This window comes from Rhizobium sp. P1_E1 (assembly GCF_056406015.1).
Genome location: NZ_JBFUAY010000030.1, coordinates 1 through 53,481, shown reverse-complemented (window position 1 = coordinate 53,481; position 53,481 = coordinate 1). Strand labels below are relative to the sequence as shown.

The window sequence follows — 53,481 nt, the reverse complement described above, 5'->3', positions numbered from 1 at the left end:
GCGCGGCGAACCTGCCGATCATGCTCTACAACTATCCGGCTCGTATGGGCGTGATGATGGGCGAGGAGTATTTCTCCCGGCTCGGCAAGTCCAGGAACGTGATCGCCATCAAGGAAAGTTCCGGCGACATGGGCAATCTGCATCTGCTGGCCCGGAAATTTCCCCATATTGCGCTGTCCTGCGGCTGGGACGACCAGGCGCTCGAATTCTTCGCATGGGGCGCGAAGAGCTGGGTCTGCGCCGGCTCCAATTTCCTCCCGCGCGAACATGTCGCCCTCTATGAAGCCTGCTTGCTCGAAAAGAATTTCGACAAGGGCCGCGCCATCATGACGGCGATGCTGCCGCTCATGGATTTCCTGGAATGCGGGAAGTTCGTCCAATCTATCAAGCATGGATGCGAATTGATCGGGCTGAATGTCGGATCGGTCCGTGCGCCGCTGCGTCCGCTCAACTCCGAAGAAAAACGAACCCTCCAGACCGTCGTCGCCACGTTGAAGCGCACGGTCGGCCAGATCACCTCGGGAGCAAATCATGCATGAACCCTTGACCGCTTCCGAATACAAGGCGATCGCCGCCGGTCTTCAGTTTCCGACGAATGCCTTCGTCGATGGCGCATTTCGTCCGGCCAATTCAGGGCAGACATTCACCTCGACGAATCCCGCGACGGGCGAGGTTCTCGCCGAGATTGCCGCATGCGATGCCACCGATGTCGACGCCGCCGTCGCCAAGGCAAGGCAAGCCTTCGACGACGGCCGCTGGCGGCTGCGTTCGCCGGCTGAACGCAAGGCGGTGCTCCTCAAGCTTGCCAGGCTGCTGGAGGACAATCGTCACGAGCTCGCCGTGATGGAAAGCCTCGACAGCGGCAAGCCGGTCGGCGAATGCCAGACGGTCGATGTTCCCGATACCATTCATACGATCCGTTGGCACGCCGAACTGATCGACAAGCTCTATGACAACACCGCGCCTGTCGGCGCGAATGCACTGACGATGATCGTGCGTGAGCCGGTCGGTGTCGTCGGATGCGTGCTTCCGTGGAATTTTCCGCTTTTGATGCTGGCCTGGAAGATCGGTCCGGCGCTCGCTGCCGGCTGCTCGGTGATCGTCAAGCCTGCGCAGGAAACGACGCTCACCACGCTGCGTGTCGCCGAGCTTGCCCATGAAGCGGGCATTCCAGCCGGCGTGTTCAATGTCGTGACCGGCGGCGGCAAGGAAGTCGGAGAACCGATCGGCATGCATATGGATGTCGATATGGTGGCCTTTACCGGATCGACGCCCACCGGCCGCCGCTTCCTGCGCTATGCAGCGGACTCGAATCTCAAGCGCGTCGTGCTCGAATGCGGCGGCAAGAACCCCGCCGTCGTTCTCGACGATGCCGAAGACCTAGACCTCGTTGCCGAGCAGGTCGTCAACGGCGCCTTCTGGAATATGGGCGAGAACTGCTCGGCCACGTCGCGTCTCATCGTTCATTCCAAGGTCAAGGATGAGCTGCTGAAACGCATCGGCGCCTATATGCGCGAATGGAAGACCGGCGATCCGCTCGATCCCGCAAACCGCATCGGCGCGCTTGTCAGCAAGGCTCATTTCGAGAAGGTGAAATCCTTCCTCGACGACGCCCGGAAGGAGAAGCTGACGGTCACCCATGGTGGCGAAACGCATGGCGGCATCTTTATCGAACCGACGCTGGTCGAGGGTGTAACGCCCGCCAGCCGCCTCTTCCAGGAAGAGATCTTCGGGCCGGTGCTGTCTGTTACCACCTTCTATTCGCTTGCCGAAGCAATCGCTCTTGCCAACGACACGAATTACGGTCTGACGGCGTCCGTCTATACCGGCAGCCTGAGGAACGCCATCAAGCTCTCGCGCGAAATCCGCGCCGGCGTCGTCACCGTCAACTGCTTCGGAGAAGGCGACGCCAGCACGCCGTTCGGCGGCTACAAGGAGTCCGGTTTCGGCGGCCGCGACAAGTYGGTCTTCGCCCACGACAATTACTGCGAACTCAAGACCATCTGGATCGACGTCTCGGATCGCTCGGTCGACGAGACCATCCGATGATCTCGAAGTCGGTCAAACGTTTGCCTGTTGAGAATGGCGTCTCGGGCTGGGAGGCGGTCAGCGAGCGCCCTTTCCCGGTCCGGACCCTCGACGGCGACGTGACCGCGGACTGGCTGATCGTCGGCGCGGGGTTTGCTGGCCTCTCGGCGGCCCGCCGTCTTCTCGAACTTCGGCCGGATGACAAGATCGTTATCCTTGATGCGAGCGAAGTGGGGAAGGGGACGTCGGGCCGAAATTCCGGCTTCATGATCGACGTTCCGCACAACCTTTCAGGCGGGGAGTATTCTAGTGGAGAGGCGGACGCCACTCGGCTGGAGATGGCCCAGAACCGCTCAGCGATAGCCTTTGCCGCGCAAGCGGCGGAGGAATACGGGATGTCGCGCGCGACATTCGACCCGGCGGGAAAGATCAACGCCGCGGCCACCGCTCGCGGCATGAGGCTCAACCGGAGCTTCGGAGAATCCCTGAGGGGCGCTGGCGAGAAGCATACGTTTCTCGATGCGAAAGAGATGCGGGAGATCACCGCATCGGATTACTACACCGGCGGTCTGTACACGCCCGGAGCGGTGCTTATCCAGCCCGCCGATTACATCCGCTCTTTTGCGGCGGGCCTGCCGGGCAGGGTCAGTATTTTCGAGCGTTCTCCTGTCACTTCATTGAAGCAAGACAGCGGCACCTGGGCCGCCATGACAAACCGAGGGAAGGTCACCGCTCCAAAGGTGATCCTCGGGGTCAATGGCCACATCGACGATTTCGGGCACTATCGCGGCCGCCTGATGCACATCTTTGCTTATGCCTCGATGACAGCGCCGTTTCCAGCAAACGACTTCGGCCAGAAGGCCTCAGGGCAGGACAAGTGGGCGCTGCTCCCGGCAGATGCGATGGGAGCCACGATTCGAAAGATTACCTCCGCTGGCCAGTCGCGGATCGTAATCCGCACGAAGTACACCTACGAAAGCAAGCTGGAGGCGTCGGACTGGCGCATGGGCAAGATGGCCAAGGCCCATCGAGACGCGCTCGACGCGCGGTTCCCGGGTCTCGCGGATGTCCCTTTCGAACATAGTTGGGCAGGTCGTCTGTGCCTCAGCCGGAACCACGTGCCCGCCTTCGGCGAGATCGAAGAAGGACTGTTTTCCGCATGCTGCGAAAACGGGCTTGGAACGGTCAAGAGCACACTCGCCGGTATGATGGCGGCGGAACTGGCGACCCGAACGGCCTCCCGGCATCTCGAACAATACATGGATCACCCTGAGCCTTCGAGGCTCCCGCCGGAGCCGTTCGCCTGGCTGGGCATAAACGCGATGATCCGTTTGCAGGAATTGCGCGCAGGCCGCGAGGGATGATCCCTCGGCCCACGCAATATGAAGACTGCCCGCTCGCAGACTTCAATGAGAATGGGAACGTAAAACAGGAGTAAGAACAATGAAAAATTTGTGGAGGGCGCTCTGCGCCGCTGCGATGATCGGGGTCAGCATCCTTCCTGCTCGCGCGGAAGAAAAAACGATCACCATGGGTACGATGTCCTGGGAGGACCTGACGCCCATCACCGGAATCACCAAGAAGGTTCTCGAAGACGCCGGCTATACGGTCAAGGTGACCGAGTTCTCCGAATGGGGCATCGCCTATGCCGCTCTCGCCAAGGGCGACATCCAGGTTCTCACCTCGCAGACGGACTATGTTGCGCAGGACTACTGGGACAAGAACAAGAACCGCCTCGAAAAGATTTCGCCTGTTTCGCATGGCCTCTATCAGGGCGTTGCGGTTCCCAAATATGTCCCGATCGACTCGCTGGAACAGCTCAACGAAAACGCCGACAAGTTCAGCGGCAAGATCATCGGTATCGAACCGGGTTCCGGCCTGATGCGCGATACCTCGAACGCGGTCAAGGACTACGGCCTCAAGCTCCAGCTCGTCGAGGGCAGCACCGCCGCGATGACGGCGGCGCTGAAGTCCGCCTATGATCGCAAGGAGTGGATTGCGGTAACGATCTGGGAGCCGTCCTGGATGGTTCAGAAGTACGAGGTCAAGTACCTCAAGGACCCGAAGGGCGTATTCCCGCCGCCGCAGAGCTACTACTGGATCGGCCACAAGGGCTTCTCCGCAGAGAACCCGCATGCGCGTGAAGTAATGGCCAGCGTCTACGTCCCGATCGCCGACATCACCGCCATCAACGGCGCGGTCAATGAAGGCAAGACCATGGACCAGGCCGTGCAGGATTGGATCGGCGCCCATGCCGACCTGATCAAGCGCTGGGAAAACATCAAGAAGAACTAAACGCGTCGTGGCCGTCCGATCCGTCGGACGGTCACCCTGAAACCTAATGAAGAAGCCAGCGCCGAATGGCTCAAAGGGGATCGCTATGAAAGCCATAAATGCCGATATCAATGACGTCCTGATCGACTGCCAATCCCTTTGGAAAGTCTTCGGTGACAAGTCCGCTGCGGCAATGAAGTCGATCAAGGAGCGCGGCCTCGGCAAAAAGGAGGTGTTGAAGGAGTTCAACTGCGTCGTCGGCGTGTCCGACGCGAGCATTGAGGTTCGGCGCGGCGAAATCTTCTGCATCATGGGATTGTCGGGAAGCGGAAAATCGACGCTCATCCGCCTTCTCAACAAGCTGATCACGCCGAGCTCTGGGAAAGTCCTCGTCAAGGGACGCGACCTCGCCGCCCTGTCGCCGGTCGATCTCCGGCAGATGCGCGCCAGGAACATCGGCATGGTGTTTCAAAGCGTCGCTCTGTTGCCGCATCGCACAGTCCTGGAAAATGCAGCCTTCGGCCTCGAGGTTCAGGGAATTGCCAAGCCGGAGCGAAACAAGACGGCCGTTGCAGCGCTCGAGAAGGTCGGCCTCGCCGACTGGGTGAATCGATATCCGAACGAGCTTTCCGGCGGCATGCAGCAACGCGTCGGGCTCGCCCGCGCGCTTGCTTCCGACCCCGAGATCATTCTGATGGACGAGCCGTTCAGCGCCCTCGATCCACTCATCCGGCGTCAGCTTCAGGACGAATTCCGGCAGTTGACGAAAGCGTTGGGCAAGTCCGCGGTCTTCATCACCCATGATCTCGACGAGGCGATCCGGATCGGTGACCGCATTGCGATCATGAAGGACGGCGTCATCATCCAGACCGGCACGGCCGAAGAGATCATCCTCAACCCGGCAGATGCTTATGTCGCCGAATTCGTCGCCGGCATATCCCGCCTCCATCTGATCAAGGCGCATTCCGTCATGCGCAGCGTCGCCGAATTCCATGAGAGCGCGCCGAATTCCGACATCGCGTCGCTGGCGCGCACGACGCCGGATGCCGACATCGACGAACTCATCACATTGACGATGCAGTCGGAGCGCGATGCCATCGCCGTCGTCGACAATGATCAGATCGTCGGCGTTGTCACGCCACGCAGCCTGCTGATGGGCGTCAAGGGGACGTCCACCCACGATCTCACGGCGGCGTCCCACAACTGGAGCTGATTGACATGGATAGTTCAGGCTTCACCGATCTTTTTGACGAATGGACGGACTCGGCGCTCGAGTGGGTGAGCGACAACGGCGAATTCCTCTTCGATACTATCAGACAGGTTCTCGAAGGGCTCTATGACGGGATCCTCTGGCTTCTGCAGCTTCCGCCATTCTACCTGGTCGCGCTGATCGTGGCGCTCATCGGCTGGCGGCTGGTCAATGTCTGGTTCGCCCTGCTCAGCGGCGTCGCGCTGGCGCTTTGTTTTTCCATGGGGCTCTGGCCGGAGACGATGAGCACCCTGGCGCTGGTATTGACCGCAACCGCACTCGCCCTGGCGATCGGGATCCCGATCGGTATTGCCGCCGGCTTTTTCCCCGCCCTCGATCGTTTCATGGAGCCCGGTCTGGATCTGATCCAGACACTTCCGCCATACATCTATCTGCTGCCGGCGATCGCCCTGCTCGGCTATGGACCGGCGACGGCACTGATCGCGACGGTGATCGTCGCCGTGCCGCCGGCAATCCGCCTGACGTCTCTCGGTATCCGGATGACGCCCAGGGAGTTCATCGAACTTGGAGAGGCGCTTGGGATCAGACCGGCGCAGATGTTCTTCAAGATTCGCCTTCCCTTTGCGCTGCCGAGTATCATGGCAGGGATCAACCAGAGCCTGATGATGGCCTTCGGCATGGTCGTCATCGCAGGCATCGTCGGTTCCGGCGGGCTCGGCGAGACGATTTACGGCGCGATCAGAACGCTCGACATCGCGACCTCCATCAATGGAGCGATAGCCATCGTGGTTCTGACCATGGTGCTTGACCGGATAACTCAGAGCGCGGCTCGTTTGGGAACGGGGAGGAAGTCATGAATCCGTCCATCCTGCAGTTTTCGCCCGGCGCTTTCCTGGCGCCGTCAGTCGATTGGCTCAACACCAACCTTCATCCGCTGTTTGCGGCGATCAGCTATCTGATCGAAGCGGTTCTTTCCGGATTCGAGGCGGCCCTCCTCTTCGTGCCGCCCTATGGGCTTATCGCGATCGTCGTCATCCTGGCATTTGTCGCCGTCGGTCTGCGCGCCGCAATCCTTGCCGGTCTTTGCCTGGGGTTTTGTCTCCTCATGGGGCTGTGGACGGCATCGATGCAGACCCTCTCCCTGGTCACGGTCGCTGTCTTGATCTCCGTGCTCATCGCCTTCCCGATCGGCGTCCTGTGCTCGCGCCACAAGACATTGGAGGCGATGGTTCGTCCGGTTCTCGACGTGATGCAGACCGTGCCGCCCTGGGTCTACCTCATTCCTGCGGTGATGATCTTCAGCCTTGGACGTGTGCCGGCAATCATCGCCACCATCGTCTATGGCATTCCGCCGATGCTCCGCTTGACCACGCTGGCGTTCAACCAGGTGCCGAGAGAATTCGTGGAACTCGGCAGCGCCATCGGCGCGCCGCCTCGTTCGGTGCTTTGGAAGATCGAGATCCCCTTGGCCAGGCAGACGCTCCTGGTCGGGCTCAACCAATGCATCCTTCTGTCCCTGGCGATGGTGGTGTTGGCCGGGCTCGTCGGCGCCGGCGGTCTCGGCGCGGAGGTGACGCGCGGCCTGACGCGCATGGAGATGGGGCTTGGCCTGCGGGCGGGCCTGGCGATCGTCGCAATCGCCCTTCTGCTCGACCGGCTGTCCCGCGGTCTGCTCGACCGTGACAGGCTGCCGAAGACGAGATGARCAAGGACACCAAAAGATGAGAAACAGCTTCTTCTGCATCGACTCCCATACGTCAGGAAATCCCGTGCGCCTTGTTGCCGGAGGCGGTCCACTGCTTCCGCATGCGCCCATCAGCGAGCGTCGGGAGATTTTTGTCCGCGATCACGACTGGGTGCGCCAGGCGCTGATGTTCGAGCCAAGGGGTCACGACATCATGTCGGGGGCGATCATCTATCCGGCCTACCGGGAGGATTGCGATTTTGCCGTTCTTTTCATCGAAGTGAGCGGCTGCCTGCCGATGTGCGGCGCCGGCACCATCGGCGTCGTGACCGCCGCGATCGAGGAAGGGCTCGTCAAGCCGCGGGAGCCGGGAAGGGTTGCCATCGAGACGCCTGCGGGAAGGGTCGATGTCACCTATGAGGAAAAGGGCGGATATGTCGAATCCGTTCGTCTCCACAATGTTGCAAGCTATCTGCACGAGGCTGATGTCGAGGTCGATGTGCCGGGAATGGGCCGCCTGCGCGTCGATATATCCTATGGCGGCAACTATTATGCGGTCATCGAACCGCAGGATAACTGGAGCGGGCTCGACCGCATGACCGCATCGGATATCGTCGGCTGCAGCCAGAAGCTCAGGTCAGCGCTTGCCGATATTTGCGATCCCGTTCATCCCGACGATCCGAGAATTCGCGGCGTGCATCATGCCATCTGGTGTGACCGCCCCGTGAACGACACCTCGGATGGCCGTTGCGCGGTCTTCTATGGCGAGAAGGCCATCGATCGCTCGCCGGGCGGCACCGGCACCTCCGCTCGCATGGCCCAGCTCTATGGGAAGGAACGGCTTACCGTCGGGTCGAGATATCGGCATGAAAGCCTGATCGGAACCGTCTTCGAGGGCCGGGTCGAAGCCGAGGCACGCATTGGGCCCTATAGCGGTATTCTTCCAAGCATCGGAGGCTGGGCACGCGTCATCGGACACAACACCATTTTCGTTGACGATCGGGATCCGCTGGCGCATGGCTTTCAGATCCGATGAGCGCCTTTTCGTCTGAAAAGACGGACGGCGCGATAAGAGCCGGCAAGGAGATGACTATGCGACCTGAGCAGCATCGACAGACAGACGCCGACGCGAAGTCGGCTGGCCGGCTCAAGGTGGGCTTTGTTCTGGCGCGATCATTCACGCTGTCCGCCTTTGCGCTCTTCGTGGACACGCTGCGGCTTGCCAGCGACGAGCAGGATCGTTCCGGAAGGGTCCTTGCAGACTGGCAGGTGATCGGCAGCACGAGGCACTTGATCACCGCGAGTTGCGGCGTCCAGGTTGCTCCGACATCCGATTTCGTCGATCCGTCGAGGTTCGACTACATCGTGGTCGTCGGCGGCCTTCTGACGGTGGAGAACCCTGTCGACCAGCAGACCATCACTTTTCTGAAGCAGGCCGACGTCAAGAAGGTGCCGCTGATCGGCGTGTGCACGGGTTCGTTCATTCTTGCTGCGGCAGGCCTGATGAAGCGGCACGAATCCTGTGTGAGCTGGCTGCATTACAAGGAGTTTCGGGAGCGGTTCCCCGACCTTAGCGTTCGCTCCGACCGGCTCTTCAATCTCGATCGCCAGCGCGGATCGTGCGCAGGCGGCAGCAGTTCCGCCGACATGGCGGCGTTGCTGGTCAGAAAATATATCAGCCGCGACGCTGAACGAAACGCGCTTGAAGTGCTTCAGATCGAAAAGGCCCGGACTCCATCGGACATACAGCCCCGGCGTCCGCTCTACGACGACTATGACGACGCCCGCGTCAAGGCGGCGATGATTACGATGGAACAGTTCGTCGATGGCAGCATGTCGATTCAAAAGCTTGCCGCCACGGTGGGCCTGTCTCGGCGGCAACTGGAGAGGATCTTTATCGACAAGACCGGGATGTCTCCTGCCAAGGCCTATAATCGTGTTCGCATGGAGCGGGCGAAATCGATCCTGGCCCAGTCGAAGGCGCCACTGATCGAGATCGCGCTGGATGTCGGCTTTGAAAATGCCTCGCAGTTCACGCGAACGTTCAAACGCACATTCGGGCAGACCCCCTCACAGCATCGTGCAGCCGCTTCGAGAGCACACTGAGCTTATTCAGATATCCTCCCACGGAAAGGTGTCCAGCCGCTCCGCGCCCGTTGCCGTGATCAGAGCCTGGGTTTCAAGCTTGATGCTTTCAGATCCGGCTTCGGCTATCAGGCTCTCGACGTTGAGCACCATGCCCTCCTCGATGAGGCCGCTGAATTCAGGGTCGAAATCCGGATGCAGAAGGATCCCTGGCCATTCGTCCGCCATTCCGGTTCCGTGCAGAGCAAGCGTGTATCGATAAGGCTGGTATTTCTCCGGAATCCGCCACGACAGCGCGTTGAACTCTTCAAACGTCATGTCGGGCTTCAGGATGGCGAGATTGTGCTCGATCTGATCCCTGGCGGCGGCGTAGAGTTGCTTCTGCTTGGCGTTCATCGCGACGTGCCCTGCTGTCCACGAGCGCGAGAGGTCGGCGCAATAGCCGTAGGGTCCGATCATATCGGTGTCGAAGGATATCATCTCCCCGCGTTTGACCGCATAGTCCGAACATTCCTGATACCAGGGGTTCGTTCTCGGGCCTGCGGTCAGGAGCTTGGTCTCGAGCCACTCGCCGCCGCTGCGTGCGTTTTCGAAGTGAAGCTCGGCCCAGATCTCTCTTTCGGTGCGGCCGGGCTCGGATGCCTCGTACATCCGCGCCATGCCTGCTTCGCAGACACGGATCGTCCATCTCATCAGCTCGATTTCGTCAGCGCTTTTGATGGATCGCGCCCGCTCGGCCAGCTCCTGACCGTCTAAGAGCATGAAGCCGCGTTCCCGCAATTCGAACGCGCCGGCGGGTTCGAGCTTGTCCACCGCCACGCGCTTGTTGCCGCCGTTGCTCTTTATGAGGTCCGCGACTTCCTCCGCCCAGGCTTTCAGCCGGGGTTCCATAAGGTTCCCGGCCGTGAAGAATATCCATGACTTCGCCGGCCGGATCTCGTCGATGCCGGGAAGCCCGTCATTGACATGTTCGGCGCCTTCGAATTCGAAAAGTATGGCCGGACCATCGGCCAGGATCAGAGCGTAGCGCGAGGCGTTGTGCATCGTCCAGATGCTCATATTCGATGAATCGAAGGCATATCGGATGTTGACGGGATCGTAGAGGAGCAGGGCGCCGCAATCCCATTCGCGCATCTTCGTGCGCAGGCGCTCCAGACGATAGCGGCGAGCCCGATCGAGCGTCGTGGCCGGCAAAGGACTGATGAGAGGCCGATCCACTCCCTCGGGATTGAGATATTCCTGCTTTCGCTCATCCTTGAAGACCGTCGGGCCGGTCAGCTCGGCGGAATCGCTTTCCTCTCGCAACATCTCAGTGAGTCCCTGTTGTCGGTGGGTGACGCGACGTTACCGGGCGCTCAGCGCTCGATGACGAGATCGCTAAGCGGCTTGGAGCAGCAGGGCAGAAAGAGGCCGGCGTCGATTTCCCGCTGACGAATTCCGCCATTGTGGTTCATGTCGACCGTGCCTGACGTAAGCTTCGACTTGCAGGTGCCGCAGACGCCGTTCGCGCAGGACGACGGGATCCTGACGCCTGCCTTCTTCGCGCATGAGAGCACGCTCTGGTCGCCGGAGACGTCGATGCTGCGGGCCTGCTTCGAGAAGGTGACCTGAAAGACCTTGGCAGCGGCCTCCTGAACCGCAGGGATTTCGGGTTCGTCGATGACCGCGGCGTCGAAGCTTTCCTCCAGGTAGTTCGAGCCGGGCACGCCGAGTTCGGCGGCAATGCCGCGCGCGGCGGCCATGAACGGGGCGGGGCCGCAGCACATCACGGTTCGCTCGGCGATATCGGGAACCGCAAGCCGCATATAGTCTGCCGAGATACGGCCGGTCAGGCCGGGCCAGGATGGCTCGCCGGCAACGGTCTCCGGGAGGAAGTGGAGGCGAAGGCCTTTCAGCCTGCGGGCGATGCAGGCGAGTTCGTCGCGAAAGATCAGATCCTGCGGCGTCCGGCCGGCATGCATGAAGACGACGTCGGCGGGTTCGCAACTGTCGGCGATCTCACGCAGGATGGACATGACGGGCGTAATGCCGGAACCGCCGGACAGCAGCAGAAGCTTCGGTTTCGACGTCGCGGGCCTGACGAAATGGCCAAGCGGGCCGTTCGCCTTGACGGTTGCCCCGGGAACCAGGGTGTCATGAAGCCAGTTGGAGATCTTGCCGCCGGGAACGCGCTTCACCGTCACGGAGAAGGCGTTCGTCCGATGCGGCGAGGAGGAGATGCTGTAGCACCTGTTTTCAGCGTCTCCATTATGTTCCAGGTCGAACAGAAAATACTGCCCGGCCTTGAACGCGAACCGCTTACCCTCACGGGAGGCGAAGGTGAATGTCTTGACGTCGTGGGTCTCCTGCTGAACGTCGAGGCAGACCAGCGCGTCGTCTTCCTCTGGGTTCCACAGGTCGTGAAGGGCGGCTCTGGGCGCGGGCGCCTGCGGGCTTCTAGTATCCATGGGCGCGCATCCGGTCGATGTACCAGGCGGCGAACTTGTCGAGGTTCGTCTCGGAGAAGCGGGAGTAGGGGCCGGGCTGATATGCCGGGTCGAGAGCGCCGGCATGGGAGCGGGCGACGAGATCGGCGTCCTGGTCGGTCGTCGCGACCCAGACGTCCGTCAGCTTGTCGAGATCGTAATCCACGCCTTCGACGGCGTCCTTGTGGACCAGCCACTTGGTTCTAACCAGCGTCTTGCCCGCGGAGAGCGGAATGACGGTGGCCACCACGGCGTGGTCGCCCATGAAGTGGTTCCAGCTGTTGTGGCCCCAAAGATGTGTGTCACCGAGATCCTTGCGGGTCATCTGCCCGAGAAGCTTGGAGGATGCGGCAGTGGCGTCGTGGGTCTGGGATTCACCGGCGCCTGCGATGATCAGGCGCTGGGTGCGGAAATTGGTGGCGCAGTCGGCGAGTTGTTCGACGGCAGCCGAGGGGAAGCCGTCAGCCTCCCACGCCTTGGTCCGTTCTTCATACAGCCTGAAATGCTCTTCGGCCTGTTCACGATCCTCCGGGCTCAGAGTTTCGGGGTCGAAGCCGAAGTCGAGATCGACGAAGGAGACGCAGAGCTCCGGATGGTTTGCGGAGCAGTGGTAGCATTCGCGATTGTTCTCCATCGTCAGCTTCCAGTTGCCGTCCTCGATGACGTCAGTTTGGAAGGCAATCTTTGCGTTCCGGATGTCGTAGGGGGCGAGGCGCTCGGTCATGGCCTGCTCGAGGAGAGCGATGTCCTCGGGCGGATTGTCGGAAAGACAGACATAAATCAGTCCGCCGATCGACTTGAAGGTGACGGACTTGAGGCTCCGACACTCCTTGTCGAAGTCCTTGCCCATGTGAGGCGCGTAGCTGAGCTCACCCGTCAGTTCATATGTCCAGGTGTGATAGGGACAGACGAGTTTTGAGACGATCGTCTTGCCCGGATCGAGAAGGCGGGAGCCGCGATGGCGACAGACATTGTGCAGGACGCGGATTTCTCCGTCGTCGTCACGCAGAAGGATCAGGCTCGTCTTGCCGATATCGACCACCGTGGCGTCGCCGGGTTCGGGAACATCACAGTCCAGGCCGACACAGATCCAGTGCTTGTGGAAAAAGACCTCGAGGTCTGCTTCGAACACGTCTTCTCTGACGTAAAGGCCGGCCGGCAGCGAGTGACCGTCGGCGCGGGCGTCGAGAAGGGCTGAAATGGTAGATGGAAGCCTGTTTAGCATGAGAACCTCTTATGCGAGAGTTTCCCGAGATTGCCCTTGCAACGCTGACGTTTCAACGGCATAAAAAATCACGTTCGCATGAGTTTTTATCATGTGAAGAGGAGTTCTGCGATGCATTTCCGAAGACGGATCCCGTCGCTGACGGCACTGGTGACCCTGGAGGCGGTGCTCAGGAAGAAGAGCTTCACCACGGCTGCGACCGAATTGGGTGTCACCCAGGCGGCAGTCAGCAGGCAGATTGCGTTGCTGGAGGAGGAATTCGGCCAGCCCCTATTCGTGCGCAAGCATCGAGCCATCGAACCGACAACGGCATGCATCAACCTCGGAGCCACGCTGGCGAAGAGCTTTGCCGATATCGCCGAGAGCGTGGAAGCGATCCAGTCGCGCAGCCAGGACGTGTTGACGATAGGGGCGACCGTTGCATTCTCTTCCTTCTGGCTGCTGCCGCGGCTGGCCGAATTCCGCCGGGCGAACCCGGGCATTCTGGTGCGAGTGATATCCCAGGACAGCCCGATCGCTCTCGACGACGGAGAAGTCGATGTGGCAATTCGCTATGGTGTGCCCCCTTTCAGCGATGCTACCGTCATCGCCTCGCGCGGCGACGTCATCTGCCCCGTCTGCTCTCCCGATTACCTCAGGCGTCGAGGAGATGGCCCGCTAGGCTCCGTCGACGAATTCATCGAAACGGACGTTCTTGATCGTTCCTGGTATAGCTGGGCGCAGTGGTTTTCTCTGACCGGCGCCAAGCTCGAGGTAAAGCCGTCGCTTCGGTTCAACCATTATACCGAAACCATCGCCGCCGCGCGCGCAGGGCAAGGGATTGCCTTGGGATGGCGCATGCTGGTGGGCACTTTTCTGGAGGATGGAACCCTGGTGCGGATCGGCGGCGGTGAGCTTGCCGCGGAAGATCGTTACAACGTGATCGTGCCCGTCAAAGCCAAGCGAAACAACGCGCGGGACCTTGCCGCCGGCTGGCTGACGGCATCATTGCACGGTTGATCGAAACTGCCGTATTCACAAGCCCAATCCTACAGTGGCCGTTCGGTGGACGCCTTTGGGGACGAAGGCGAAGTGATCTGCCAGTCCCAGGAAATCGGCCGCCAGGTGAATGACGGAAAGCCACATTTCCGTCCCCTGCAAGCTCGGTTCACCACCGTCGGCAAACGGGAATCCCTCGCCATCCCGCCATCTGCCCAGAGCCCTTGATATGAGATTGCGGGCGATCGCCTCTCCGTCAGCCCGCCTGTAGTCGGTCTGCCGGGCAATCAGCAGCAGAGGATGAATCGTATCGAGCAGGTTGCACGCATTGTATTTCGCAGCAACGAAGCCCTTATGGTTGCGATAATTGAGGTGAACTGTTTCGAGCGAGGCATGCGGGTGGGGAAGTGCCGCGCCGAACTGGGCGTAGGTGCCACGCGTCAGGCGATAAAAGCCGTTCACAGGCTGGAGCCATCCTTCCCCCGCGGTCGGCTCGCCCCAGAGCCCTGAAACGCTGTTGGCATTCCGGCTCAGCCACTCGAAGAGCTGCTGCCGTGAATGCCCGATGCCAAAATACTTGGCATTGAAGTACATGGCGGTTCMGATCGCATCGACCACGCTGCCGGCGTGCCATGCCCGGGTTGGCCAGGGCAGGGCGCTCAGCCATTCGTCAAGCTCTCCGATGCCAAACTCGACGGCATGGACGGGTTGCCGTGGACTGGAGCCAAGCAGCTCAAGCGCATATCCGACCGAAAGGACGTTGTAGAGCGCCTTTGGATCATCCCTCAGCGCCTTGTCGTGCATGCGCGAATGCTCATCCGGGAACAGCCCGGTCTCTCGTTCCTGGAGGCCTTGGAGAAGCTCGACGGTTTCCGAGAGATTGAGGTCGGGCGGCAGGTGACCGAACCCGGCGGCGATCTCGATGGCATCGCATAAATGCCGGATCGCCGGCCTCCGGACGCCGTCCGCTTCCAGGGATTCATAGGCTCCCTGCGTTTTCCAGCGTGCAAGAATGTCCGGCCACTGGTCTTTCGCCTTCTGCCCCAGCCTGACCAATTGATCTTCGATGTCTCCAGTGCCGGATTTCCTGGGTGCCGAGCCTCGGCTCCGCAGTACCCGGGCGGGCACGCCACCGGCAATCGACATGGTGGGAATGTCTCCGGTAACCACCGCTCCGGCGGCGATCACGGCGCCATTTCCAATTGTTGCGCCATCGAGGATCACGCAATTGGCGCCGATCCAGACATCGTCACCGATCACTATGCCGATGCTGACGACACCCTGGCGGTGTATGGGAACTGCCGGATCGTCGAAGCCATGATTGAAGCCGACGATCGAGGCATGCGAAGCAATCCGCACGCCGTTGCCGCACGTCACCTTCCCGGAAACGCAGGCGTAGGGATTGATGGTGCAATCGTCGCCGAGGATCACATGGCCGCGGACGAGCGCGTGCCCGGCGATCCAGGATCGCTCGCCCATCGTCAGGCTTTCGGTGAAGATCGCGGCATTCTCGGCGATGTAGGACGTCTCGGCCAACTCCGCACCGCATGATCGCCTGAGTTCCGCCTTGCGGGCAAGGTGGGCTGGATGGCCGAGGTCGGACACAATGTGTTCCCAGGTAAGGTATTGAAGCCTGCGCGCTTCCCTCTGTTCGTTCACCGGGGCTTGCGGGCCATTGGCGTGATCCATCTGATCCTCATTCTCRGGTTCAACCGCCGAATATTCGTCTGATTCAGCGATCCGTTGCCTCGCTGCATCAGACGGCGTGATCCGTCTAAAAGCAAGACTTCTGACAATGGTGGCACAGCCCTCGTTGCGATGGCTCCAATTGCCTTAGTTGCCGTGTAGGTAATTGGTTCGGCCGAGGCGCCCGGGTTCATCGCCTGTACGGAAAGCGCACCGCCCGGCGAGAAGATAAGGGTATGCTTGCCACGCTCACCTCTGAATTCGCAATTGGCAGAGACGTCATGCACCACGCACCGATCATCGGCAACGTGCTGAGCCATCTGGAAACCGTGAGGCGAGTTATGCCGCGCTCAGAAGTTCAGCGCTAACCGGCATTCCCATATGAAAGCCCTGGACGCGGTCGATGCGAAGATCCTTGAGAAGGGAAAACTGTGCTGCAGTTTCGACGCCTTCCACCAGGATCGTATTCCCACGATTGCGGATGAGAGCAATCATGTCCTGAAGCATCATCAGACCGCGTGGGTTCGAGCAGTCGTGCAGGAAGGTTCTATCGACCTTGACCGTCTGAAACTCGATTGCCCTCAGCCAAGAGAGGCCCGCGAAACCGCAGCCGAAGTCGTCAAGCCATATCTCGACGCCGAGTGCCCGCAGATCGGCAATGCATTTCAGCACCTCCGACTGCATATCCATGTCCAGGCCCTCAGTGACTTCCAAGGCTAGTCGCGATCCGCAGACCCCGCACCGAGCAAGGATATCAGCGACACTGGCAGCAAAGCCGGGGGAACGCAGTTGTATTGGCGACACGTTGACGCTGACGGTAGCCATGCGATCGGTCATCAATATATCGCGGCATGCCGTCTCGATCGCCCACCTGCCCAGTTCGAGGATAGCGCCACTTCGTTCTGCCACCGGAATGAATGTCTTCGGCGAAACCGCGGTGCCGTCCGGCATCCTGAGGCGCATCAAAGCCTCGACAGCTCTTGCCTTCTCGTTCGTCACGTCGAAGATCGGTTGGTACACGAGCGAAACCAGTTTGCGATCAATGGCGGCCGCCAGCAGTGGGACGAGTTTACCAGCATAGTCGTCGGGGCGAGGCAACAACGGATCAAAACTACGAATGCAGTTTCGGCCACTTGCTTTGGCATTGTAGAGAGCAAGGTCGGCTTCACGCACTATTCGTTCAACTTTCTCTCCAACTTTCTCGCGGGTGAAGGCGGCGCCAATGCTGACGGTTACGATCGACATATCATCTGGTCGCTCGTCGTGAGCAATCGCAAGAGACTCGACTTCCACTCTGATCTTCTCGGCGAGAGTCATCGCGACCCTGGGGAGGGCATCCGGCATGACCACGATAAACTCCTCGCCACCATACCTGCCGATCATGCCGTCGGACGACTCTACAACTGCCTTCAGCGCATTGGCGATGACAGTCAGACATCGGTCTCCTTCCTGATGTCCGTAGCGATCATTGAAGCGTTTGAAAAAGTCGACGTCGATGAGGAACACGGAGAAGTCGCGTCGTTCGTCTTTCCAGGCGGCCCAGCATTCGTCGAGTCGCCGATCCAGCGCGCGTCTGTTGCTTATGCCTGTCAGGTAGTCAGTATGTGAAAGCTCGAGAAGTGACCTTCCCCGCTCGGACGCTTCCCAGTGCTGGTGGCGAGCCTCCGCCGCGTTCAACAACACGTTTCGACGCTCCACGTTCAATCGCCAATTGACGAAAGACGTGAAGATAAAGCACGAAATGTAGAACAACCCGAAGGCAAACTTGTAGGTTTGGCTTGACGGGAAAAATTCCTCGATCGTAACGAAAAATGCGCAAAGAACGAGGCTCGAGGTGATCACCGAAAGCCGAAACGGGAAACTGAAAAAGAGGTTGGCGCCCATCATGAAGATGGCGCCGAATATCATGTAGTATGACATGGCGGTGACGTCGCGGGTGGCGATCGCCGGGTAAAGCCAGCCCACATAGCCCGCAAGCAGTGCCGAGGCGCATGTGACGTCAAGCCAGACGGTTTGCGCTTTTGCCAGGCGCAGGGTCTCGAAAACCAGCAGAGCGATCGTTGCAACGACGAATCGCGCGGCGATCGTCACAGGCGCAACATCGGGGATCAGCCAACGGTCGGGAAGTGCGAAGGACACATAAACGGCAACCGCGATCCAAAGACCATGCCGTGAACTCCGCCCTCGGACAGCATCATTTTCAGTTTTCAAAGACTTGAGGGCCTCGGCGAATGAAAAGCTGGCGGTGGATTCGTCGCGCTGGACATTAGCGTAGGCCGCGGTCCTGCAAAAACGCTGGACTGACAGCCATCTAAAGTATGTCGAAAAGTAAGCCATACTTCAGCGCCCTCCAGAGTTGCGTTCGGCAACCTGCAACCGGTTTGTCTTGTTGCTTAGCTTTGTTAGAGGGGTAGCATCGGACCCGCAAGAGTAGAATTACCCTTATCCCGTGTAGATTCTAGTCGCATCCTATTTCGAGGTTGTTTATGCTTAACGCTATGTCAAAGGGGTCTCGAAATGGCACAAAGCCTGGTCTTGGACGGTGAAAGTCTTGTTGCGCCGGGTGAAATTCGTCGGGCGGCAAGAAGGGTTGCTGCCCCAGATCCCGGCCACCTTGTCGTTGCCAGAGCCGAGCTTGCCCTCAGCCTTGACGTGTCGATCCGTCAGTTCAAATCCGGCATCGAGCCTAATGCGATAATCGAGCGTCTTACCGACGCCTTGCATCAGATACGGCGGCGCTTTCATCCGGAGGTGTGGGACGTCATCGTTCCGATCGCGCAATCTCATCCCGTTGCTCACTATCTTCATCAAGATCCATTGACCCGCTGGTCGTTCGAAAAGCCGCGCGGCTATTCTGGCGACGCACGCCTTCTCGACTTCATCTACGGCAGACCTGAGATTGAGGACGCCGTCTTATCAGCGAGCAACCTGGGACGCTCGATCTACGCCTACACTCGAAATGCTTCGTCATCCGTCGCGGTAAGAGAGCGTCGAGACATTCTGGCTCGCCGCGTTGACGAAATCGCTTTGGCCCGGCCTGGTTCCACCGAAGTCCTCGCCATCGCGGCCGGGCATCTTCGTGAGGGGCCCTTGTCGCGTGCTCTCGGCGCCGGCGCGATCAAACGCTGGGTAGCCTTGGATCAAGACCCGATGAGCGTTGGAACCGTCACCCGCGATTTCGCCGGCACGTCCGTCGAAGCGGTGAACGGGTCGGTCAAATCCCTGCTCGGTGGAAGGCATGCGCTGGGAATGTTCGATTTCGTTTATGCCGCGGGTCTTTATGACTATTTGCCGGACGCGGTCGCCGTAAAACTCACCAAGAAGTGCGTCAGCATGCTTAAGCCTGGCGGCACATTCCTATTCGCCAACTTCTCCCCGGAGACGGAGGTCGATGGCTATATGGAGACATTCATGAACTGGGCGCTGCTGTTGCGGTCAGAACGAGAGATGGGCTTGATCGCCAGTGAAAGCGTGAGTGGGGCGGATGTGAAGGTGTCGGTTTGGTCCGGCTCAAACCGCAGCATTGTCTACTGTGAAATCCAAAGACCGCGGTAGGCCGCTTRTTGGCTTGAAGGGCTTGCCGACCTTCAGCGTCTACTCGGCCACCAAGGTCTCGCTCGCTCGTTCACCCGCTGCTGACGACCAATCTGCGGCGCCCCGGTTCCGCGTTCGCACGGGAGGAGATGGCGATGCCAAGCGGCGAACGGGGGACGCTTCGGTGGCAGTATTCCTGCCATTTCTCCAACGGTTGTCATCCGAAGCAGATATCGGTTTGACGTGCTGGCCGATCTCGGCTCAACGGACGCCCGAGAGGAACGCTATTTTAGATTTCTGCTCATGCAACCTTTGTCAGATGCGTTCCATGCGGACCGGATACTCGCCGCGCACCAGCAACGGCTCGAAGTCATTGTCGAAGCGGCCGAGCCTGATCAGCCCGTCCCAGCGGTAATCCGCGTAGAACAGGGCCAAGTTACCCCAGGGTTTGAAGTAGCAAAGGTCGCCCGGCTGCTCGTTTCCGAACGCACCGCTGCCTTCTTCGGTGAGCTTGCGCGGCAGATGGACGATCTTTTCGTTCCTGCCATAGTCCTCGATCTTAAGGTTCAGGGGCAGCATGGAAACGAGATCACGCGCCGTCGGATTGTCGGCGAGTGTCGCGGTCAGGGTTAGATTGTTGAAGCCTATCCTGATCCTGACGCCTGTCGCCTCGGGCTCCGCCGGGCCGCGCTCGTCCTGCCCTTGCGCCACGAGAGGCAGAGCGGCGGCCGCCAAGGTTCCGCCCAGCACCGCGCGACGGCTCATGAACTTGGATGTCATCGACATAGCGCGCCTCGCGTCAGACAGGTTGAGCCGTCGGCCGGAACAGGATTTCGTTGATGTCGACATCGTCCGGCTCGTTCACCGCGAAGGCGACCGTTCGGGCGAACGTGTCCGCGCTGATGGCGATCTTGCTGACGAACTCCTTTGTGCCCGCCTGGATGTCCTTTTCGCTGATGTGTTCGAGGAGTTCGGTGCTCACTGCGCCGGGTGAAATGATCGTGGTCCGGATGTTGTACGGCTTCACTTCCTTCCGCAGCCCTTCCGAGAGGGCGCGCACGGCGAATTTCGTCGCGCAATAGACGGTGGCGCTCGGATCGATCACATGACCGTAGACGGAGGATACGTTGATGATGTGCCCCGACTTCTGCGCCTTCATGTGCGGAAGCGCTGCTGCGATACCGTAGAGCACCCCTTTGATGTTTACGTCGATCATGCGATCCCACTCGTCAACTTTGAGCCGTTCGAGCGGCGCAAGTGGCATCAGGCCGGCATTGTTCAGCATCACGTCGATGCGACCGAACGCGTTGACGGCCGTGTCGACGAGCTTTTTGACTTGATGTTGGTCCGTGACGTCGGTTTGGACTGCCTTGGCCTTATAGCCTTTGGTGGACAGCTCCTCAGCCAGCGCAGCGATGCGGTTGCTACGCCGCGCGCCGAGGACGACGGACGCGCCGCGCTCCGCAAGGTGACGCGCGGTGGCTTCGCCAAGCCCGCTGCTTGCCCCGGTGATGACGACCACTTTGTTTTCAATTCCTTGGGACATGATGATCTCCTGTTTGGTTTCTGAAGGCTCAGGAACGGCGGCCGGCGAGCGCGGCCAGGACAGCCGAGCCGGCGAGAAGGCAGGCGGCCAGAAGGAAGGTGCTCCGCCATCCCGCGGCGTCAAACAGCATGCCGCCAGCAAAAGCGCCGCCTGCGATGGCGAGCTGGATCAGCGCCACCTGCAGTCCACCTGCCGCTTCCAATTCACCGGGAACGATGGCGGCCATCCAGGTGTTCCAGGCCACCGGAATCGGGGTCGAGAAGAATCCCCAGAAGACGAGCAGCAATGTCGTAATCGCTGCGAACGTCCCGAGAGCGATCAGCAGCAGGGCAAGGACAGCAAGAGCAGCCGGCAGACCTACGAGAACGAGTAGGAGGTGGCGCCGGGCGACGAAGCCGATCACGGAGGTTCCAGCTAGCCCGCCGACTCCGAGGCCGAGAAGCACCATGGACAGAACATTCAATTCCAGTCCCGTGACGCCTTCGAGGAACGGGCGAAGATAAATGGACAGTGCGTTCTGGCCAATGAAGGCCAAGCCGGTCGCCGCCATTCCAACTGCGAATGTGCGATTGCGCAGCAGCCCGAATATTCTGGCCACCGAGACGGTTGATGTCGCCGGCATCCTCGGCAGAACGACCAGTTGCCAGACGAGTGCGGCAATTCCGATCGGCACGGTAATGAAGAAGGTTCCGCGCCATCCGATGAACCCGCCAAGAAAACTGCCGAGTGGCGCGGCAAGGACGAGCGCGAACGCGGTGCCGCCTTGCAGAAGCRCAATGGCCTTGGGCAGATCACGGTCCGAAACCAAGCGTGCCAGAATAGCCGTCGACAGCGACCAGAAGCCGCCGATCGAAACGCCGACCAGGGACCGCCCGACGAGAAAGACAGGGAAGTTGGGTGCGAGAGCAACCGCCAAGCTCGATGCAACAAGAACCGCCGTATAGAGCAAGACGACAGACTTCCGGTCGATCCTCGCCAGGAAGGCATTGCCGAAAAGGCTGGTGAGAACCGCAAAGACACCCGACACGGTGATCGCCAATCCGGCTTGCCCCTCTGAAATAGAGAGGTCCCTGGCGATTGGGGTCAGAAGGCTCACAGGGAGAAATTCCAGACCCACCAAAAGGAAAGTGAGAAGCGAGAGACAGGTCACAGCAGACCACGAGGTCGCCCTGTCGTCCATCAGTGAGGTCTCATTCAATGTCAACTCGACGGTCATTCACGTTCTCCTGTCCGTTGCCAGATAGATAGCCGGACTGGTTTTGCGCGACTAGAAGCTATAATCTGAATGTCGTGATGAAGGAGATTCAACAATGCGGCGAGACGAGTTCACGGAAATGCGTGCGTTTCTGGAGGTGGCTCAGGAGCGGAGTTTCACGCGCGCTGCATCAAAATTGGGAGTTACGCGCTCGGCGTTGAGCCATACGATCAGCGCGCTCGAAGCCCGACTCGGCGTCCGGCTTCTCTCCCGCACGACGCGTGACGTGGCTCCCACGGCGGCCGGTGCGCGCCTCGTGGAAACTATCCAGCCGCATTTCGAGAGCATCGCCGCCGGGATCAGTGCCCTCGGCGCGTTGCGCGACAAGCCTTCGGGCACAGTCCGCCTCGTATGTCCCGATGATGCCGTGGAGCTGGTTTTCCGTTCGAGGCTGTCGGCATTTTTACGGGATTACCCCGATATCACCGTGGAACTCATGGTCGACAACGGTTTCACAAATATCGTGGAGCGCCAATTCGATGCCGGCGTGCGGCTCGGCGAGGCGATTGCGCGCGACATGGTGGCCGTTCGCATCGGGCCCGATATCTCTTATGCCGTGGTCGGATCACCGGAATATTTTGCGGCCCGCACTGCACCTTCGACCCCGCAAGACTTGACGGACCACAATTGCGTGAACCTGCGTCTTCCGACGTCAGGCGCTCTGTATGCCTGGGAGTTTGAAAAGGATGGCCGCGAGTTCAGCGTACGTGTGGAAGGCCAGCTCGTGATGAGCAACATAGGACCTGCGATCAATGCCGCTCTCGATGGGGCGGGGCTGTCTTATGTGCCGAGGGATCTCATCAGGCAATATTGTGACAGCGGTCAACTGCACGAAGTGCTGGCGGACTGGGCGCCAACGTTCCAAGGGTATCATCTCTATTACCCCAGCCGGCGCCATCCATCCCCTGCTTTCTCCGCCTTCGTCGAAGCCTTTCGCTACCGGCATCGGTAACCAACACTCGAGACGGCGTGGTGGAAAGAGTACGGCAAGAGCGTGCCGGTGAAATCGAGCCCACGCGGTCGAAAAGCGAGAGATGGCTGAATGGCTGTGGGTGGATTGCTACTTGCCGCAACCGCTTTAGCCATCGCTTCATGCGAATGGTCGGAATGATCGCATTGGCGCGACAGCCGATGGCAATGACTATATCGCAGTCCCTCCGGCGGCAACGCACCGGCAGCTCGTCATAGCTTCCTACGGATCACATTCACGAAAAACTCGAACCGGACTTGTCCCAGCCTTCCTTGACCGTCTCCATTGCGACGTTGGTCGAGGTGCTGGCAACGTGGGGCAGGGTCGAGATGCGCTCGCCGAGGACGCGGCGGTAGCGGCCAATATCTCGGGTGCGGATCTTCAGGAGATAGTCGAACCTGCCTGCAATCATATGGCACTCTTCGACTTCCCCGATCTTCTTGATGGCATCGTTGAAGCTTTTCAGCGCATGCTCGCGGGTATCGGAGAGTTTCACCTCGACGAAAGCAATGTGGTCGAGCTGCATTTTCGACGGATTGAGGATGGCCTTGAAGCCTTCGATGTATCCTTCGCTGATCAGCCTTTTGAAGCGGATCTGGCATGGCGTCTTCGACAGTCCGACACGCGTAGCCAGATCGGTGATCGACAGCCTTCCGTCCTCGGCGAGTGCGGCGAGGATTTTTTTATCGAACTGGTCCAATTCACTAAAGATGTCAGTTTCTGTGGCCATTTTGAACTCTCGATGACGTATTAATAAGTTCATACGGCCTAGAAACTGTAAAAATCAAGTGAGATCGCGATCTGGGGCTGTGATAGATTGGGCGCCGGGTGAAAGAGCGCTGTGATCGGTATCGGCGTCGACCTCAAAACGGGGGATCATACATGCATGACAACGAAGCGGATGATGACCAAAAACCCGACCTGCTCGTTCACTACCGGCCGGTGGCAATAAGGGCTGTGGCGGCGGCGCTCACCTTCAAGCGCGACAGACCAGATGCGCGCCCGCTGCGCGAGACGGAATATTCCGGCCCGGCCTTCACGGATGATGCGCTCTGGGACGACGAGCCCGCTGTTCCATTTATCCGCTAGACCAAACATCGATTGAATAGGGACTCCCATGTTGAACGCAGCGCCCCCCTCCACGCCCTCCCATGATCCCGTCGACGGCGCGCCGTTCTCCGGCTTTGCCCCACCGATCCGACCGCAATCCGAACTTCGCCGGGCCATCACGGCAGCCTATCGCCGGCCGGAAACCGAATGCCTGCCGCCGCTCGTTGCCGCAGCGCGTGTCTCCGAGGCAAAACGCTATGACATTCGCAGCACGGCCCGCAGCCTGATTGAGGCGTTGCGCGCCAAGCACAAGGGGACCGGTGTCGAAGGGCTGGTGCAGGAATACTCACTCTCCAGCCAGGAAGGCGTGGCGCTGATGTGCCTCGCCGAAGCGCTGTTGCGCATTCCCGATACCGAAACCCGGGACGCGCTGATCCGCGACAAGATCGCCGAGGGCAACTGGACCTCCCATATCGGTGGCGGAAAATCCATGTTCGTCAACGCCGCCACCTGGGGTCTCGTCGTCACCGGCAAGCTGACCTCGACGGTTAACGACCGAAGCCTGTCGGCAGCTCTGACACGGCTGATCGCGCGCGCCGGCGAGCCGGTCATCCGTCGCGGCGTCGATATGGCSATGCGCMTGATGGGCGAGCAGTTCGTSACCGGCGAAACSATCGCAGAGGCGCTGAAGCGCGCCCGCCCGCTGGAAGCGCGTGGTTTCCGCTATTCCTACGACATGCTGGGCGAGGCCGCCACGACGGGCGCTGACGCCGAGCGCTATTACCGGGATTACGAAAAGGCGATTCATGCCATCGGCAAGGCGTCGGACGGGCGCGGCATCTATGACGGCCCGGGCATATCGATCAAGCTTTCGGCCCTGCATCCGCGTTACGTGAGGTCGCAGGCCGGCCGGGTGATGAGCGAGCTGCTGCCGAAGGTCAAGGCGCTGGCCGTTCTCGCCAGGACCTATGATATCGGCCTCAATATCGACGCGGAGGAGGCCGATCGGCTGGAGCTTTCACTCGATCTCCTCGAGGAGCTTTGCTTTGCCCCTGAGCTCACCGGATGGAACGGGCTGGGCTTCGTCGTGCAGGCCTATGGCAAGCGCTGCCCCTTCGTCCTCGACTACATCATCGATCTCGCACGCCGTTCCGGGCGCCGGGTCATGGTCCGTCTCGTCAAGGGCGCCTATTGGGATGCGGAGATCAAGCGCGCCCAGCTGGACGGCCTCGACGACTATCCGGTCTATACCCGCAAGATCTACACCGATGTCGCCTACATCGCCTGCGCGCGCAAGCTGCTCGACGCTCCGGATGCGGTCTTCCCGCAATTTGCCACCCATAATGCGCAGACTCTCGCCACGATCTATCGTCTGGCCGGCCCTGATTTCACCGTCGGCAAATACGAGTTCCAGTGCCTGCATGGCATGGGCGAACCTCTCTATGACGAGGTTGTCGGAAAGGAAAAACTCGACCGGCCATGCCGCATTTATGCGCCTGTGGGAACACATGAGACGCTGCTCGCCTATCTGGTTCGACGTCTTCTGGAAAATGGCGCCAATTCCTCCTTCGTGCACCGCATCTCCGATCCGAATGTCTCGGTCGAGGCCCTGATCGCCGATCCCGCCGAAATCGTCGCAGCCATGCCGGTCGTTGGCGCGCCCCACGCGCAGATCGCCTCGCCGAAGGCTCTTTACGGTAACGCCCGGGCCAATTCCGACGGCCTCGATCTCTCGAATGAGGCCACCCTTTCGGATTTGGCAGAGGCGCTCGCCACCACGGCTGCGACCCTATGGCACGCACTTCCCATCCTTGCCGACGGCTCTACAGATGGGGTGACGCGGGAGGTTCTCAATCCTGCCGATCACCGGGATGTTGTCGGCACGGTGACCGAAGTGAAGGTCGAGGAGGCAGCGCGCATCGTTCGCATGGCTGCGGAGCATGCGCCACAATGGGCCGCCGTGCCGCCGGCCGAGCGTGCCGCCTGTCTCGAGCGTGCGGCCGACATCATGCAGGCCCGCATCAAGACGCTGATGGGCATCGTCATGCGCGAAGCCGGCAAATCCGCGGCCAATGCCGTCGGCGAGGTGCGTGAGGCCATCGATTTCCTGCGCTACTACGCCGAACAGGCGCGCAAGACCCTCGGTCCCTCGCATGCGCCCCTCGGCCCGGTCGTCTGCATCAGCCCGTGGAATTTCCCGCTGGCGATTTTCACCGGGCAGGTCGCCGCAGCCTTGGTGGCCGGCAATCCCGTGCTTGCCAAACCGGCCGGCGTCACGCCGATCATCGCTTCGGAAAGCGTGAAGATCCTCCACGAGGCGGGCGTGCCTGTCGGTGCCTTGCAGTTCGTGCCCGGCAGCGGCCGCCTTGGCGCCGGCATGGTCGGGGCGGAGGAAACGGCAGGCGTCATGTTTACCGGGTCGACCGAAGTTGCCCGCATGATCCAGGCGCAGCTGGCGGAACGGCTGTCAGCAGGCGGCAGGCCGATTCCGCTGATCGCCGAAACGGGCGGTCAGAACGGCATGATCGTCGACTCCTCGGCACTGGCCGAGCAGGTGGTGGCCGACGTCATTGCCTCGGCTTTCGATAGCGCCGGTCAGCGCTGCTCGGCGCTCAGAGTTCTCTGCCTTCAGGACGATGTCGCCGACAGGACCCTCAACATGCTGAAGGGCGCCTTCCGCGAACTGACGATCGGCCGTACCGATCGGCTGAGCATCGACGTCGGCCCAGTCATCAATGACAGCGCAAAGACGGAGATCGACCAGCATATCGAGCATATGCGCGGCTTAGGCCGCAAGGTGGATCAGCTGCCGCTGCCCGAAAGTGCCGCGGCGGGGACCTTCGTTCCGCCGACGATTATCGAAATCAAGTCGCTGTCGGACCTGACGAGGGAGGTCTTCGGACCGGTCCTGCACGTCATCCGCTTCAAGCGAAACGGGCTCGACCGTCTGATCGACGACATCAACGCATCGGGTTATGGGCTCACATTCGGGCTTCACACCCGGCTTGATGAAACGATCGCGCATGTGACCAGCCGCATCAAGGCTGGCAACCTCTACGTCAACCGGAACATCATCGGCGCCGTCGTCGGCGTGCAGCCTTTCGGCGGTCGCGGCTTGTCGGGAACAGGTCCGAAGGCCGGCGGTCCGCTCTATATCGGCCGGTTGGTGCAACGCGCTCCGGTGCCGCCGCAGCAGGATTCCGTTCATACGGACCTCGCCCTTCGCGGCTACATTGTCTGGCTCGATAAGAAGGGCCTGCCGGGCGAGGGGGAGGCGGCGCGTGGATATGCGAGCCGTTCGGCGCTCGGGCTCGAACGCGAACTCACCGGTCCGGTCGGGGAGCTCAATCTCTACGCGCTCCATCCCCGCGGCCGTATACTCCTCGTGCCGCAGACGGAAAGCGGGCTTCATCGCCAGATCGCCGCAGCCCTGTCGACCGGTAACCATATCGTCGTGGACGCGGGTTCCCTATCGAAGTCAGTCCTGGCGGATCTTCCCGCGGCTGTCGCCAGCCGGATTTCCTGGACATCGGATTGGGAAAAGGACGGACCGTTCTCGGGTGCCCTCGTCGAAGGGGATCGCGACAGGGTTCTGGCCGTCAATCAGAAGATCGCTCACCTGCCCGGTCCGCTTCTGCTGGTCCAGGCCGCGACGGCCGAGGAATTGGCGAGCGATCCCGAAGCCTATTGCCTGAATTGGCTGCTGGAGGAGGTGTCGACGTCGATCAACACCGCGGCCGCCGGCGGCAATGCAAGCCTCATGGCCATCGGCTGAGTTGCAATACGAGGGCGCAGAAAATGCGCCCTCGAAACTCCAGACGGGAAAGTGGCTCTCTTCCCGGGATTCAATCTCGATACCTCGGCCTATAAGGGCGACGGGCGGCGATCTGGTCGCGACACGGTATTGTTGGCGTGAGGAGGGAGGTTCAGTCGAAGAAGCCCGCATCCTCTTCCCTGAGATATCTCCTGGCCGCTTCGGCGTCGATATCGAGGCCCAGCCCCGGCGCTTCCAGCAGGTCCACCATACTGTCCTTCACGATCTGCGGTGGCAAGCCGACGACCAGATCCTCCCACCAGGGGTCGCTGGCGCTCGGATATTCGAACGCGATGTAATTTGCGGGCAAGGTGGCGCAGACATTGATCAACGCGCCGAGGCCTAGCAGGCCGTTGGCGACCCCGTGCGGTGCCATCAGGATCGAGTGCATGTAGGCGTGCTCGGCGACCCATTTGAGTTCGGCAATACCGCCAATATCGGCTGGATCTGGGCCGATGACGCGCACCGCCTGCGTCTCGATCAGTTCCTTGAAATTGTGCCGCAGGTAGATCTGCTCACCAGTGTGGATTGGCGTGGAGGTGGAGGTTGTCAGTTCCCGATAGGCCTGCGGATTGACCCACGGCACATAGTCGCCAGTCAGCATGTCCTCGAGCCACATCAAATTGTACTTCTCGACCGCGCGAGCGAACTTGATCGCATCGGGCAGCATCCAGCCCGGACCGCAGTCGAGCGCCAGGCTGACTTTGTCGCCCAGCACTTCCTTCATCGCGATCACGCAGTCGAGCATGTGATTGAAACCGCGCTCGCTGATCACGCCCTGATCCATGGCACCGTGATAGCCGGCCTTCTGCGTCACGCCGTAGTGGAAGCCCTCAATGGTGTCCTTCATGTTGGAGTGGAACGAGATTCCTTGCTTGATCATGAAGAAGTTCTGCGGCTGCTCCATCATCCATTTGACGTCAGCGGCGTAATCCTCCGGCCGGTCGCCCGTGCGTTGCCGGCGGATCGAGCCGTTGTAGACGCGCACCTTGTCGCGCACCTTGCCGCCCAGCAGTTTATAGACGGGCACGCCCGCGGCCTTGCCGGCAATATCCCACAGCGCATGCTCGATAGCGCTTACCGCCGCGCCGTACGGCTTGAAAGAGCCGCGTTGACGGATCTTCAGCATGACTCTCTCGACGTCAGTCGGGTCCTCGCCGATCAGCGCCTCGCGGAAATGCAGTACCCAGGGCTTGAGGTAGGATTTGGTGAACTCGACTTCGCCCAAGCCATGGAGGCCTTCGTCGGTTACGATGCGGACGATCGGGTGTTTGCCGATAACGGCGCAGCGGAGATCGGTGATCTTCATCTTCGTTCCTTTTCGCCTCAGCTCCAGGTGCGATCCCAGGAATACTCATCGTCCCAGTGATCCGTGGGCTGCCAGATGCCGGTGACACCCGGCTGCAGATGCTGCGAGATCACCTCGTCGACGACGTCGTCAATCCCCAGGCCCGGCTTGTCCGGAACAGTGATAAAGCCGTCCTTCACGAGCGGCTTGGGAAGGCCGGTGACGATATCGTCCCACCAGTCGACATCGACAGAGTGGTATTCGAGCGCCATGAAGTTTTCAGTCGCGGTCGCCACATGTGCCGCGGCCATTGCGGCGATTGGACTTTCTGCCATGTGGATGGCCATGGCGACACCACGGTCCTGCGCCATATCTCCGATCTTCTTGGTCTCGAGGATGCCCCCGCTGGTGAGCAGGTCTGGGTGGATAACGGAGATGCCGCCGCTCTTGAGCAGAGGCTCGAAGCCTTCCTTGAGGTATATGTCCTCACCGGTGCAGATCGGCACCGTAGTGGCGTCCTGCAGTTGTCGGTACTGCTCAGTGTACTGCCATGGGATCACATCCTCGAGCCAGGCTGGCACGTATTTTTCAATTCGCCTGGCAAGGCGAATGCCGTTCTGCACTGAGATGTGGCCGATGTGGTCTATGGCGAGCGGAATATCCATGCCGATGACCTCACGAACCTCGGCAATGTATTGCTCAAGGAAGTCGAGGCCCTTGTCGGAAAAGTGCAGGCCGGTAAACGGGTGTGGGACGTTATGCAAATCGTACGCAGCGTTGCGGAGGCGCCGCTCTTCAATGGTCTTCAGCGGGCCGCGGCCGGGGTGGTTGCGGTACCCTTCAAGTGAGCCGGCAGGAGACACGACCGCACCGGGCACATCCGCGATCTGCATCAGCCCCAGATCCATCTTGAGGAAGGTGAACCCGAGCTCCATGCGTTGCTTGAGGCGCCTGCCGGTCTCGGTGCCGCTCGGCACGGTGGCGTCGGTGTCGCAGTAGACGCGCACTTTCTCCCGAAACCGGCCGCCGAGCATCTGGTAGATGGGGACGCCATAGGCCTTGCCGGCAAGATCCCACAACGCGATTTCGACGGCCGATACGCCGCCGCCTTGCCGGCCGTGCCCGCCGAACTGCTTGATCCGGCGAAACAGTCGGTCGATGTTGCAAGGGTTCTCGCCAAGCAACCGGCTCTTCAGCATCAGCGCGTAGGTGGCGCTGGCGCCGTCGCGCACCTCGCCAAGCCCGACGATGCCCTGGTTGGTGTAAATCTTGAGCAGCGCTGAAGTGAACGGCGCGCCGACAATTTCGGCTACCCGCATGTCGGTGATCCGAAGGTCGGATGGCTTGGAATGCGTGTTCACCCGATTGAGCGCCTCGTCGGCTCCATCTGCCTCTGGCATGATTTATCCTCGTTCTGGTCGGCGGGGCTCGTCGTCGCGCATGCTGAGGCGGCGCAGAGCGTTGCTAGCTAGTCCAGCTCTATCTCGTGGTTTTGAAGGTAGTCGCGGTTCATCTCAACGCCGAGACCAGCCTTCGGCGTAAGCTTGAGGCTGCCGTTCGAAACATCGAGTGGTCTGTCGATGAGGTGATCGTATTTGCCGAGATTCCACTCCGACGTTTCGAGTTTGTAGAAGTTAGGAACGGTCATCATCACCTGCGCTCCAGCAACCACGTTGATCGGCCCTGCGGCGTCATGCGGCGAGACCGGGATGTAGTAGGCTTCGCATAGGGCCGAAATCTTCTTGAGTTCGGTAATGCCGCCGGTCCAGGTGACATCAGGCATGATGTRGTCAGCGAGCTTGTTTTCGAGCACCGGCACGAAATCCCACTTCGTGTGGCCGCGCTCGCCCCACGAGATAGCGGCACTGACCTTCTCACGGACCTGCTTGAGGGCATTGAGGCTCTCGGGCGGACAAGGCTCCTCGAACCAGTCGATCTGACCGGCTTCCTCGAGGCTCCGGCAGAGGCGAATGGCGGTGGGAACGTCGAAGCGGCCATGCGCATCGATGAGGATGTCGACATTAGAGCCCGCCGTTTCGCGGATCAGAGCCGTGAGTTCGGCGGCTTCGCGCTCATCCTTGCGGGTCATGCTGCCATCGAGGTAGCCGTCCCGCTGCTCGCGGGACTGTCCATCGGCTGTGCGGCCCTGGTGGGGGAAAGGATCGAACTTGAGCGCAGTGTGGCCGGACTCGACGATGTCTCTAATTTCGCGGACCACAGCCTCCTTGCTGGTGAATTTGGCCTGGTTGGGATGGGTGTAGAGCGCGATTTCATCGCGTACCGGTCCGCCCAACAGCTCGTAAATCGGCTTACCAAGAACTTTGCCGCGGATGTCCCAAAGGGCTATGTCGATGGCGCTTACGCATTCGACTGCGGCGCCGCGACTGCCCATATAGGTGAAGCTGCGGAATATCTTGTGCCACAGATACTCAATACGCGCCGGGTCCTCGCCTGTTACAGCGGCACCGATCTGCCGCAGGATCGTGCAGAGTGCGCGATTGGCGAGCCTTGTCGTGGTGGTGATCTCGCCCCAGCCGCTCACCCCCTCGTCGGTCGTCACTTCGACGAACAGAAACTCTCCCCAATAGGAAGCATCGGATCTGATTAGCCACGGCCGAACGCTGGTGATTTTCATCTCAACTGCCTTTACTGACGTGGTCGGGATAACGATATTCCAGACTGCGTATTCTATCCTGCCCGAGCGGCGTTACGCGCACGCATGTGTTCGAGGATGTGCCGGCCGGAACCCTCGACATGGCGTGCAATGAGTTCGGCTGCCTCGTTCGCATTTCCCGCTTTTACATGTGCGATGAGCTCACGATGCTCGCTAAGGATCGCGGCACGCCGGGCGAGCGTGAAGTTGAAGCGCCGGCTCACGGCTCGAAGCACTTCGCGATGCTTCCACCAAAGCTCGGCGGCATGGCGGTTGTAGTGCTTTTGGTACATTACGGTGTGAAAGGCGGTGTCCAACTCGCTATGTCTCAACGTGTCGGCGAAGTCGTTTTCTTCAATCAGGCCTTGGATGCGTTCGAGTTCAGCAATGTCCTCGACGGTGGCCATATTCACGAACCATCGCGTCAGTGCCGGCTCGATCAAGACTCCGATCTCGTAGATGTCCCGAACAAAATCCTGATCTATGGGCCGCACGCGTGCTCCGCGGTTGGGAACGAGGGTGACAAAGCCTTCCCCGCGCAACAGTTGCAGAGCCTCGCGCACCGGGTTGGTTGAGGTGCCGTGGCGCCGGGCGAGATCGGTGACCACAAGCCGCTCGTTGGCAGCCAGCCGCCCTTCGATGATGTCTTCCCTGATCAGTTGATACAGCGAGGCGCCCTCGCTGGAGGCCCCGAGAGCGTCGATCCCTTCGGGGGGCTTTGCTTTAAAATCGCTTGTTTCGGCCAAGGCTGTCCCCAATCAATACACACATTGATCTCGTTATCACGCGAGATTGCTATAAACAATGTACGATTTGTCTAGTTGACAGGCAATTCGCGATCTGAAAATGTATAAAAATATCGAAGGGATACATTGGCTGAAAGCGTCCCGCGGCCGATGAGCAAAGACCGCTCGCCTCGATGCAGAGCGGCATGGGAGAACCTGGAGGATACCTTATGACGAGGATTTCACTCGGCGGTGCCGTCCTGCGCGGCACTGTCTCCACTGCTTTGATGGTATCGCTGATGTCCGCGTCGGCGCTGGGTGCGCCGGTCGACTTGAGCAAGTGGTCGCCGGAATATGTCCGCTCCATTGCCGGCACGCAGGATTTTGACACGGCGGGCGATTGCGCCAAGGTCACGCCGCTCGACTACAAGGGGCGACTGACTTTCTGGTATCAGGGCGTGTTCGAGGGCGACCCCGACCTCCTGCGCCAGTATTACAAGGAGTTCTTCGAGACCTTCCGCAAAACCTATCCAAACATCCAGCTTGAGGAACAAGCCCTCACCTATAACGACCTTYTGGACAAGTTCCGGACCGCGCTCTTGGGTAATGCAGCGCCCATGGCGGTCCGCCTGCAAATCCTGGGTGGCACCGAGTTCGCCTCAAAGGGCTATCTGCAGCCGCTCAAACCCGAGGATGTTGGGTATTCGACCGAGGACTTCTGGCCCGGCGCAATGAAGGCCGTGACCTGGGAGGATGTGACCTACGGCATTCCAACCAACAACGAGACGATGGCGTTCATCTGGAACGCCGACATCTTCAAGCGTGCAGGCCTGGATCCGGACAAGGCTCCGGCAACCTGGGACGACGTCGTCAAGTATTCCAAGCAGATCCACGACAAGCTCGGCATTGCCGGTTACGGCCTCGTGGCTCGCAAGAATGCCGGCAATACGCCGTATCGCTTCATGCCGCAGCTGTGGGCCTATGGCGGAGGCGTCTTCGACGAAGCTACCGCGAGCCCGACCTATAAGCAGGTCGAGCTCAATAGCCCGCAGAGCAAGGCGGCGCTGCAAGCCTCGTACGATATGTATGTTCGCGACAAGTCGGTTCCGGTTTCGGCGCTCACCAACCAGCAGGCCGACAACCAGCCCCTCTTCCTCGGTGGCCAGCTCGGCATGATGATCTCGCACCCGTCCGACTACAACGTTATGCTCGACCTGCAGAAAAAGGCGACGGCTACCGACAAGGACAAGGCGCAGACCGTCATCGACAACATGCGTTACGGCCTGATTCCGACTGGCCCCGACGGCAAGCGTGCTGTCGTGTTTGGCGGCTCGAACATTCACATCCTGAAGCCCGAATATGTCGAGGGCGGCAAGGTAGACGAGCCGGCCGCAAAGGCTATCATCTGCATGTGGACGAGCCCTGAATGGTCGCTGAAGATGGCCTATGCCGGCTCGAACCCGGGAAACCTTAACGGCTTCAAGACCAAATGGATGAAGGAGCGTCTGGAGAACATCAAGTTCCTTGATGTCACGACCTCGATGCTGCCATACGGCATCCCGTTCCCGGCGCTGCCGCAGTCCCCCGAGATCATGAATATCATCGTCCCGGACATGCTGCAGAATGCCCTGACCGGAGCCATGACCGTCGACCAAGCAGCGGACGACGCGGCCAAGAAGGTAAAAGACCTGATGGACGGCGGACTCTAGACCAAGCCTGACCACGATCTGACCGGCTGCGCCAAGAGTGCGGCCGGTTGTTCCGAAGAATAAGGGCACGCCACGGTGACGATCTTGATCGGCAAGGCAGAGGCTAGCCGGAGACTGCAACCCGATAGGTCCGGTGTGCTGCGAAAGATTTGGGAGCATCGCGCCGACTACGCGTACGTGCTCCCTGCGATCGCCGTGATGCTCATCGTCATAGCCTATCCGATTTACTACACGATCGAGCTGTCGTTCTTTAATACGCCGCCTGGCCTGCAGCTCCGGGACAAGATTTTCATCGGCCTCGGCAACTACACCGCCATCCTCACAAGTCCGGTGTTCTGGAAGGTCACCTCGAACACTCTGATCTGGACATTGGGATCCACTTTCATCTCATTTGTCCTGGGGTTTGCCTGCGCCCTGGCGCTTCATCGCGACTTTGTCGGCCGCGGCATCCTGCGGGCGATCCTGATCATTCCCTGGGTCATCAGCGCGGTCGCCGCGTCCTATATCTGGAAGTGGATCTACCATTCAGACTTTGGGATTATCGGCGCGGTGCTGGTCGGCCTCGGATTGGCCGACAGGCCGCCGAATTTCATCGACAGCGTCAGCACAGTGCTGCCCTCCCTGATCGTCGTCAATATCTGGCGGGAGTTTCCGTTTGCCATGATCATGATGATGGCTGGCCTGCAGACGGTTCCCGATCAGTTGCTGCGCGCCGCAAGAGTCGACGGAGCCAATGCATGGCAGCGGTTTTGGCACGTCACCTTCCCGCATTTGAGAAACGTCTCGACGGTGACGATCCTTCTGCTGGCAGTGGCCAACTTCAATTCATTCATCATCCCCTGGATCATGACCGGCGGCGGGCCGTCGAACGCATCGCATATCTGGATCACTCACATCTATGAGCTCGCCTTCGGCCGCCAGCGCTGGGGGGTGGCATCGGCCTATTCGGTGCTGCTGTTCCTGATCCTGATGTCGCTCGGCTACTTCTACGTCCGTGCTCTAAGCGGCAACGAGCGGAAGGATGGGACCGCATGAACACGATTGCCGAGACTGCTCCTCGAGGCCAGGCCCGTCGCCGTATGCGCATCGACGGATGGCGGTGGGGCGGACGCATCTTCCTCGCGTTCATGCTGCTTTACACCGCGTTGCCGATGGTCTGGATGCTGATCACCTCGATCAAGTCCGGCTTCGCGGCCATGCAATTCCCGCCGCAATGGTGGCCTGACCAACCCACCCTTGACAGCTACCAGAAGCTGCTCGATCCGCAAAACAGCGTCGGCCAGGACTTCCTTCGTTTCTTCTGGAACAGCCTTTTCGTCTCCACTGCCACGACCATCCTTTCGGTGATCGTGGCGGTTCCTGCGGCCTACGCGTTTTCGCGCTTCACCTTCCCGGGCCGGAACTTTCTGTTCTTCGCCGTCTTGCTTCGCAATATGTTTCCGGCTGTGATCTTTCTCGTGCCGCTCTTCATCCTGATGCGCGCGATCGGGCTGGTGAACACGCATGGATCGCTCATTCTCACCTACCTCACATTCGGCCTGCCGCTGGCAATCTGGCTCCTCAAGGGCTTCTACGACAACATCCCGGTGCAGCTCGAGCAGGCGGCGCGCATCGACGGAGCGACGCGGTTCCAGGCCTTTGTCCTGATCGTGATGCCGCTCTCGGCGCCAGGAATCATCGCCACGGCGATCTATTCCTTCATCGGCGCGTGGAACGAGTACATCTACGCCTACACGTTCCTCTCCAAGAACGACCAGTTGACACTGCCGGTCGGTATCCAGCGCTTCTTCTCGGAAAATACGACGGACTTTCCGGGCCTGATGGCGGCCAGCTTTATGATGAGCGTGCCCGTCGTGGTCCTGTTCCTCGTCCTGCAACGATACTTCGTACGCGCCCTGACAGAAGGCGCCGTTAAGCACTAGGGAGTTGCCGGTGGCCCACGTGGTCCTCAAAGATCTTGTCAAGACCTATGGCAGCTTCAAAGCTGTCAACGATGTTTCGCTGACGGTCAATGACGGCGAATTCGTTGCGCTCGTCGGCCCTTCAGGCTGCGGCAAAACAACCACGCTCAATCTTGTAGCGGGGCTGATCCCCATCACATCGGGCGACATCGTCATCGGGGACCGGGTGGTCAACGACCTCGACCCCAAGGACCGGGACATCGCAATGGTGTTCCAGAATTACGCGCTCTATCCGCAAAAATCGGTCTATAAAAACCTGGCGTTCCCGCTGCAGATGCGCAAACTGCCAAGGGACGAGATCGACAGGAAGGTCAAGGAAGCAGCGCGAGTGCTCGACATGACGCAACTGCTCGAGCGCAAGCCGCGCGAACTTTCGGGCGGGCAACAGCAGCGTGTGGCCTTGGGCCGCGCCCTCGTTCGAGATCCGGCGGTATTCCTGATGGACGAACCACTCTCCAACCTCGACGCGAAGCTGCGCGTGCAGATGCGGTCGGAGATCAAGCGCTTCCACCAGGACCTCAAGGCAACGATCATCTATGTGACGCACGACCAACTCGAAGCTGTGACCATGGCCGACAGGATGGCGGTGATGAACGGCGGCTACCTGCAGCAATACGATTCACCGGCGCAGGTCTTTGCCCATCCGGTGAACATGTTCGTCGCCAGCTTCATYGGCAGCCCGGCGATGAGCCTTGTTCCGCTGGAGGCATCAACGGCAAGCGGCAATACAGTGTTGACCAGCGCGGAGGGCTGGCGCCTCGAGCTCTCGCCACACAACGCCCAGAAGGTCGCGAGGGCAACCACCAAGAAAGTCGTGCTCGGCGCACGTCACTCGACGATCAAGCTGCATAAGAGTGCGGTGCCAGGAAGCATTCCTGCCAAGGCCTACACGGTGGAGCCGACCGGCGACGTCACCTTCGTACAGGCGTTCCTGTCTGGCGCCATCGTCAACGTCAGCGTGCCGCCGACCATTGCCGTTGCGCCCGACGAGCCGATTTGGCTCGAGTTTGACCAGGAGCGGATGCATCTGTTCGACGGCGAAACAGAAATGGCCCTCAAGGCCAACTGAGACAGAGCCGATGCGTCTGGAACGAGGGTGGGGATGACTACGAAGCTTAAAATCACCGCGATCAAGCCCTATCCAGTATGGGTAGGAACGCGCAACCAGATGCTCGTCAAGGTCGAGACCGACAACGGCATCTTCGGATGGGGCGAGAGCGGCTTGAGCGGTCGCGAGAAGGCCGTGGCCGGCGCGATCGAGCACTATCGCGAGTTTCTCATCGGCCGCGACCCGATGCAGATTGGTCGGATCTGGCAAGAAGTTTATCGCAGCCAATACTTCGAAGGCGGGCGCGTTCTGCAGGCGGCAATTTCCGCCATCGACATTGCCCTTCATGACATCAAGGGCAAGGCGCTGGGGGTGCCGGCCTACGATCTGTTGGGCGGCAAGCAGCGCGACCGCATTCCTACCTTCGCCTCGACCGGTGACGAGGCCGAGGGCGATGTTGCCATCGAACGAGCCCGCGAACTACGCGCACAGGGGTGGCAGACGATCCGCTTCTTTCCCATCGGGCAAAACAGCAAGGACATCTTTGAGCCGCGCGAATCGATCGGCGCTACAGCAAGCATGCTGAACAAGGCGCGCGAGGCGCTGGGCGACGACGTCGTCCTCGGCATCGACTATCATCATCGGCTTTCGGTGGCAGAGGCGGCGAGCTTCTGCAACAAGCTCGGCCGTGGCGTGCTTGATTTCCTCGAGGAGCCGATACGAGACGAGACACCGGAGGCCTACGAATCCCTGCGCACGATGACCGACATCCCGTTTGCCATCGGCGAGGAATTTGCCAGCAAGTGGCAGTTCCTGCCCTACATCGAGCGCGGCATCCATCAGTTCAACCGGCTCGATGTTTGCAATGTTGGCGGGCTCACTGAAGCGATGAAGGTAGCTGGCTGGAGCGAGGCGCACTATGTGGACCTGATGCCGCACAATCCCCTTGGCCCAATCTGCACGGCCGCGACCATCCATCTCGCCGCCGCGGTGCCGAATTTCGCCTGGCTCGAGACCAGGGTGCCCGAAACAAAGCTGGGCTTCGACAATTCCGACTTCTTCCCCGTGCAACCACGGCTCGACGGCCCCGACTATCCGGTCAGCGATCTGCCGGGGCTCGGCGTCGAGGTCAACGAAGAGGCGGTCAAGGCCGAGAGCTTTCGTTTCTGGGAAGCGCCTCACCTGAAGCGCCGCGACGGTTCTGTTACGAACTGGTAGTTCATCCACCGGAGTCTAAAATGACCCATACTCCCGACATTACGCGACCGCCCAAAGAGCTGATCGACGCACTGAAGGAAATCGGCGCCGCGACGGTTGCCGGCACGCTTGGCCACATGGGCTTCCGCAATCCGCACATGGTCGGTCCCGTGCCGCAGAACCGCGGGAAGTCGATTGTCGGGCCGGCGCTGACTCTCCAGTTCATGCCGCAGCGGCCGGACCTCTTCACCGAGGGAGAATATGCCGATCCGGAGACGCAGTTGCACAGGCACGTGCTCTATCACGCGCAGGAGGGCGATGTGGTCGTGGTCGACGCGCGCGGCGACATGAGCTCGGGTGTCTTTGGCGATATGATGTCGACGTATTTTAAAGGCAGAGGCGGCGCTGGCATCGTAATCGACGGGTGCATGCGCGATCGGCCCAATGTCGACAAGCTAGATCTCCCCCTATGGCTGCGTGGCTGGACTCCCAACTACCATGTGCAGACCAGCATCTATCCCAATGCCGTCAACGTTCCGATTGCCTGCGGCGGTGTCACGGTCATCCCCGGAGACATCATCGTCGCCGACGACGACGGGGTGGTGGTGCTTCCAGTCGCAATGGCCTCGAAGGTAATCGAAGAGTCGCAAAAGCATCACGATTGGGAGGAGTTCTCCCGAGTGAAGCTTATGGAGGGCGGGTCGTTACAGCGCTACTATCCGCTGCATGACGATGCCCGCGGAGAGTACGAAGAGTGGCGCAAAACAAACCGCTTGGAGAACCGAAGTTAGCCTAACCTCTTCGAGGGTGGCATCAGCGACGGCGGCTTCCGTATCGACGGCGGTGTTCGCTGCCGTTTCCGCCGCAATTGAGCCAAAGCGCGGCGCGCACTTGCGGCATCCGCCCGGAAGACCTCAACATTGCGGAGACGGGCATTCCGGCCCCACCAGAGGGTGATTGCTCAGGCATAAGGTGTGCCTGCCAGAGCAGCGTTCAGGCCGGTAGTTCCCTTATCTACAGCGGCGAGAAAGACGGCTTTTGCTTCCTCTGTATCTTGCCTCTGCCGAAAGGTCCGGTGAGCCTGGATAAAGCCCACGGTCCACGTCGCCAGGAGAATACCGGCCGCCAGATGGGCATCAGGATCATCAGGTTTTCGGCCGACGCCTTCGGATAGCGCCACCGCGACGACGTGGGCGATCTCGTCGCGAATTGCCCTCGCCCGAGCCTTGAGGGTGTCGCTGGCCTCGATCGTCTCGATGAAGCTTTGGCTCCTAGCAGTAAATCGGAGGTAAGGGCTCTCCTCCGCAACCAGATGATGAGCGAGCAGACGTAACGTCTCGATCGGAGAGACGCTGGGATGGCGCTGCCGCAGAGCTTCGCGCAGCATCTCGCGACCCTCCTCGTCGCGATCGAAGAACATGTCCTCCTTGCGGGGAAAGTGATTGAACACCGTCATCCGTCCGACATCGGCGGCTGCCGCGATCTCATCGACCGTCACATGATCGAAGCCCCGCTCCAGGAAGAGGCGCGTGGCGACGTTGGAGATGCCTTGTCGCGTGGCGAGGCGCTTACGGGATCGCCGGTCCGGTGGCATTGAGTCCGATGGCATTGACATGTTGTCTCTGATTGCGCATTTATTTATGTACTGAGTACATATTGATATCCAGTATATGGAATGTGAGATGGAAAAACAAGTTGATGTTGTTGTTGTGGGCGCAGGACCGGTCGGACTCCTGACCGCCATCGAGCTGACTTTGTCAGGCGTGCGCGTCCTCGTGCTGGAGCGTCTGGCGTCGGCCAGTATGGCCATGAAGGCAATGTCGCTCGGGCCGCTTGGAAGCGAGGCACTCCAGCGTCGTGGGATGGCTGCGGCCATCGCCGCCGCGGAAGCGCAGAGCCTCGCGGCGATGAAGCAGTTCGCCGAGCAGGCCGGGGCGGAGCTGCGTGGCCGGTCGTCCAAATTCAGCGGTCATTTCGCTGGCCTGCCTCTTATCCGAAAGGACGCGCAGAAAGAGCCGGAACGGCGTGCTCACGCAGTGGATCAACCTAGCCTCGAAGCCATGCTGGCCGATCGCGCCCGCGCTCTTGGGATCGAGGTGCGCCGCGCCTTTGACGTTACCGGCTTCGTGCAGCAGGCGGACGGCATTGACGTGGAGTTGAGAGCTCCGACAGGCGCAGGCCAAATCGGCTGCTCCTACCTCGTTGGATGCGACGGCGGGCGTAGCCTCATCCGCAAGATGGCCGGCTTTGAGTTCCCCGGCACAGCCCCAAGCCTGACGTTCTACCAGGCCGTCGCCGAGATCGATCATCCCGAACGCCTGCTGCCGATTGGCTGGAATCGCACATCGGGTGGCGTATTTTCCTACTGGCCCTTCCCCGGTCGACTGTTCATGCTCGACTTCAGCGGTCCGCCTGAAGATCGGCAAGCGCCGGTCACAGCTGAGGAGATCGAAGCCGTACTGCGCCGCATCAGCGGCACGGATGTCCGCGTGAAAGCGCTCGAAAGCGGCAGCCGATGGACTGACAACACCCGGCTTGCCGATAGCTACCGCCGCGGCAGGGTGCTGCTTGCCGGCGATGCGGCGCATGTCCATTCGCCGTTTGGTGGTCAGGGCTTGAGCCTCGGGCTGGTGGATGCTGCAAATCTCGGCTGGAAGCTCGCGGCGGTCATTCGCGGCGACATGCCGGAAAGCCTGCTCGATACCTACACGGCCGAGCGGCGACCCGTCGCCGAAGCCGTTCTAGCCAACACCCGTGCCCAGGTCGCCATCCTGCGGCCCGATCCACAGGCGGGTGCGATGCGGGACATCGTGGCGAACCTCATGCAATTCGACAACGTCAACCGGTTCATCGGCGAGATGATGAGCGGCCTTTCCACCCGCTACGATCTCGGCTCGGAGCTGGACGAGGTCGGGCGGCTGATCGGCGACAGGTCGATTAGCGACGGCGATGCCGCCGTCTCGCTCTATGATCTGATGCAGGATGGCATGGGCGTTCTTCTCGACGCCTCGCCTGAGCGGACGGCGTCCAGGCTCGTTGCAGCCAGCAAGCAGAGGATACGTTGCGTCGCCGTCGATCGGGGCCCCTCGATGCTGATCCGTCCCGACGCTTGCATTGCTTGGATCGGCGAAGAGAACAATACGGACGGATTGGAGGAAACGCTCGGTGGCTGGTTCACGCCAACGCGAGATGATGGGTCTATGCAGCGATCCGGACAGTGATCATTTCTGCCGCAGTTCGAGGTTCGAGTGGGGCTGGCCGAGCCGCATTTTCGGGCAAGATGGCGATCTCGCCGATCCCCGGCACGATATCCCTGGTCTCCTGAGGACGTTATCTTTGCTGGCTGAGAGGTGTCGATGCCGGCGCCTCTATCTTCAGGAACGGGCTTCCGGTTCAAGCCAACGCATTTCTGAGCGCGCTGACGAACATGTCAAGGTCACTCTTCAGCATATATATATGCGGCGAAACCCGCAGACCTTCGACATGCTCGACTTGGCGATATTTCGTGTGGATTTGGTATTTCTCTCGAAGAGTGTTCTCCAGTTTTTTCATGTCGGTGTTGTCGATTGAAAACAGGCATATTGCACCTAGGCTCTCAGTGTCGGTCCGCGTGTGAAGCCTGAAGCCGGGAATGTCGCGAGCCTGACCGACCCAGTGTCGAGTGAGTTCGCGCAGTCGGACGTGCATCCTGTCTGCGCCGATTTCCCGATGGAATTGGATCGCCGGTTTAATTCCGGCCTGAATTGCGGAATTATAGGTACCCAGATTCCAGTGATCGAACTTGTCTATGTTCATTGCGGGTTGGTCGAAGGGCGCCAGCAGAGGCCAAGTTCGGTCGATCTGGCGTCGGTTGACGATCAGCATTCCGTTGCCGACAGGTGCGCCGAGCCATTTGTGAAGGCTCGTGATAAAGAAATCGCAATCCAGTTGCCGAAAACTGACCGGCATTTGAGCGAACGTCTGGGCGCCATCGACTATCGTGATGATGTTGCGCTCCCGCGCGATCCGGCAGAGTCGCTCGATGGGAAGAACGCGTCCATTCCAGTGATACATATGCGTCAGTTGCAGGACGCAAGTCCGGGGCGTCATCGCTTCCACATAGGCATCAATGATATCCTCGTCGCTGTCCATGATATCGAAGGCGCAGTTCACGACCTCGATTCCGTCGCGGTGATGCCGTTGCAGCCATCCGGCACGGACGCTCGGATAGTCCCAGTTCGAGATCAACACCTGGTCGCCCTTGGTCAGCGGTATTCCAAAAATCGCCGCTGAAAGTCCTTCCGAGGAATTCCGGTTGAGCGCAATCTCGTCTGGCGTGCAATCTATCAACTCGGCCAAATCACGCTTGATACCGGGCAGCGCAGCATCGAGGTTGCTCCACATGTTATAGTCAGGATTGCGGCTGATGAAGCGATAGGCGTCAATCGTGGCCTCCTGTACCGCTATCGTTGGCGGGCTGACGGCAGCGTTGTTCAAATTCAGGAGCGGTTCCTGGGCAGGGTATTGGGCGCGGACGCGCTCCCACAATTCCTCGCCCTTGGTTTCGGCCTTCAGATCTGGAGCAAAGAGGTTCATGAAAGCTATTCCTTTTCGGGCAGTTCATTGACCCCTCGATGCTAGGCGGACCGAGCCGGCGTAATCCGCCTATCCTGCATCCCCACGCAGAACTTAATACCGAATGTCGATGATTGCCAAAACGATGCAACACCATGTCGTCACTCTGCGTGCCGCGCCAAAATTTAAGCAGCAATTCAAAGCATTACAGCGCCGACGCTAGAACGTCCGGAAATTCGTTCCCCTATCCGAGGGCCTTTACATGCCGGAAATTTCGCATTCTCGTCCGCTAGGGCGGCGTGTCTTACCTTGAGGACACCGGCTTGCGGCACGCCATGGTCGAATGCCTGCGAGCCATTCCACCTTCAGAAGTCGGCGACTTTGCCCCAGGCCGATCTCTGGAACCGCTCCGGGTGATAAGGCCGGGGATCGACGATCGGCGTGTCACCGGTGGCGATATCGGCGATCAGATGACCGGCGCCGGGACCGATTCCGAAGCCGTGGCCGCTGAAACCGGCGGCGAGAATGAAGCCTGGAACGGTGGTGATCTCACCGATTCCCGGCACCCCATCGGGGGTGCTATCCACATAACCGGCCCAGACGGCACTGACATTTGTGTTCCTCAGGGCAGGCAGGAGTTCAAGCGCGCGCGAATGGGTAAGCCGAATTGTTCTTTGGTCGACCTTCGGATCGAGGATGCGCATTCGTTCCATCGGAGTGGGTGCGTCCAATCGCCATCGCGCCAGGGTTTCGTGCCCAGACCTGAATCCCTCCAATCCGCCTAGCGCGAGGCTTCTCCAACGCCGGACGAACATTGGCAGAAATTGAGGCGCGTAACGGAATTGCTGCGGCGTCAAGTCGACACGCCCGCCACCACTGATCGCCAATGTGTAGCCGCCATCGCCGCGACGCGTAACGGAGACCGCAGATGTGTGCAGCGCGTCCGGCAGGCCGCTTGCTCCTGGGGACACGGAGAGGATCGAGGAGCGCACCGAGGCTTGCGGAAACCGAATGCCGAGCTGGCGGCAGAAGGAGGAGGCCCAGGCGCCGCCGGCAAGGATCGCGATTTTCGTGCGGATCGTGCCATGTTCCGTGACGACGCCCGAGAGCCTGCCGCCTTCGATGTCGATGCCGCGGGCCGCACAGGACTGATGCACCGTGCCGCCGAGTGTCAGAATCGCACGTGCAACGGCCGGCGCAGCACTCGCCGGATCGGCGATGCCGTCGGTCGGTGAAAACACCCCGCCCTTCCATGAGGCGCCGGTGGCACGCCCGCGTTCGGTCGCTTCGGCGCTGCTCAGCATGTGCGTCGTGACGCCGACCGAGCGGGCGAAATCGCGCCAGCGTGCCCAGCCGGACAGTTCATCGTCGCTATTGCTGAGATAGAAGAGACCGCAGCGACGGAAGCCCGTATCCTCACCGGTCTCAGTGGCGAAGCGCTCCCACAAATCGAGGCTCTTCGTCGACATCGGCAGTTCGCGGGCGTCGCGGTTCTGCTGGCGGCACCAGCCCCAGTTGCGGCTCGATTGTTCGGCGCCGATGAGGCCCTTCTCGACGAGGGCGACCTTCAATCCGCGCCGGGTGAGATAATAGGCCGCAAAAACGCCGACGATGCCGCCGCCGATTACCACCACATCGGCGGTGGAAGGAAGTTCCGGCGTGGTGGCGACGCGATTGAGCGGTGCGGGCATGGGACAGTCTCCGTTTCAGGCGTAGTCTAGCGGATCCAAAGCTACGGCTTTGCTGGAGATCGGTTGGTGACAGCAGAAGATTCCGTCTTGGCAGGATGCCAGCAGCGGTTTGTGCTTCGGCCTGTCCCGCAACGCGGTCGACACGTCTGACTTATGTGTTAAGGTCGATGTCGGGAATACGGCAGCATAATCTGCTGCGTCATTGGCGATCTCGAGCAAGTGAGGGCCGTGTGAGATGAAACTCGACCGGATCGACGTAAAAATTCTCTACGAACTGCAGAAGAATGGCCGCGTCACCAATGTGGAGCTCGCCGAACTGGTCAATCTGTCGCCTAGCCCCTGCTTGATGCGGGTGAAGAAGCTGCAGTCGGAAGGCTATATCGAAGGCTATTCGGCCCAGATCAACGTCAGCAAACTCGGGCAGACGCTGACGGTGTTTACCGAGATCACCCTGAAGAACCACCGGCAAATCGACTTCGCCCGCTTCCTGGCGGCGATCGAGAAGGTCGATCAGGTGATCGAATGTCATCTGGTTTCGGGCGGCTACGATTATCTGCTGAAATTCGTCACCGCCGGCATCGACGAATATCAGACGATCATGGAGCGGCTTACCGACCTGGACGTCGGTATCGATAAGTATTTCAGCTTCGTCGTCCTGAAATCGCCGATCGTCAAAGCCCACATGCCGCTTACCACCTTGTTTCCGCTTTAGCCGGCGAGAAGGACCGCGGCCGGGCCCCGCTCCTGATCCGCAAACTCCCCTTGGCCGAGCGTCCCAACGCAATCTCTCAGGGTTCCAGACCGACCTCACCCGTTGCATCTCTCCGATCTAATCGGTCCTGCGCAGATGCCGATTCTCTGTCGCAGGTTGTTCTCCCTATAATTAAAGCTTCATACTGGTTGGAAGGACTTGCGACAGAATTTCGGGCTTTCTTTCCGAAGCCATATTCGCTGCCACTTGCAGATCTTGTGCCGTGGAGCCCAGGCTTTTCAACATGACCTGCCCGGGTGCGCGCCGGGTCTGGCAAGCGTCTTGCTTGTGGTTTCGAGGAGGGCAGCGCGGTAACACCTGGAATCGGCGGTCAGTGCCGGCAATAGGCCCGCACCAGTTCCGGATCCTGCTGGAGCCCATCGAGCCAGGCCGGATCGAGCGTCGGCACCGACGAGAAGAGCAGCTGCGAATAGGGATGTTGCGGCGTCTTCACTGTCGAGGATGTGATTTCCTCGACCTTACGGCYTCCATACATCACGACGATCTCGTCGCAGATCGCCTCCACCACCGAGAGGTCGTGGCTGATGAAGATATAGGAGAGGCCGAGTTCGCGCTGCAATTCCTTGAGCAGGTCGATGACCGCTGCGGCGACCACCGTGTCGAGCGCCGAGGTGATCTCGTCGCAGAGGATCAGCTTCGGATCGGCGGCGAGCGCCCGGGCGAAGTTGACGCGCTGTTTCTGTCCGCCCGAGAGCTCTCCCGGCCGGTGATGACGCAGATTGCGAGGCAGGCGCACCATGTCGAGCAGTTGATCGATCCGGGCGTTCCGCATCTTTCGATCCATGCCGTGGTAAAAGACCAAGGGCCTGTCGAGGATCTCCTCAACCGATTTCGCCGGGTTGAGTGCGGTATCGGCATATTGGAAAACGATCTGCATCTCGCGCAACTGGTCGCGCGAGCGCTCGCGAGCGCTGCGACGCAGTTCCGTGCCGTCGAAGACGATCTTGCCGACCGCGGCCGGCAGGATGCCGGCGATGGTGCGGGCGAGCGTCGACTTGCCGCAACCGGATTCTCCGATGATGCCGAGATTACGGCCTTTTTCCACCTTCAGGCTCACGTGCTCGACCGCGCGAACGAGCGGCAGGCCGTCAGCCTGACGCTGTCCATAGCCGGCTACGAGATCTTCGATCCTCAGCAGTGGAGCCGTCGCGGGTTCGGCGGGGCCAGCTGCGCCGCGCGGTTTCGGTTCGAAGGCTGCAAGCAGCTCCCTGGTATAGGGGTGCTTCGCGTTGTTGAGGATCTCTTCGGTGGTGCCGGTTTCCTGGGTCTCTCCGCCTTTCAAGACCACGATGCGGTCGGCGATCTGCGCGACGACGGCAAGGTCGTGCGAGACATAAACGCCTGATATGCCGCCCTTCTTCATCACCGACTTGAAAGCACGCAGCACTTCGATCTGGGTCGTCACGTCGAGCGCCGTCGTCGGCTCGTCAAAGATGACGAGGGTCGGGTCGCCGATCAGCGCCATGGCGGCGGCCAGACGCTGCAGCTGGCCACCGGAAACCTGATGCGGATAACGGCTGCCGATCGTCTCGGGTTCCGGCAGCGACAGCGCCCGGAAGAGCTCGACTGCCCGGGCACGCGCATCGTCCGGCGACATCAGCTGATGAATACGCGTGACTTCGATCACCTGGTCCATGATCGATGTGGCGGGATTGAAGGCGGCGGCCGCCGATTGCGGGACATAGGCGACTTCGGTGCCGCGCACCTTGGCGCGCTGCTTCTCGCTGAGCCTGACCATGTCCTTGCCGCCGACCGAAACGCTGCCGCCGGAGATGCGACAGCCCGCGCGGGTATGGCCCATGAGGGTCAGGGCGATCGTTGTCTTGCCCGAGCCGCTCTCCCCGATCAGCGCGACGATCTCGCCCTCGGCAACATCGAGGCTGACACCCTTGATGATCTCGACGCGGCGACCGGAATCGGTGGTGGCCTCGACCTTCAGGTCACGGATTTCTATGAAATTGCTCATGACGTGCTCCGGTCGCGAATTTTCTGCGGCAGATTGTCTATCAGCAGGTTGACGCTGATCGTCAGGCTGGCGATGGCAAGCGAGGGAAACATCACCGCCGGCGCACCAAACGGCAGGCCGCCGATATTCTCGCGCACCAGCGCACCCCAATCGGCATAGGGCGGCTGGACGCCAAGGCCGAGGAAGGAAAGCCCGGAGAGCAGCAAAACGATGAAGACGAAGCGGATGCCGAGATCGGCAAGAACCGGCCCGACGATGTTGGGCAGGATTTCCGAGCGAATGAGATAGAGGGTGCTTTCGCCACGGATGCGCGCGACCGTGATAAAATCCATCGCATTGATGTTGAYGGCGAGCGCCCGGGCGAAGCGGTAGGCGCCGGGGATGTAGATGACCGACAGCGTCATTATCAGAACAGGGACCGAGGAGCCGACGGCAGCGACAACCACCAGACCGAACAGCTTGCTCGGGATGGAGTTGAGAGCGTCGAGGAAGCGGCTGAGGATCGTGTCCAGCCAGCCGCCGGCGACCGCTGCGATCATGCCGAGCACGACGCCGCTGAAGCAGGCGATCGTCACCGCCGCTAGCGAGATGCCGACCGTATAGCGCGCGCCCATCAGAATTCGCGAGAGCATGTCGCGGCCGAGATAATCGGAGCCGAACCAGAGTTCCCGGCTCATCGGGCCGAAATAGTCGAGATCGACGATCTCGCCGACGGGGTAGGGGATTATCAACGGCGCAAAGATCGCGACGAGCGCCCACGCGAGGATGATGGTAAGGCCGATCGCGCCGACGATGTTGAAGCGATAGCCAAACCGGGTTCCGGACAGCCGGCCGGAAGCGGTTTCGGAACGGGTCATGGTCATCGGAGCCTCGGGTTGGAAAGGATGGCGATGATATCGGCGATGGTGATCAGCAGCAGGTAGCCAAGGCAGAAGATCATCGCGCAGCTCTGGATCAGCGGCAGGTCGCGGGTGGCGACGGCATCCAGCATCAGCTTGGCGATACCGGGGTAGTTGAAAATGGTCTCGACGATGATGACGCCTCCGAGCAGATAGGACAGCGAAAGCGCAACGGCATTGACGATCGGGCCGAGCGCATTGGGCAGTGCATGGCGAAACACAATGCGCGGCCGGGAGGCGCCTTTGAGCAATGCCATCTCGACATAGGGCGTGTTGAGCGTCTCGATAACAGCTGCGCGCGTCATGCGGATCATCTGGGCCGAGACGACGAAGGTGAGGGTGATCACCGGCATGGCATAGACGCGCAACAGGTCGGTCATACTATGGACCTCATTGGCGAAAGAAAGCGCCGGCAGCCATTTCAGGTAGACGGCGAAGATGAGCGCGGCGGAGGTCGCGACCATGAACTCCGGTACGGAGATGACGCCGATCGTGATCACCGTGACAATCCGATCGTAAAGGGTGCCGCGCAGCATCGCCGCAGTGATCCCGAGCGTGAGCGCGATCGGCACGGAGAAAAGCGCGGTGACGCCGGCAAGTTTCAGCGTGTTGACGAAGCGACCGGCAATGAGAGCGGCGATCGGCATTTCGTTGGCATAGGAGGTGCCGAGGTCGCCCTGCAGCAGCCCGACTAACCAGCGCAGGAAACGAAAGAGCGCTGGTTCGTCGAGATGCATGGCCTTGCGCAGGCCTTCGACAGCTTCCGGCGTGGCGGCTTGGCCGAGCAGGATCGTCGCCGTATCTCCGGGCAACAGCGTCGTCGCGAAGAAGACGGCAAAGGAGACGATCACCAGGGTGATCAAGGCGACGAACAATCTGCTCAGTACAAGGGATAAGACCTGGCTATTCACGGGCGTCTTCCCTTTGTGCGTTCGAGTTGAGTTCCACCAATGCAGATGGAAGAGCCGGGGCGCGGCTGCAGCCCCGGTCTCCTTTGCTTTATCAGGCTTCAAGCCAGACATATTCCGCGAAGGCGTATCCCATCTGGCCGCCGAGCGGGTTGGCTTCCAGGCCCTTGAGCTTGGCCGTCGTGGCATCGACGTTCGAGATATAGGCCGGAATGATAGTGCCGGCTTCCTGGGCGATCATGCTCTGCATCTCGTTGTAGATCGCTTTGCGCTTCTCTTGATCGAGAGACCCGCGCGCCTCGATCAGCATCTTGTCGAACTTCTCCGACTTGTACTGGCTTTCGTTCCACGGAGCGTCCGAGGTATAGAGCAGGGAGAAGAGGATATCAGGGGTCGGTCGCGGGTTGATATTGCCGAAGTGGATCGGCGCCTTGAGCCAGTAATTGTCCCAGTAACCATCAGATGGCACTCGCTGGACATCGAGCTTCATGCCGATTTCGGCGCCGGCGGCCTGGATGATCATGGCCATGTCGATCGACGAGCTCGCCGCATCGGAAGCGATGATCGGAATGGATTGGCCGAGGACGCCGGCCTTATCGAAGTGGAACTTCGCCTTCTCAGGATCGAAAGCCCGCGCTTTCAGGTTTGCGTCATGATAGAAGTTCGCAGGCGAAACGGGTTGATCGTTGCCGACCTCACCGAGACCGCGCAGCGCCGATTTGACGATCTGTTCGCGGTTGACGAGATACTTCATGCCCTCGATGAAGTCCCGCTTGTTGCCGGGCTCCATATCCAGTCGCATGTTGAGATTGGTATAGTTGCCGGACGTCGTCTTCGACAAGGTGAAGCCGTCGCCCTGGGCCTCGACGAGGCGCATGGAACGGGGATTTATCGCGGCCGCGAGATGGATGTCGCCCGCAAGCAGGGCGTTGACACGGGCATTGTCGTCGCTGATGGCGAAGTATTCGAAGGAATCGACGTTCGGGCCGGATTTCCAGTAATTCTTGTTCTTGATCCCGACCGAACGAACGCCCGGCTCGAAGACTTCCTTGACGAAAGCGCCGGTGCCGTTGGCCTTGGTGAAATCGGTCGTGCCGTCGGAAACGATCATGAAGTGATGCATCGACAGTATGGTCGGCAGGTCGGCGTTCGGGCTGGCGAGCGTGATCTCGACGGTCTGCTTGTCCACGGCCTTGAAGCCGGTCATCTGGGCGGCGATCTTGGCGACCTTCGAGCCGACGGACGGGTCGAGATGGCGCTTCAGCGAGAAAACCACGTCATCGGCGGTCAGCGGCTTGCCGTCATGGAAGGTAACGCCGTTCTTCAGCTTGACCGTCCAGGTCTTCGCATCCTTGGACTCGATCGCTTCGGCGAGCTCCATCTGCGGCGTGCCTGATTTGTCGAGGAAGGTGAGGCGGTTATAGAAGGAGCAGCACCGGACATAGTCGGTAGAGAGCGACGCCTTGGCGGGGTCCAGCGTATCGGCCGTGGAGGACGACCAGCCGGCCGCCTTGAGCGTGCCGCCGGAAACAGGCGTTGCGGCGAGCGCCTTGCCGGCGCGGCCAAGCACGAGCCCGCCGGCTGATATCGCCACGCCGCCCGCGAGCATCATATGCAGCAACTCGCGACGAGTGGCGCCACGACGGATGGCGGTTTCGACCATGGCATCGTCGGATCTGGTCCAGTTGGTGATTTTGTCGTTCATCTCATTCCCCTTTTTTCTTGTGTGGCGGGCTGCCCGTTACGGGCGGGCCCGATCTGCTTTCAAAGTCAGGCGCGCGCGGCGGCCGCGGCATCAGCAAGGCCGGCCATCGAGGTGAAATGGTAATCGGGTTTGGTGAACTCGGCCGGTTCGATCGTGCCGCCGTAACCCTTCTCAGCATGTCGCCGCTCGATCCAGCAATTGGTCAGCCCGAGTTTCCTGGAAATCCCGATATCGTGGTACTGGCTCTGGGCGACATGCAGGATGTCGTCCTTCGAATGTCCTTCCGAGGCGACGTAGTCGAACACCCTCTCGAAGAAGGCGGGATCGGGTTTCTCGGTCCCCGTATCATCCGCCGTGAAGGCGGCATAAAAGGGATTGCCGAGCTCTTTCTCGAAGAAATCGAATGCCCAGCGGCGGGCATTGGTCATCGCAACGAGGCGGTAATCCTTCGCAAGACTGGCCAGCGCTGCGGCGCTGTCTGCGAAACCCTTCCAGCCCTTCGCCGAATCCCGAAGCCGTTCGCCATATTTTTGATCGGCGGGCAAGCCGAGCTTCGGGGCGATCGCCAGGTAGACGCGCACGAGATCGTCGGGAAAGAGGTCGGCATCCTTGGAGTAGCGGGCTGCACGGTAGAGGCCAAGCGCCTGCTCGCCGTCGATTTCAGTTCCCGCCTCGGTCGCGATCTCGGCGAGGCAGGTCTTGAGGCCGCCTTCGAAGTCGATGAGCGTGCCGACAACATCGAAGGTCATATATTTGAATTCCGGAAGGCTCTTGCTCACGTGAATTCCCCAGTGTTCGGCTCCGGTGGGAGCGCGGTTCTCGAAGAAGAAAATTCTGTTCCGCCGGCGGGGTCATTGTCCCGCTCTTATATGGAAGGCCCGCATGTGCCGGGATCCAGGCCTTTCGTTGATTTCAGTGTGTCACCTGCACCGCACCGGATTCGCCGAATAGGCGCCATGAGGCGGCACAAAATACCGAATCTGACCGTTTCGCGGTATTCTCAGGCCCGCAGCGCCCGACGCACATCCGGGTCCTCCAGCGTCTCGTCCAGGGTGATGCGGGTGCGCTCGACGATCGCGTCTATCTCCGTTTCGGTGCAGCAGAGCGGTGGAGCATAGCCAAGCACGCCATTGCCGAAGGCGCGGATGACGAGGCCGTTCTCCCAGGCGCGATCGAAGATGCGGCGGGCGGGTTCGGCGGATGCAGGCAACGGCGTCTTGTTGACTTTGTCGACCACAAGCTCGACGGCGGCGAGCATGCCGCGGCCACGGACGTCGCCCACCAGCGGATGATCCCTCAGCGACTCCAGGCCCTGCATCAGCCGCGCGCCGGCCCTGACGCCGTTTTCGAGAAGGCCGTTTTCGTAGAGCCTCAGGACTTCGAGGCCGACCGCGGCGCTGACGGGATGGGCCGAATAGGTGTAACCATGGCCGACAGCGGCAGCACCCGCACCCTCGGCAATCGTTTCATAGACGTGATCGGCCATGAAGACGGCGCCCATGGGGACGTAGCCGGAGGTCAGGCCCTTGGCGGTCGTCATGAAATCGGGCACGACTTCATCCTCGCTGCAGGCAAACAGCGGGCCGGTGCGGCCAAAGCCGGTGATCACCTCGTCCGCGACGAATAGGATGTCATGCGCGCGGCAGAATTCGCGCATGGCCTTCATCCAGCCTGTCGGCGGCACCAGAACGCCGCCCGAGCCCTGGATCGGCTCGACGTAGAAAGCGGCGACTCGTTCCGGCCCGATCGCCTCCACCTTGCTTTTCAGCGCCGCAAGCGAGGCGTCGATGATCGCCTGCGGATTATCGCCCGCCGGGTTGCGATAGGCGTAGTGAGACGGAATTTTATGCTGCCAGTCGAAGGGAACGCCGAAGCCGGCATGGAAGGCGGGCAGCGCCGTCAAGCCCGCGCCGACCGTCGAGGAGCCATGATAGCCCTGTTCGACCGAGATGAATTGATCGCGCTCAGGCTTTCCACGGGCATTCCAGTAGTAGCGTATGAAGCGGATCGTGCTGTCCACCGCATCGGAGCCGCCAAGGGTGAAATAGACGTGGTTGAGATCGCCCGGCGCACGGTCGGCGAGTTCGCCGGCAAGCCGGATCGCGGGCTCCGAGCCGAGGCCGAAATAGGCCGTCGCATAGGGGAGTTCCCGCATCTGCCGGGCCGCCGCCTCGACGATGCTTTCGTGGCCGTAACCGGCATTGACGCACCAGAGGCCGGCGAAGCCGTCGATCAGTTGCTTGCCCGATGCGTCGGTGACCGTCGCGCCTTTGGCAGAGGCGAGCACGCGCACGCCAAGCTTTTCATGGCCGCGGTAGGAGGCGACCGGATGGATGAGGTGGGCGCGATCGAGTTCGATGAGGGAATTGCTGTACATGGAGATCTCCGGATCAGCCGAGTGCCTGGCTGGCGAGGGCAAAGGTGGTGGCGGTCGGATCGGCGGCGTCGTTGGCCAACGGCTTTCTCATCGTGATTCCGCCGCCGACATGGGCGAACCCCTGTTCGGCGAGCCATGGGGAAAGCCCGGTCTCGGCAGTTGTATCGACCCTGAGGAACCGTCCGGGCCGTCTGGCGATGAAATGTTCGATCAGTGTCTTGGCC

The 53,481-nt window shown here is 60.6% G+C and carries 44 protein-coding genes and 3 pseudogenes; 24 read left to right on the top strand and 23 right to left on the bottom strand.

Annotation, left to right across the window (positions count from 1 at the left end; translation table 11 throughout):
• The 9 genes from AC1D1Z_RS13590 to AC1D1Z_RS13550 all read left to right on the top strand — a co-directional run.
• A partial coding sequence (locus tag AC1D1Z_RS13590; RefSeq protein ID WP_477850838.1) for a dihydrodipicolinate synthase family protein occupies positions 1-539 on the top strand: 539 nt, incomplete at its 5' end.
• Positions 532-2,049 (top strand): aldehyde dehydrogenase, encoded by a 1,518-nt coding sequence (locus AC1D1Z_RS13585; RefSeq protein ID WP_477850836.1) that lies wholly within the window; start codon positions 532-534, stop codon positions 2,047-2,049. The genes AC1D1Z_RS13590 and AC1D1Z_RS13585, both read left to right, overlap by 8 nt.
• Positions 2,046-3,392 (top strand): NAD(P)/FAD-dependent oxidoreductase, encoded by a 1,347-nt coding sequence (locus AC1D1Z_RS13580; RefSeq protein ID WP_018246027.1) that lies wholly within the window; start codon positions 2,046-2,048, stop codon positions 3,390-3,392. The genes AC1D1Z_RS13585 and AC1D1Z_RS13580 overlap by 4 nt, the downstream gene beginning before the upstream one ends.
• A gap of 79 nt (positions 3,393-3,471) precedes the next feature.
• A complete protein-coding gene (locus AC1D1Z_RS13575) occupies positions 3,472-4,323 on the top strand; it encodes a glycine betaine ABC transporter substrate-binding protein (protein WP_018246026.1) in 852 nt (283 codons plus the stop codon).
• Between the two features lie 46 nt (positions 4,324-4,369).
• Positions 4,370-5,515 carry a quaternary amine ABC transporter ATP-binding protein gene (locus AC1D1Z_RS13570; RefSeq protein WP_018246025.1) on the top strand — a complete coding sequence of 382 codons (1,146 nt, stop codon included), beginning with the start codon at positions 4,370-4,372 and terminating at the stop codon, positions 5,513-5,515.
• 5 nt (positions 5,516-5,520) lie between these two features.
• A complete protein-coding gene (locus AC1D1Z_RS13565; RefSeq protein WP_018246024.1) occupies positions 5,521-6,369 on the top strand; it encodes an ABC transporter permease in 849 nt (282 codons plus the stop codon).
• Positions 6,366-7,217 (top strand): ABC transporter permease, encoded by an 852-nt coding sequence (locus tag AC1D1Z_RS13560; RefSeq protein ID WP_018246023.1) that lies wholly within the window; start codon positions 6,366-6,368, stop codon positions 7,215-7,217. The genes AC1D1Z_RS13565 and AC1D1Z_RS13560 overlap by 4 nt, the downstream gene beginning before the upstream one ends.
• Positions 7,218-7,233: 16 nt before the next feature.
• Positions 7,234-8,232, top strand: a complete 999-nt coding sequence (locus AC1D1Z_RS13555; protein WP_018246022.1) for a 4-hydroxyproline epimerase — start codon at positions 7,234-7,236, stop codon at positions 8,230-8,232.
• 56 nt (positions 8,233-8,288) lie between these two features.
• Positions 8,289-9,302, top strand: a complete 1,014-nt coding sequence (locus tag AC1D1Z_RS13550) for a GlxA family transcriptional regulator (protein WP_018246021.1) — start codon at positions 8,289-8,291, stop codon at positions 9,300-9,302.
• Between the two features lie 6 nt (positions 9,303-9,308).
• Here the strand turns inward: AC1D1Z_RS13550 and AC1D1Z_RS13545 are convergent, their stop codons facing one another.
• The 3 genes from AC1D1Z_RS13545 to AC1D1Z_RS13535 are packed head-to-tail and all read right to left on the bottom strand — an operon-like array spanning position 9,309 to position 12,971.
• A complete protein-coding gene (locus AC1D1Z_RS13545; protein WP_018246020.1) occupies positions 9,309-10,589 on the bottom strand; it encodes a M24 family metallopeptidase in 1,281 nt (426 codons plus the stop codon).
• A gap of 47 nt (positions 10,590-10,636) precedes the next feature.
• Positions 10,637-11,728 carry an FAD-binding oxidoreductase gene (locus AC1D1Z_RS13540; protein WP_018246019.1) on the bottom strand — a complete coding sequence of 364 codons (1,092 nt, stop codon included), beginning with the start codon at positions 11,726-11,728 and terminating at the stop codon, positions 10,637-10,639.
• Positions 11,718-12,971, bottom strand: coding sequence for an aromatic ring-hydroxylating oxygenase subunit alpha (locus AC1D1Z_RS13535; protein WP_018246018.1), 1,254 nt, complete (start codon positions 12,969-12,971; stop codon positions 11,718-11,720). Before AC1D1Z_RS13535 ends, AC1D1Z_RS13540 begins: the two co-directional genes overlap by 11 nt.
• A 111-nt stretch (positions 12,972-13,082) precedes the next feature.
• On the opposite strand from AC1D1Z_RS13535, the gene AC1D1Z_RS13530 reads away from it, so the two are divergent.
• The gene (locus AC1D1Z_RS13530; RefSeq protein ID WP_018246017.1) at positions 13,083-13,970 is read left to right on the top strand and encodes a LysR substrate-binding domain-containing protein; all 888 of its coding nucleotides are present in this window, start codon (positions 13,083-13,085) and stop codon (positions 13,968-13,970) included.
• A 15-nt stretch (positions 13,971-13,985) separates the two neighbouring features.
• Here AC1D1Z_RS13530 and AC1D1Z_RS13525 read toward each other — a convergent pair whose 3' ends face one another.
• Both AC1D1Z_RS13525 and AC1D1Z_RS13520 read right to left on the bottom strand, forming a co-directional pair.
• Positions 13,986-15,638, bottom strand: coding sequence for an acyltransferase (locus AC1D1Z_RS13525; RefSeq protein ID WP_477850829.1), 1,653 nt, complete (start codon positions 15,636-15,638; stop codon positions 13,986-13,988).
• Between the two features lie 336 nt (positions 15,639-15,974).
• Positions 15,975-17,972 (bottom strand): putative bifunctional diguanylate cyclase/phosphodiesterase, encoded by a 1,998-nt coding sequence (locus AC1D1Z_RS13520; RefSeq protein WP_018246015.1) that lies wholly within the window; start codon positions 17,970-17,972, stop codon positions 15,975-15,977.
• Between the two features lie 180 nt (positions 17,973-18,152).
• On the opposite strand from AC1D1Z_RS13520, the gene AC1D1Z_RS13515 reads away from it, so the two are divergent.
• Positions 18,153-19,190 carry a class I SAM-dependent methyltransferase gene (locus AC1D1Z_RS13515; protein WP_018246014.1) on the top strand — a complete coding sequence of 346 codons (1,038 nt, stop codon included), beginning with the start codon at positions 18,153-18,155 and terminating at the stop codon, positions 19,188-19,190.
• Between the two features lie 294 nt (positions 19,191-19,484).
• Here AC1D1Z_RS13515 and AC1D1Z_RS13510 read toward each other — a convergent pair whose 3' ends face one another.
• Genes AC1D1Z_RS13510 through AC1D1Z_RS13500 form a run of 3 tightly spaced genes read right to left on the bottom strand, consistent with a single transcriptional unit; the run spans position 19,485 to position 21,931 of the window.
• Positions 19,485-19,955: a cyclophilin-like fold protein gene (locus AC1D1Z_RS13510; protein ID WP_018246013.1), complete on the bottom strand. Its 471-nt coding sequence runs from the start codon at positions 19,953-19,955 to the stop codon at positions 19,485-19,487.
• 13 nt (positions 19,956-19,968) lie between these two features.
• A complete protein-coding gene (locus AC1D1Z_RS13505; protein ID WP_018246012.1) occupies positions 19,969-20,715 on the bottom strand; it encodes an SDR family oxidoreductase in 747 nt (248 codons plus the stop codon).
• Positions 20,716-20,743: 28 nt separating this feature from the next.
• Positions 20,744-21,931: an MFS transporter gene (locus tag AC1D1Z_RS13500; protein WP_477850825.1), complete on the bottom strand. Its 1,188-nt coding sequence runs from the start codon at positions 21,929-21,931 to the stop codon at positions 20,744-20,746.
• Between the two features lie 94 nt (positions 21,932-22,025).
• On the opposite strand from AC1D1Z_RS13500, the gene AC1D1Z_RS13495 reads away from it, so the two are divergent.
• Both AC1D1Z_RS13495 and AC1D1Z_RS13490 read left to right on the top strand, forming a co-directional pair.
• Positions 22,026-22,922, top strand: coding sequence for a LysR family transcriptional regulator (locus AC1D1Z_RS13495; RefSeq protein WP_018246010.1), 897 nt, complete (start codon positions 22,026-22,028; stop codon positions 22,920-22,922).
• Positions 22,923-23,012, top strand: a pseudogene (locus AC1D1Z_RS13490) (winged helix-turn-helix transcriptional regulator); the annotation flags it as partial. It lies immediately after the preceding gene.
• Between the two features lie 163 nt (positions 23,013-23,175).
• Here AC1D1Z_RS13490 and AC1D1Z_RS13485 read toward each other — a convergent pair.
• Positions 23,176-23,670 (bottom strand): Lrp/AsnC family transcriptional regulator, encoded by a 495-nt coding sequence (locus AC1D1Z_RS13485; RefSeq protein WP_018246009.1) that lies wholly within the window; start codon positions 23,668-23,670, stop codon positions 23,176-23,178.
• Positions 23,671-23,822: 152 nt separating this feature from the next.
• Here AC1D1Z_RS13485 and AC1D1Z_RS13480 point away from each other — a divergent pair, with 152 nt between their 5' ends.
• Together AC1D1Z_RS13480 and putA are read left to right on the top strand one after the other, a co-directional pair.
• On the top strand, positions 23,823-24,029 hold the full coding sequence (locus AC1D1Z_RS13480; protein WP_018246008.1) for a hypothetical protein: 207 nt from the start codon (positions 23,823-23,825) through the stop codon (positions 24,027-24,029).
• A 28-nt stretch (positions 24,030-24,057) separates the two neighbouring features.
• Entirely contained in the window at positions 24,058-27,765 is a 3,708-nt protein-coding gene (gene putA, locus AC1D1Z_RS13475; RefSeq protein WP_477850822.1) for a trifunctional transcriptional regulator/proline dehydrogenase/L-glutamate gamma-semialdehyde dehydrogenase, read from the top strand.
• A gap of 151 nt (positions 27,766-27,916) precedes the next feature.
• Here the strand turns inward: putA and AC1D1Z_RS13470 are convergent, their stop codons facing one another.
• From AC1D1Z_RS13470 to AC1D1Z_RS13455, 4 genes are all read right to left on the bottom strand, one after another.
• On the bottom strand, positions 27,917-29,113 hold the full coding sequence (locus AC1D1Z_RS13470; RefSeq protein WP_018246006.1) for a mandelate racemase/muconate lactonizing enzyme family protein: 1,197 nt from the start codon (positions 29,111-29,113) through the stop codon (positions 27,917-27,919).
• 17 nt (positions 29,114-29,130) lie between these two features.
• Positions 29,131-30,492 carry a mandelate racemase/muconate lactonizing enzyme family protein gene (locus AC1D1Z_RS13465; protein WP_018246005.1) on the bottom strand — a complete coding sequence of 454 codons (1,362 nt, stop codon included), beginning with the start codon at positions 30,490-30,492 and terminating at the stop codon, positions 29,131-29,133.
• A gap of 68 nt (positions 30,493-30,560) precedes the next feature.
• On the bottom strand, positions 30,561-31,727 hold the full coding sequence (locus AC1D1Z_RS13460; RefSeq protein WP_477850819.1) for a mandelate racemase/muconate lactonizing enzyme family protein: 1,167 nt from the start codon (positions 31,725-31,727) through the stop codon (positions 30,561-30,563).
• Positions 31,728-31,780: 53 nt separating this feature from the next.
• Positions 31,781-32,491, bottom strand: coding sequence for a GntR family transcriptional regulator (locus AC1D1Z_RS13455; protein ID WP_018246003.1), 711 nt, complete (start codon positions 32,489-32,491; stop codon positions 31,781-31,783).
• Between the two features lie 209 nt (positions 32,492-32,700).
• Between AC1D1Z_RS13455 and AC1D1Z_RS13450 the strand changes: the two genes are divergently transcribed.
• The 7 genes and pseudogenes from AC1D1Z_RS13450 to AC1D1Z_RS13420 all read left to right on the top strand — a co-directional run.
• The gene (locus AC1D1Z_RS13450) at positions 32,701-34,179 is read left to right on the top strand and encodes an ABC transporter substrate-binding protein (protein ID WP_018246002.1); all 1,479 of its coding nucleotides are present in this window, start codon (positions 32,701-32,703) and stop codon (positions 34,177-34,179) included.
• Between the two features lie 75 nt (positions 34,180-34,254).
• Positions 34,255-35,214, top strand: a complete 960-nt coding sequence (locus AC1D1Z_RS13445; RefSeq protein WP_018246001.1) for a carbohydrate ABC transporter permease — start codon at positions 34,255-34,257, stop codon at positions 35,212-35,214.
• Positions 35,211-36,101, top strand: coding sequence for a carbohydrate ABC transporter permease (locus AC1D1Z_RS13440; protein ID WP_018246000.1), 891 nt, complete (start codon positions 35,211-35,213; stop codon positions 36,099-36,101). The genes AC1D1Z_RS13445 and AC1D1Z_RS13440 overlap by 4 nt, the downstream gene beginning before the upstream one ends.
• A gap of 10 nt (positions 36,102-36,111) precedes the next feature.
• Positions 36,112-37,209: an ABC transporter ATP-binding protein gene (locus tag AC1D1Z_RS13435; RefSeq protein WP_018245999.1), complete on the top strand. Its 1,098-nt coding sequence runs from the start codon at positions 36,112-36,114 to the stop codon at positions 37,207-37,209.
• Between the two features lie 33 nt (positions 37,210-37,242).
• Complete coding sequence (locus AC1D1Z_RS13430) at positions 37,243-38,406, top strand: mandelate racemase/muconate lactonizing enzyme family protein (protein ID WP_018245998.1); 1,164 nt, start codon at positions 37,243-37,245, stop codon at positions 38,404-38,406.
• Between the two features lie 20 nt (positions 38,407-38,426).
• The gene (locus tag AC1D1Z_RS13425) at positions 38,427-39,176 is read left to right on the top strand and encodes a ribonuclease activity regulator RraA (RefSeq protein WP_018245997.1); all 750 of its coding nucleotides are present in this window, start codon (positions 38,427-38,429) and stop codon (positions 39,174-39,176) included.
• Between the two features lie 3 nt (positions 39,177-39,179).
• Positions 39,180-39,328: pseudogene (locus AC1D1Z_RS13420) on the top strand (sugar ABC transporter ATP-binding protein); the annotation flags it as partial.
• Positions 39,329-39,346: 18 nt separating this feature from the next.
• Here the strand turns inward: AC1D1Z_RS13420 and AC1D1Z_RS13415 are convergent.
• Positions 39,347-40,000, bottom strand: a complete 654-nt coding sequence (locus AC1D1Z_RS13415) for a TetR/AcrR family transcriptional regulator (protein ID WP_164903070.1) — start codon at positions 39,998-40,000, stop codon at positions 39,347-39,349.
• 67 nt (positions 40,001-40,067) lie between these two features.
• Here AC1D1Z_RS13415 and AC1D1Z_RS13410 point away from each other — a divergent pair, with 67 nt between their 5' ends.
• A complete protein-coding gene (locus AC1D1Z_RS13410; protein WP_018245994.1) occupies positions 40,068-41,606 on the top strand; it encodes an FAD-dependent monooxygenase in 1,539 nt (512 codons plus the stop codon).
• Positions 41,607-41,778: 172 nt separating this feature from the next.
• On the opposite strand, the gene AC1D1Z_RS13405 is transcribed toward AC1D1Z_RS13410, so the two are convergent.
• Together AC1D1Z_RS13405 and AC1D1Z_RS13400 are read right to left on the bottom strand one after the other, a co-directional pair.
• Positions 41,779-42,960, bottom strand: coding sequence for an aminotransferase class V-fold PLP-dependent enzyme (locus tag AC1D1Z_RS13405; RefSeq protein WP_018245993.1), 1,182 nt, complete (start codon positions 42,958-42,960; stop codon positions 41,779-41,781).
• A gap of 344 nt (positions 42,961-43,304) precedes the next feature.
• The gene (locus AC1D1Z_RS13400; RefSeq protein ID WP_018517818.1) at positions 43,305-44,630 is read right to left on the bottom strand and encodes an NAD(P)/FAD-dependent oxidoreductase; all 1,326 of its coding nucleotides are present in this window, start codon (positions 44,628-44,630) and stop codon (positions 43,305-43,307) included.
• A 235-nt stretch (positions 44,631-44,865) separates the two neighbouring features.
• Between AC1D1Z_RS13400 and AC1D1Z_RS13395 the strand changes: the two genes are divergently transcribed.
• Positions 44,866-45,342 (top strand): Lrp/AsnC family transcriptional regulator, encoded by a 477-nt coding sequence (locus tag AC1D1Z_RS13395; RefSeq protein ID WP_018445089.1) that lies wholly within the window; start codon positions 44,866-44,868, stop codon positions 45,340-45,342.
• Between the two features lie 370 nt (positions 45,343-45,712).
• Here the strand turns inward: AC1D1Z_RS13395 and AC1D1Z_RS13390 are convergent, their stop codons facing one another.
• The 7 genes and pseudogenes from AC1D1Z_RS13390 to AC1D1Z_RS13360 all read right to left on the bottom strand — a co-directional run.
• On the bottom strand, positions 45,713-47,368 hold the full coding sequence (locus AC1D1Z_RS13390) for an ABC transporter ATP-binding protein (RefSeq protein ID WP_477850811.1): 1,656 nt from the start codon (positions 47,366-47,368) through the stop codon (positions 45,713-45,715).
• On the bottom strand, positions 47,365-48,231 hold the full coding sequence (locus tag AC1D1Z_RS13385; RefSeq protein WP_477850809.1) for an ABC transporter permease: 867 nt from the start codon (positions 48,229-48,231) through the stop codon (positions 47,365-47,367). The genes AC1D1Z_RS13390 and AC1D1Z_RS13385 overlap by 4 nt, the downstream gene beginning before the upstream one ends.
• The gene (locus AC1D1Z_RS13380; protein ID WP_018245989.1) at positions 48,228-49,178 is read right to left on the bottom strand and encodes an ABC transporter permease; all 951 of its coding nucleotides are present in this window, start codon (positions 49,176-49,178) and stop codon (positions 48,228-48,230) included. Before AC1D1Z_RS13380 ends, AC1D1Z_RS13385 begins: the two co-directional genes overlap by 4 nt.
• A gap of 91 nt (positions 49,179-49,269) precedes the next feature.
• Positions 49,270-50,880 carry an ABC transporter substrate-binding protein gene (locus AC1D1Z_RS13375; RefSeq protein ID WP_018245988.1) on the bottom strand — a complete coding sequence of 537 codons (1,611 nt, stop codon included), beginning with the start codon at positions 50,878-50,880 and terminating at the stop codon, positions 49,270-49,272.
• Positions 50,881-50,945: 65 nt separating this feature from the next.
• Positions 50,946-51,659 (bottom strand): HAD-IA family hydrolase, encoded by a 714-nt coding sequence (locus AC1D1Z_RS13370; protein ID WP_018245987.1) that lies wholly within the window; start codon positions 51,657-51,659, stop codon positions 50,946-50,948.
• A gap of 221 nt (positions 51,660-51,880) precedes the next feature.
• Positions 51,881-53,257, bottom strand: coding sequence for an aspartate aminotransferase family protein (locus tag AC1D1Z_RS13365; RefSeq protein ID WP_018245986.1), 1,377 nt, complete (start codon positions 53,255-53,257; stop codon positions 51,881-51,883).
• 13 nt (positions 53,258-53,270) lie between these two features.
• Positions 53,271-53,481 (bottom strand): annotated as a pseudogene (locus AC1D1Z_RS13360) (GNAT family N-acetyltransferase); the annotation flags it as partial.

Excerpts from the sequence above, each read along its gene's own strand:
- AC1D1Z_RS13580 (WP_018246027.1), top strand. The coding sequence starts at position 2,046 with ATGATCTCGAAGTCGGTCAAACGTTTGCCTGTTGAGAATGGCGTCTCG.
- AC1D1Z_RS13575 (WP_018246026.1), top strand. The coding sequence starts at position 3,472 with ATGAAAAATTTGTGGAGGGCGCTCTGCGCCGCTGCGATGATCGGGGTC.
- AC1D1Z_RS13570 (WP_018246025.1), top strand. The coding sequence starts at position 4,370 with ATGAAGAAGCCAGCGCCGAATGGCTCAAAGGGGATCGCTATGAAAGCC.
- AC1D1Z_RS13565 (WP_018246024.1), top strand. The coding sequence starts at position 5,521 with ATGGATAGTTCAGGCTTCACCGATCTTTTTGACGAATGGACGGACTCG.
- AC1D1Z_RS13560 (WP_018246023.1), top strand. The coding sequence starts at position 6,366 with ATGAATCCGTCCATCCTGCAGTTTTCGCCCGGCGCTTTCCTGGCGCCG.
- AC1D1Z_RS13555 (WP_018246022.1), top strand. The coding sequence starts at position 7,234 with ATGAGAAACAGCTTCTTCTGCATCGACTCCCATACGTCAGGAAATCCC.
- AC1D1Z_RS13550 (WP_018246021.1), top strand. The coding sequence starts at position 8,289 with ATGCGACCTGAGCAGCATCGACAGACAGACGCCGACGCGAAGTCGGCT.
- AC1D1Z_RS13545 (WP_018246020.1), bottom strand. The coding sequence starts at position 10,589 with ATGTTGCGAGAGGAAAGCGATTCCGCCGAGCTGACCGGCCCGACGGTC.
- AC1D1Z_RS13540 (WP_018246019.1), bottom strand. The coding sequence starts at position 11,728 with ATGGATACTAGAAGCCCGCAGGCGCCCGCGCCCAGAGCCGCCCTTCAC.
- AC1D1Z_RS13535 (WP_018246018.1), bottom strand. The coding sequence starts at position 12,971 with ATGCTAAACAGGCTTCCATCTACCATTTCAGCCCTTCTCGACGCCCGC.
- AC1D1Z_RS13530 (WP_018246017.1), top strand. The coding sequence starts at position 13,083 with ATGCATTTCCGAAGACGGATCCCGTCGCTGACGGCACTGGTGACCCTG.
- AC1D1Z_RS13520 (WP_018246015.1), bottom strand. The coding sequence starts at position 17,972 with ATGGCTTACTTTTCGACATACTTTAGATGGCTGTCAGTCCAGCGTTTT.
- AC1D1Z_RS13515 (WP_018246014.1), top strand. The coding sequence starts at position 18,153 with ATGGCACAAAGCCTGGTCTTGGACGGTGAAAGTCTTGTTGCGCCGGGT.
- AC1D1Z_RS13510 (WP_018246013.1), bottom strand. The coding sequence starts at position 19,955 with ATGTCGATGACATCCAAGTTCATGAGCCGTCGCGCGGTGCTGGGCGGA.
- AC1D1Z_RS13505 (WP_018246012.1), bottom strand. The coding sequence starts at position 20,715 with ATGTCCCAAGGAATTGAAAACAAAGTGGTCGTCATCACCGGGGCAAGC.
- AC1D1Z_RS13495 (WP_018246010.1), top strand. The coding sequence starts at position 22,026 with ATGCGGCGAGACGAGTTCACGGAAATGCGTGCGTTTCTGGAGGTGGCT.
- AC1D1Z_RS13485 (WP_018246009.1), bottom strand. The coding sequence starts at position 23,670 with ATGGCCACAGAAACTGACATCTTTAGTGAATTGGACCAGTTCGATAAA.
- AC1D1Z_RS13480 (WP_018246008.1), top strand. The coding sequence starts at position 23,823 with ATGCATGACAACGAAGCGGATGATGACCAAAAACCCGACCTGCTCGTT.
- AC1D1Z_RS13470 (WP_018246006.1), bottom strand. The coding sequence starts at position 29,113 with ATGAAGATCACCGATCTCCGCTGCGCCGTTATCGGCAAACACCCGATC.
- AC1D1Z_RS13465 (WP_018246005.1), bottom strand. The coding sequence starts at position 30,492 with ATGCCAGAGGCAGATGGAGCCGACGAGGCGCTCAATCGGGTGAACACG.
- AC1D1Z_RS13440 (WP_018246000.1), top strand. The coding sequence starts at position 35,211 with ATGAACACGATTGCCGAGACTGCTCCTCGAGGCCAGGCCCGTCGCCGT.
- AC1D1Z_RS13430 (WP_018245998.1), top strand. The coding sequence starts at position 37,243 with ATGACTACGAAGCTTAAAATCACCGCGATCAAGCCCTATCCAGTATGG.
- AC1D1Z_RS13425 (WP_018245997.1), top strand. The coding sequence starts at position 38,427 with ATGACCCATACTCCCGACATTACGCGACCGCCCAAAGAGCTGATCGAC.
- AC1D1Z_RS13415 (WP_164903070.1), bottom strand. The coding sequence starts at position 40,000 with ATGTCAATGCCATCGGACTCAATGCCACCGGACCGGCGATCCCGTAAG.
- AC1D1Z_RS13410 (WP_018245994.1), top strand. The coding sequence starts at position 40,068 with ATGGAAAAACAAGTTGATGTTGTTGTTGTGGGCGCAGGACCGGTCGGA.
- AC1D1Z_RS13405 (WP_018245993.1), bottom strand. The coding sequence starts at position 42,960 with ATGAACCTCTTTGCTCCAGATCTGAAGGCCGAAACCAAGGGCGAGGAA.
- AC1D1Z_RS13400 (WP_018517818.1), bottom strand. The coding sequence starts at position 44,630 with ATGCCCGCACCGCTCAATCGCGTCGCCACCACGCCGGAACTTCCTTCC.
- AC1D1Z_RS13395 (WP_018445089.1), top strand. The coding sequence starts at position 44,866 with ATGAAACTCGACCGGATCGACGTAAAAATTCTCTACGAACTGCAGAAG.
- AC1D1Z_RS13375 (WP_018245988.1), bottom strand. The coding sequence starts at position 50,880 with ATGAACGACAAAATCACCAACTGGACCAGATCCGACGATGCCATGGTC.
- AC1D1Z_RS13365 (WP_018245986.1), bottom strand. The coding sequence starts at position 53,257 with ATGTACAGCAATTCCCTCATCGAACTCGATCGCGCCCACCTCATCCAT.